The organism is Rhizobium sp. LC145, from assembly GCF_001005825.1.
GTDB lineage: Bacteria > Pseudomonadota > Alphaproteobacteria > Rhizobiales > Rhizobiaceae > Neorhizobium.
Genome location: NZ_LBHV01000008.1, coordinates 2,501 through 58,995, shown reverse-complemented (window position 1 = coordinate 58,995; position 56,495 = coordinate 2,501). Strand labels below are relative to the sequence as shown.

The following is a 56,495-nucleotide window of genomic DNA, read 5'->3' as shown; positions in this document are numbered from 1 at the left end:
TGCCCTTTGTTCCGGTTTTCGATCCTTCGCTGGTCATTTTGGCCATGGTCGCCTCGGTGGAGGCGATCTTCCTTTCCACCTTCGTGTTGATCAGCCAGAACCGCATGGCGGCCGCCGATGATGAGCGCGCCGACCTGAACCTCCAGATTTCTCTGCTGCACGAACATGAAACGACACGGTTGATCGCTCTCGTCTCCAGCCTGGCACGGAAGCTGGGGGTCGATGTCGACGAAGATATCGACGAACTGAAGCATGACGTGCTGCCGGAGAAGGTTCTCGACAAGATCGAACGGGAAAAAGGTGGCAAGGACGGCCTGTGAGGCAAGACGTCAGCGGTCGAGAAAGTCCTGCCACATGCGTTCGCCGACCGTGCAATCGACGGACGGATCGGCGACGATCCTTCTCACCTCGGGCTCCGGTGTCAAGCCGCTGATCTCCAGCACCAGTTTTCGCCGGATGGCGACGGCGAAGTCTTCGACCTTGTGAACCGGCAGCACGAAGGCGCCCGGCCCGCCGATGACGCAATCGCCGTAATATTTGTCGAGGCCGCCCGGCGTTCCCGATGGACGCAGCATGATTGCCAGGCCGTTGATGACGATGCCCGCCTCGATCGCCTTCTCGCGTATCGGAACCACCGGCTGGCCGATATTGTTGGGACCGTCGCCCGAAACGTCGATCACCTGACGCATGCCTTCGAAGGAATTGGCGACGATCATCGTCGTACCCTGGGCGATCGCCGCCGAAATGGAGGTGCGGCGCTGGGTGGAGATCGGCCGCGCTTCCAGCCTTGCGGCGAACGCGGCCGCGTCCTCTTCATCTTCGATCACTTGCCAGTCGATGACGGAATCGGGGACGACCTCGCCTGCCCACTCGAAATAGCTGATGGCGATCTTGCCGATCAGCCCGTTCCTCACCGCATCCATGAATTCCCGATGCCTGAGCGCCTCGACATAGCCCTCGCGCTGGATGCGGACTTCCTCGAAATCCATGGAGCGGGACGTGTCCACAGCGAGGACGAGTTCCACATCCACTTGCCCTCCCGCTTGTGCGATCACCGGACCGGAGGACAGACTCATGAGTATCGCGAGTGTTGTAAGCATGGGCGATCCAATCACTGCGTTGAGTTCGCAAAATGTAACACAGGATGGAACGACGGCGACATTCCACGCCGAAGGCAGCTTCAACTTTCGGTGATTGACTCTTCGGAAGTTAAAGGCGGATCGCGGAGAATGGCCGCCGAAGCAACCGGATCATTTCCTAAGGATTACCCAGAGCGCATGCACGATGCCCGGCAGCCAGCCGAGCAGGGTCAAAAGAATGTTCAACCAGAACTGAAGGCCGAGGCCCACCTGCAGGAAAACGCCGAGCGGCGGCAGGAGGATGGCGAGAAGGATGCGGACGATGTCCAATGGCGGCTCCGGATCGAATTGATTGCGTCGGATAACGTGCTGCAAGGCATATGGTTTCCCCACGCATGGCGTGTTTGGCCTGAAAAGCACCTCATCGGCTGAGGTCGATACGGCTCGTCACCACCGATTTGCCGCTTTGCGGATCGCGGTCGATGGTTTGAAGCCGAACCCGGTCATTGCCGATCTTTTCGATGGTCATGTTTGCTGCACGATCGCCGTTCACCGGTTTGGCCCACCGGACGGCAAGATTGATGGCCGTCCCCTGCCGCCTTCCCGAAAGCGACGAGGGCTGCCCCCCGGGACCGACATAGGTGCCGCTGTAGCGTTGCTGACCGGAAACCTGAAGATTTGCGGAAATGCTGCGCCGGACGACCAGCAGGCCCCGGCAATTCCCTTGCATCGACAGTGAAGACGAGCCGGTCGAAAACGCCAGGCTGCACCTCACATTGACCGGATTGGCGCCGATCTTGGTCAGCACCGTACCTCTGCCATTCCAATTGCCTTCGAAGGACCTCAGGAAATCGCTTTCCGTTGCCGGTGCGAGCGACGAATACAGCATGACGGCGGCGAACGCGCCGGAAGAAAGGCAAAACCGCATGATCGGGCCCCATCTCGTTGATTTCTCATCGAACGCAGGGCGCCTTCTCGGGTTCCAATCGCTTTCACCACATGGCGTGAAAGTGCTGCACCGGGCCATGCCCCGAGCCGACGGTAAGTCTATTCGCCTGTGCTATCGCATCGGAGAGATATCGTTTGGCAAGCGCTATGGCTTCGGTCGCATGAGCTCCCTTGCCAAGCTCCGCGGCGATCGCGCTTGAGAGGGTGCAGCCGGTTCCATGTGTGTTGCGCGTTGGTGTTCTCTGGGCCTCGAACCAGACGAGGCCATCGGCGCTGGCGAGGACGTCGGGACTTTCGGCACCGGGCAGATGACCCCCTTTGACCAGAACCGCGCCCGGACCCAGCGCGCGCAGACGTTCCGCCTGCGTGGCCATATCCTGGCGGCTTTCCGCAACTTCCTCGCCTAGCAAAGCCGCCGCCTCCGGCAGGTTGGGAGTAATGATCGTTGCAAGCGGCAGCAGCTTGCGGGTGACTACCTCGACGGCATCACTCGAAAGCAGCGGTGCGCCGCCCTTGGCGATCATCACCGGATCGAGCACGATCGGCATGCCGCGGTTAGGTGCCAGCGCATCGGCCACGGCTTCTGCGATCGCGGCATTGGCGATCATGCCGATCTTGACCGCATCGACGCGAATATCTGCAAAGATCGCCCGAATCTGATCCGCGACGAAGCCCGGCGGCACGGCATGCACTCCGCTTACCCCTTGCGTGTTTTGCGCCGTCAACGCCGTCAGCACCGCCATGCCATAGGTGCCGCGCGCGGAAAACGTCTTGAGATCCGCCTGAATGCCGGCGCCGCCGGAAGGATCGGAGCCGGCGATGGAAAGGATATTACGGATCATCGGCGTGCCTTCCGGATTTCGCGCATCAGGTGTTCGGCGGCCGCTTTCGGATCAGGCTCACCGCAGATCGCAGAAACCACCGCGACGCCGGCCGCACCCGCCGCAAGTGCGGGAGCCACATGCTCGGCCTTGATCCCGCCTATCGCGACGGAGGGCACAGACGAAATACCGACGAGTTTTCTCAACCCTTCGAAGCCGATCGCGGGCGCGTGTTCCGGCTTGGTCGATGTCGGAAAGACAGGGCCGATGCCGGCATAATCGACGAAGACTGCGTCTGCCGGGATCGCCTCTTTGCCGGTTTGCACCGATAGACCCAGGATCATGTCCGGACCGATCAGCGCGCGGGCGGCCTCCGCCGAAATATCGTCCTGCCCCACGTGCAGGCCCTCCGCACCGATCGCAATCGCCGCCTCCGCGTCGTCGTTCACGATCAGCGGCACACCGCTGCCGGCAAGGGTCGCCTTCAGCGCTCGCCCGGTTTCTATCATTCTTCCGGTATCGACATGCTTGTCGCGAAGCTGCACCATGGTCACGCCGCCCGAAACCGCAAGACGTGCCGTTTCCACCATGCCGATCGCCTGGCAGAGATCGGGATCGAGAACGAGGTAGAGCGAAAGATCGAAGCTTTTCTTCATGCGATGGTGATCCCGGCTTTTGCATCCAGCGTTTCGTCGGTGAGAGCGGAAAGCTGATCGAGGAAAAGAGGAGAGAAGGAACCGGGACCCGAAGCCTTTCGGGCCGCCTCTTCGCCGGCGACGGCGAAGGTCGCGAGCGCAGCAACCGCTGCACCAAAAGGATATGCAGGCGTCACAGCTGCAAAAGCGCCGATGAGGCAGGTGAGCGAGCACCCCAGCGCGGTAACCTTCGGCATGAGGGCCGAACCGCCGGCGATGCGCACGGCATCGCGGCCATCGGTGACGAAATCCACCGCGCCGGTAACCGCGACCGTGCAGTCGTGCTGTTTCGCAAGCGCGCGGGCCGAACCTTCGGCGATGTCAACGCTGTCGCCGCTGTCCACGCCCTGGCCACTCGCCGGCCCGCCCGCAAGCGCCATGATCTCGGAAGCATTGCCTCGGATGATGGTCGGCTTCAGCGCAACCAGCTCCGCGGTTACGCTGCGACGGAAGCCGGTGGCATAATGCGCGACCGGATCGAGCACCCAGGGCTTGCCGGCCTTCCCGGCTGCCGTTGCCGCCTTCTTCATGCCCCCGATCCAATCGCGGGAAAGCGTGCCGATATTGATCGTCAGAGCTCCAGCGATACCGGCAAATTCGCCTGCCTCTTCCTCCGCGCTCACCATGGCGGGCGAAGCGCCCGCGGCGAGCATCACATTGGCCGCGATGTTCATCGCCACATAATTGGTGATGCATTGCACGAGAGGATTTGCGGCGCGCATGGCCGCCAGCATCTGACCGGGTGTGGGTCTTGTCCTATCCATTGTCGCCCTTCTTCACGAGGCGGGCGGCGCGGACACGAACATCCTTTGGGATATGGTCCGGACGACTCCCTCCGCCAGCATGATCTGGTTCAGGTTCAAAGGGTGCTTCTCAGCCCGGCTTTGCCGGACGCCCCTGTCTGCGGGTAGGTTTACAGCAAGTCGGGTGGGTGTCACAAGCTGTTTGCGAAGATCGCGTGCTTTGCCGTCAGCCACTCTTTTCCTGCTCGACGCCGGATAGATGCAACTGCCACGCCCGCATTTGCTTAGGGTCCGGTTTCGGCGGAAGCTCCGCACGCGTGGCGGCGAAAAGAAGAGCGCAATCGCCTGTAAGCGTCCAATGCCGTTGCAGATCGATCGGGCGGACGCCGCTGCCGCCATAGACAGGATCCTCGCTCGACCAGGCGACCCGCCATTGCATGCCTTTCGGAGGCCCAAGAAGCGGATCCGGAAGGCTCCAAACCATCAGATCCTTGCCGAGATTGACAAGCAACAGGCGTTCATCGCCTGCGTTCCCGCACAGGTAACGCAACAAGAAGGCGGTGTCCGAAAGAACGCTGCCGTCAACCCTGCTCCTGCTTGGATCGAAGGCCGGCTGCTCACGCCTGATCTTCAGAAGATCGCGATGGAGAGCGACGACATCGGCGTTCTTCTCCCATTCGCTCCAATCGAGTTTCGAACGCTCGAACGTATCCGGATCACCGGGAACGGGCATGTTGCGGGCAAAGTCCTCGCCCCTGAGACTGGGAAATTGCTTTAGGGATTCAATGCGTCCCCGGCGGACGGTTTCCAGAAGCTTGTCTCCCTGGTCGGCAAAATAATGGAACGGGCTCGAAGTACCGAACTCCTGCCCCTGGAACAACATCGGCGTCTGCGGTCCGAGCAGCAGCAGCGCCGTCATGGCCCTGACGCGCGCGGGGGAAGCCAGCCTGTCCATGCGCAGGCCGGTGCCCGAATTGGCGATCTGGTCGTGATTCTGCAGGAAGTGGACGAAGTTTTCAGGCGCGAGGTCCAGGCCCGGACGGCCGCGCGGCCCATCCTGCCAGTCATATCTCTGGCCTTGAAAAAGATAACCGAATTTGGCGGAGGAAACGAACTCCTGCGCTTGACCGCGATGATCGTGGTAATAGGCCTCATTGCGGCCCGTCAGCGCCACCATCGCTGAATGGTGAAAATCGTCATTCCAGAGCGCGTCGAGCCCGTGGCCGGAACTTTCCGGCGATCGCACCAGCCTGGTGTCCTGCGGCTCGTTTTCCGCCACCAGATAGATTTGACGCTTTCCGGCCGCGGCACGCGTCTCCCGCACTATCAGTGCGATCACATGCTCATCGCTGTCATCGAAAAGCGCCTGGGTAGCGTCGAGCCGCAGCCCGTCGAAATGGAATTCGTCGATCCAATAGGCCGCGTTCTTGGAAAAAAATTCGCGGACGGCGGCGCTGCCCGCCCCATCGAAATTGATGGAGGCACCCCAGTCGTTGCGGTAGCGGTCCGTGAAATAGTCGGCGGAGAAGTCGCCGAAGCGCTCGCCGCAGCCGAAGTGGTTATAGACGACATCCAGGATTGCACCGAGCCCGAGGCGGTGAGCAGCATCGATGAAGATGCGCAGATCATCCGGTCCGCCATAGAGACGGGTCGGCGCATAGGGCAGCACGCCGTCATATCCCCAGCCGAAGGTACCGTTGAATTCATTGACGGGCATGACCTCTAGGCAGGTGATGCCGATATCCCTTAAGTGGTCGAGCTTCGAGGCCGCCGCGGCCCATGTACCTTCCTTCGTGAAGGTGCCGATATGCATCTCGTAGAGCACCTGCCTTTGCGGCGATATTCCCGGCCAGTCCCCGTCCTGCCATCGGTAGGCAGAAGGATCGACCACCATGGAGGGACCGGCGGGGCCTTGGGGTTGGAAACGGGAGGCCGGATCGGCTAGCAACTCATCGAGGCCATCCAGTTTCAGGCTGTAAAGCGTCCCGGCCGTCATGCCTGGGACATGCAGCGAGAAATAGCCATCAGGTTCGGCCGCCATGGCATACTCGTCTCCGTTTTCCACCACGACGGAGACATGCTTGCGGGCCGGAGCCCAGACACGGAAGGAAACGCCGCCATCGACCAGTTCGGCGCCGACCGGATAACGACGTCCTGGGGAACAGCGACGGGATGTTTGGTAGCTGACGGACTTCGAAGGGCTGCTCATGGCAGTTCCGGTAGTGGGAGCGGAAACGGCTAACGAACATCCAGCAGCGCTCGAAGTTCCAGTCTATTTCGCTGGCGCCTTACACAGGATCGCGAAGGCCTCGTAAGCCCTCAACTCGACACCTTCGCAGAGCTCCGTCACGGGCGAGTAATTGCTGATCAGGCACTCGCCGCAAACCTGCAGTTCGTCAGGAATGGTCAACGATATCGGCCGCGGCGTGAAATTGGCCATCACGACCAGCCGATCCCCTTTCAAAGTGCGGGAATAGACGAATATGTCCGGATGCTGGTCCAGCCATGACTGGTAGAGGCCATAGACGATGACCGGATGTTTCTTACGCAGCGCGATCAGTTTGCGATAATGATTCCAGACCGAGTTTTCGTCCGTCATCGCGCTTTCGGCATTGATCTTCGGATAGTTGGCGTTGACCTCGATCCACGGGACACCGGTCGTGAACCCACCATGCGGAGCAGCGCTCCATTGCATGGGCGTGCGGGCATTGTCGCGGCCGTTCTCATTGGCGCCCCGGAGGAAGTCTTCCGGCGAGTAGCCCGCCTCGACATGCAGCCGGTGCATGTTCAGCGTCTCGATATCCCGGTACTGCTCGATCTTGGTGAAGGGAACGTTGGTCATGCCGATCTCCTCCCCCTGATAGATGAAGGGAGTGCCCTTCATCAGGTGCAGCACGGTGGCCAGCATCTTGGCTGATTCCATGTGATAACCGGTGACGTTGCCATATTTGGAGACGGCGCGCGGCAGGTCGTGGTTGCCCCAGAACAGCGAGTTCCAGCCGTCCTCGGAAAGCGCGTATTGCCATTTGCTGAGCACGGATTTGAGCCGCACCAGATCGAAGGGCTTCGGGCGCCATTTGCCGAACTTCTCGTCCCACTGCTGGGTGACGTGCTCGAACTGGAAGATCATCGAAAGTTCCCGGCGGTCCTTACCGGAATAGAGCAGCGCCGAGCCCGGCGTTGCGCTCCAGGTCTCCCCGACGGTGAGCACGTTCCGGCTGCCGAAGGTTTCGCGGTGCATTTCCTGCAGATAATCGTGCAGGTGCGGGCCGTCCTTGACGATCTCCTGATCGACCTTTTTCCCGATGTAATCGATGACGTCCATGCGGAAGCCGGCGATACCGCGCTCAAGCCACCAATTCATCATCTTGTAGATCTCGGCACGAACCTTTGGGTTTTCCCAATTAAGATCCGGCTGGCGGCGAGAGAACAGATGCAGATAGTATTCGCCCGTTTCCGGATCGAGCGTCCAGGCCGGGCCACCGAAGGATGACTTCAGGCGGTTCGGAAATCCGCCGTCCGCCCCTGGCCGCCGCCAGATATAGAAATCGCGATAGGGATTATCGATCGATTTTCGTGCCTCGATAAACCATGGATGCTCGTCCGAGGTATGATTGACCACGAGGTCGAGCAGGACGCCGATATCGCGGCGTCTCGCCTCCGCAACGAGGTGATCGAAATCGGCAAGCGTGCCGAATTCCGGGGCGATATCCTGGTAATCGGAGATATCGTAGCCATTGTCGTCCATCGGCGAGGCGTAGATCGGTGATAGCCAAATCACGCCGACCCCGAGCGCCTTCAGGTAGTCGAGCTTCGACGCGATGCCAGGGATGTCTCCGATGCCGTCGCCGTTGCTGTCGACGAAACTGCGGGGATAAATCTGGTAGACGGTCGAGGTGTGCCACCATTTACGCTCTATCGAAAACCCTTGCTCTATCACGCGGGTTGCGGGCTGTTCGCTGAATTGGTCCATCGGAAGCCTCCCTCAACTCTCTGGCTCGAACGTCCAACGGCTGCGGGAGTTCCTGGATCGCGGAACATTGGCGGTCTGTGCCGGTTAGGTCTGCGAGAACCATAACCGCTAAAGGAGGTCCAGCATGAGCAGCCGACTCCCTCCAACTCCCCCTGAAAACCTGAGTCACAAGGGCTCCGGCGAACAGAGCCATGCGACAGACGAACGGCAGGGCAAATCGCATGCGGCAAACGATCCCGCCAAGCAGGGCCAGCAGGGCAACACCAAGATCAACACCACCCATCAGGGTTATCAGCAGGACCGCTGAGGAGGTTTTAATGTCGACATCCGAAAAGACGCCGGCCAGTATCCGCCAGGGCGGGCCTGGCGCTTCTCACGAGAATGCGAAGGAGCCGCTGGAGATCAAAAAACCAGCGGCCGACTCCGACCGCCGATCGCAGAGCCGGGTCTCCGGCGGGGGCGGCGAACGCGACAGCCATCATACGCATGATGCCGAAAAGAAGGGCGGCGGCACGCGCCCGGCCCACTAGACATCTCAAGACTAAAGAACGCGCCTCAGCTGCACTTAAAATTCAGACGCCCTCCCCGCTGATCCGGAGAGGGCGATTTAATGCGCGGTAAGCGAACAGGCCGGGTCAAACCTTGGCCGTTTCTCCGGCTTCCTTGAGCGAGGCGAACTTGACGGTGACGGAACGAAGGTTCTCGTCGAGCCATTTCGCCATTGCCATTTCTTCGTCCAGATTGGCCTTCAGCGCTGCGACATGACCGGGAAAGCCGCCGAGATCGGCGATGGTGATCAGCGATTTGTAAGCCGCGATCTCGTAGTTCTCGAAAGCGAAATTGGCGAAGGAGTTCTTCAGTATCTCATCGCCGGCAATCGAATGCCCCATAGCGGCCATCGAGCCGGTGAAGGAAAGCGCCACATCCTTCAGCATGGACCTGTCTTCGGAAAGGCTGTCCAGTACTTCCTCCAGTCTGGTGATCTGTCCTTCTGTTTCGCGGATATGTTGTTCGAGCTTCCTCGCGACTTCCGGATAGTTCTCAATCCGCTTCACCTGCGGCTTCATGATGGAAAGCGCCTGATTTTCCATTGCATGAGCGTTCTTTAGCCCGGTAACGAAAATCGAACGGGTTTCGGTCTCGGCCATTTTGCGGTTCTCCCTTGTTGGTATCCTCTAACCGCACGCCATCCTCTTTGTTCCAGCCGGGAAGCTTGAAGCCGAACAGCAAACGCCCCGCGCCGATAAGCTGAACAGGCGCGGGGCGCTCTCCGTCCGGATATTTCACTGACCGTTGGCGGCAACGGTCAGTTGGCGGCCGTTCGAGCCGCAGCCGCATCGCCCTGCGCGAGGTCCACGCTTGCGACCACCGACATGCCAGGGACGAGCCTGTCGGTGAAAGGCTGCTGCGGCTCTATGGCGATCCGGACAGGAATGCGCTGGGCAACCTTGGTGAAATTGCCGGTCGCGTTGTCCGCCTTGATGACGGAGAATTCCGAACCCGTGGCCGGCGCGAAGCGCTCGATGCGGCCGATGAAGGCCTGATGCCCGAGCGCATCGACGGTGAAGGTCACCTGCTGCCCAGGCTTCATGCCATCAAGCTGGGTTTCCTTGAAATTCGCCACCACCCAGACACGATCTGGCACCACCGATCCGATCTGAGTGCCGACGGAGACATATTGCCCAAGCCGTCCGGTCACCTCGCCCAGTGTGCCGTCCTGAGGGGCGACGATGCGCGTATTCTGGAGGTCGATCTCGGCCAACCTTACGGCCGCCTGAGCGCCCTCGACATTGGCTTCGAGCGAGCGCCGGCTGACGACGATGGTGTTGAGGTCCTGTTGCGCGACGAGCTCGGCGGCCTCAGCCTGATGGACGGCTGCCTGAGCCTGGTCGAAGGCTGCGCGGTTCTTCTCCCATTCGCTTTGGCTGGCAATGTTCTTTTCCAGCAGGTTCTGGGTGCGCGCATAGGCGGTTCTGGCCGCCTCGAAGGCAGCCTTGGCGCTCTCGACCGCTGCCTTGGCGGACGCGATCTTGGCTTCTGCCGACTTGCGACTCTGTTCGGAATTGGCAAGCGCCGCTTCCGCGGCCGCGAGCGTGGCCTTCGCCTGCTCCAGCTTCTGGGCATAGATGCGGTCATCGATCCTGGCGACGAGATCGCCTTTTCTCACCTTCTGATAGTCCTGGACGGGAACCTCGACCAGATAGCCGGCGAGCTGGGGACTGAGAAGCGTCACCTGGCCGCGCACATAGGCGTCGTTGGTCATTTCCACGGACCCGTGGAAGGGCGGCAGGTTCCAGGCATAGAGGACCACGAGAATGCCGGCTGCGCCGATGAAGAGAGCGATATAAGTGGCTATGGAGCGAAATATCTTGGTCATGGCAGTTTCTTCTTGTTCTTGCGGATTGTTGTTTCAGGCGGCAGTCGGCGCTGGACGGCTCCAGCCGATCCGCAATCGTTCGCGATTGCGCCAGCCGACATGGATGACCAAGCAGGCAAGCGCGAAAAGCGCGAGATAGAAGGTCAGAAGGAACGAGTCGTTGTAGGCGAGCGCATAGGCTTGCTGCGATACCTGTCGGGAAAAAGAAGCGGCGCCCTGCAGCGTCTGCTGACCCGGATCTGCCAGGACCTTTCCATAGGCCCCGCCGAGCTGCTTCAGCCGGGCGGCGACGAGCGGATCGGTGGAGGCAAGCCGCGCGACCAGCCGGAAGGAATGGAACTGCTCCCGCCATTGTACGAAAGTGCCGTAAAGAGCGCTGCCTAGGTAACCTCCGACCTTCTGCGTGGCAAGGAAGACCACGAGGAAGGAGAGGATGTAGTTCGGTCCCCGCTTCAGCGCCGCCCCCATACCCACGGCAAGCGCCGGCGGCAGGAAGAGACCGCTCGCGAAGGTCACCAGCGCCTGGCTCAGATACATCTGCTCCGGCCGGGTAAGAATGGTCGAGCGGCTGTCCATATAGCTGCCGACGGCGATCAGGATCAGTGACACGGCATGGATCAGCGATTCCCGGCCAGGTTTCATCAAGGCGGCGCATATCATGCCTGCAACGAGAGCCGCGATCAGCATGACCCAGTAGAGACCGGCCATCTGCTCGTTCAGCATTCCGACATTGCGCAGGAAGTTGACCGCGCCGCTCGACTGCTCCGACAGCGCTATGCGGAAGACCATCAGGACGCCGGTGAAATGCAGGATTTCGCGCGAGGTCAGCCACCGGATGTCGACGAGATGGTTCTCGCGGTTGAGTTCGATGGCCGCGAAGATCGCCGAGGCCGCGATCCCGATGACGATCAGCCAGGCAAGCCAGTCCGCCTCGAGCCACCAGTAGGTCCGCCCCACCGTGAGCGCCATGGCGAAGGAGCCGAGCCCGACCGCAAGGAAGATGTAGCTCACCACGTCGAGCGTGCTGATGACCTTGGCCCTCGGCGGCGAATTGAGCGGCAGAAGATAGACGAGACCGAGCGAAATCATCGCAAGCCCCATCTCTACCCGGTAGAGCGCATGGTAATCGCCGATATCCATCAGGGCAGGCGAGATGAGGCCTGTAACCGGTGTTGCAAGCGCCGAGGCCGTAAGCGCAATGCAGATGCCTATGTTCATCTTCCTTGCAGACGGCAGGGGCTCCAGGATGTAAAGAAAGCCAAGAGAGGTCATCGGCGCTGCCGCAACGCCTGCGAAGAAACGCAGCACGAGCGCGCTGTGATAGTCGTTGACCCAGAGATGGGCGAGGCAGACGAGGAGATAGACGACGATCGCCACTTCCGCGAAGTTCCTCAGCCCATATTGGGCCCTCACCTTGAAAAGCAGCAAAGTGAGGCTGGCGTTCGGAAAGAGGTAAACGGCCATCAGCCAGGTCGCCTCCACCTGCGTCAGCTCCATGGGACCGGCGATCTGCTGCAGGTTCGTGGAGAGGAAGCTCAGGCCGAGACCCTGTGTGAGAGTGATCAGCGCGCCGGCCAGAATATAGGCGGCGGTCAACAATGGAGGCTTCGGCGCGAAGGCGGGCGGTGTGGCAGGCGCAGCGGGCTTGGGAGGCTCGGGAACCGCAGAAATCGCGTCGGCGGGTTCTGCCCGCCGTTCATCGCCATCCCGTTCATCCGTTGCTTGCGAAACTTCACGCAGAGACATCGACAATCTCCAGATCGGCGATGTTGGCTGAAATGGTTTCGATAAGCGCGATGGAGGCGCGCAGGTCCTTTTCGTCGATATCGGCGAAGATCCGCATGCGCATCCGGTCGGCGATCGATTTCACGAGTGCCGCCTGCTCCTCTCCATGAGGAGTGAGAACGATGAGCTTCACGCGCCGATCATTGGCATCCGGACGCCGTTCGATAACGCCGTTTTCCTCCATGCGGTCGAGAAGCCGAACCATGGTGGCCTGCTCGAGCTCCATCTCGCAGGCAAGTTCGCTCTGGGTCATGCCCTGCTTCTTGGCAAGCCGAAAGAGGACGCGGGCGCGCGGATAGGTCAATCCATGCGCCGTCACCTGCTGGTTGAAGGCCGTGTGGATCTTGCGGCTCGCCTTGTTGAGCGATTCCAGAAATTCGGAAGAGAGGGTGTCGCGTTTCATCGTAGGCATAATGTTAGTGTGCTAAGTTTCACTTATCAGGTTAATTAGTACACTAAGTTTCTGCATGCAAGGGTCGAGACGAGAATTTTCGATTGTGCAGGAAGATTGCGGATGCGGGCGGCTGATCGCACCTACACCGGCAGCGGGCCGGGTCCCCATCCGATCAACGAAGAAAGCGGCCGCGAAACCGATATCCCACGGCCGTAGCTGCATCAGTTCATGCTATCGCAGGCCTTCGCCATTTCGGCTTTCTTCATGCTGTCCTTTTCCATGTCGGCCTTGTGCATGCAGTCGGCCTTGCCCAACGCCCGGATACTGAAGGTTCACGGCCATTCCTTCGCTGTCATTGGAATCCCGTTACAGTTTCGCGCCTATGTGATACCGATTGCAGGGGAATGATTTTTGCCGGCTCGTGTAACCGATCCGCTTCTTTCCACGAATGTCCGATGAAACGGCATGACAAACGCAAATTCGGAACAAAGTTTGAAGCAGCTCATGCTTCTCTCCCTCGACGGGGATGAGGGGGCGTATCGGCGTTTGCTTCATTCCCTGCGCACCCTGCTCATAACCTATTACGGCCGCAGGATGGGAGGCGGAACCAGAGCGGATATGGAAGACCTGGTCCAGGAGACATTGCTGGCACTGCATTCCCGAAAGGCGACCTATGACCGGGAGCGGCCTTTCACAGCCTGGTTCTTTGCGATCGCCCGTTACAAGCTGATCGATCACCATCGCGGGCACGGTGGTCGGGCCGCAGCGGAAATTGAACTCGCCGAAGATATCGAAGACGGTTTCGGAGAGGAGGCCCTGACGGCGCGGATGGATGTGGAGCGGCTTCTCGAAACCCTGCCGGCCAAGCAGCGGGAATTCATCCGCCAGGTAAGGCTCGAAGGCCAGTCGGTCTCCGACACCGCCGATCGCTACGGCCAGACGGAATCGGCGATCAAGGTCGGCATTCACCGGGGCATCAAGGCTCTTTCACAAAGATTGCGAGGCGATACGTGAAGCGGACGGATGACATGATCGAGGCTCTCGTGCGCGACTTGCGGCCGACGCCGCGTCGCGCGCTAGAACGCCGGTTTGTATTGGGCGTTCTTCCCGCCCTCGCCGTTTCGCTTGCCCTCATGCTGGCGATCCTGGGACTTCGCGTCGATATGGCCCAAGCGGTGACACTGCCGGTCTTCTGGATCAAATCCGCCTACAATGCGCTGCTTGCGCTGGCCGCCTTCACCGCGGCTCGTCATCTTGCCCGTCCTGACGGATCGCAAGGACGGTTTTTCAAGCTCGCAGCAATCATGGTGGCCACAATGGCGGTGATCGCCGCCACGCAGCTCCTGTCCTCTCCCGAGGAGATCTATCTGGCCCTTATTTTCGGATCGTCGGCGCTGCATTGCCCTTTTCTGATCCTGGCATTCGCGGTTCCGGTGCTTGCCGGGAATTTTTGGGTTCTTCGCGGTGCCGCGCCGGCCGATCTCAGGCTCGCGGGCTTTATTGCCGGCATTGCCTCGGGTGCTGCCGGCGCCTGGGTCTATTCTTGGTTCTGCACCGAGAACGGCATGCCCTTCGTGCTGATCTGGTATTCGTTGGGGATATTGATGACGGGCCTGATCGGCGCGTTCCTCGGCCCGCGATTGCTCCGTTGGTGAAGCTCCTGTCAGCGACGATCAAAGAAGGCTCGCGGTATTAAGATTATCGTTCACGCAACCGTCTCTTCCCGCTACAGTTCGGGCTCTCGTCCTTTGTCCCGGATTTCACAATGACCGATAGCGTTCTCGACCGTTTTCTTCGTTATGTCGTCATCGATACCCAATCCGATGCGAAGTCGAAGACGCAGCCCTCGACCGAAAAACAAAAGGTGCTCGGCCGGCTCTTGGTAGAGGAGTTGCTGGCGATCGGCCTTTCTGATGCTCATCTCGATGAGCATGGCTATGTCTACGCGACCATTCCTTCCAATACGACCAAACAGGTGCCGGTCATCTGCTTTTGTTCGCACATGGATACCGCGCCGGATTTCAGCGGCACCGGCGTGAAGCCGCAAATCGTGAAGAACTATCAGGGCGGCGACATTCGCTTGCCCGGCGATCCGGAGCAGGTGATCCGCGTCGACGAGCACCCGGAACTCTTGAACCAGATCGGCAACGACATCGTCACGACCGACGGAACGACCCTGCTCGGCGCCGACGACAAGGCGGGCATTGCCGAGATCGTGGCGGCCGCCGAGTTCCTCGTGAACAATCCGGATATCGAGCACGGCACGATCCGCATTCTATTCACCACCGACGAGGAGATCGGCCGCGGCGTCGACAAGGTCGACCTCACCAAACTCGGCGCCGAATTCGGCTATACGGTCGATGGTGAAACCGCCGGCACGATCGAGGATGAAACCTTCTCCGCCGACGGCGTGGAAATCTCCATCAAAGGCGTCGCCATTCATCCGGGCTTCGCCTTCGGCAAGATGGAGAACGCGATCAAGATCGCCGGCACGATCATCGATCGGCTGCCGAAGGAGATCGCTCCCGAAACCACCAAGGACAGGGAAGGCTTCATTCACCCGACCGACCTCAGCGGCTCGATGGAAAAGGCAAGCTTGGGCTTCATCATCCGGGATTTCACCGAACAGGGCCTTGCCGAGAAGGAGGCCTTGCTGGAGAGGATCACGAAGGAGGTGTTGGCGGCCTATCCGGGCTCTTCCTTCAGCTTCAACGTGAAGGAACAGTACCGCAACATGAAAGCAGTCCTCGACCATCATCCCCAAGTGGTCGAGAACGCGATCGAGGCAATCCGGCGCGCAGGCATGCAGCCGGTGCGCGGCAGCATCCGCGGCGGTACGGACGGCTCCCGGCTATCCTTCATGGGACTGCCTGCGGCCAATCTCTTCGCCGGCGGCCATGCCTTCCATTCCCCGCTCGAATGGGTGAGCAGGCAGGATATGGAAAAGGCCGTCAAGACGCTGGTCGAACTTGCGAAAGTCTGGGCGGAGCGCGCCTGAAGCGCTCCCGCGGGCTTGAAGCCGGCACGTTGCCGCCATAAGTAGGGTTCACCCGCAGTTCCAACAGGATGTGACGCATCATGGATTTCACCCCGACAGCAAAGCCGCTTCGCCTTGCCATTGGGAACTTGCCGATCCATGCCTACATCCATAACGCTTTCCGATCTTTCCTGGTCCACGCCTGACGGCCGGCCGCTTTTCACAGATCTTTCCTTGAGCTTCGGCGCCGAGCGCGCCGGCCTTGTCGGCCGCAACGGCGTCGGAAAGACCACGCTTCTGAAGCTGATTGCCGGCGATCAGACGCCGCAATCCGGCACGGTTGCCGTTTCAGGCCGCCTGCATGTGCTGCATCAGAGCGTTCAGGTTTCGCCGGAGGAAACGGTTGCCGATCTCTTCGGCATACGCGATTCGCTTGCCTTGCTTGGCCGCGCCGAGATGGGAGAGGCGACGACCGAGGAACTGACTTTGGCGGATTGGACGCTGGAAGCGCGCGTGGCTGCAGCACTGACGCGGACCAGTCTGGAAGCAGAAATCCACACCCCGCTTCTCACCCTTTCCGGCGGCCAGCGCACCCGTGCTGCGCTCGCCGCCGCCATCTTTGCCGAACCGGACTTCCTGATACTCGACGAACCGACCAACAATCTCGATCGCGACGGCAGGCAGGCGGTGATCGAGCTCCTTGCCGCCTGGCGCAGCGGTGCGATCGTCGTCAGCCACGACCGTGAACTGCTCGAAACCATGGACGTCATCATCGAGCTGACGACGCTGGGGGCGACCCGCTATGGCGGCAACTGGAGCGCTTATCGCGAACGCAAGGCTCTGGAGCTTGCGGCAGCCGAACATGATCTGGCGGAAACACAAAAGCGGGTGGCGGAAGTCGCCCGCAGCGCGCAGGAGCGGGCCGAGCGCAAGGCGCGCAGGGACAGCGTCGGACGCAAGAAGGCGGCCAGGGGCGACATGCCGCGCATCGTTGCGGGAGGATTGAAACGCCGGGCGGAAAACACCAGCGGCGACCATGCCCGCCTTGCCGAGCGCCGGCAAGAACTGGCCATGGAAGACGCCGCTGCCGCGCGCGAGAAGATCGAGGTTCTGCAGCCGTTCTCCGTCAAGCTGCCCTCGACAGGTTTGCCGGCGAACAAGGCGGTGCTGCTGATCGATGGTGTGACAGCCGGCTATTCGCAGGAACAGCCGGTATTGCGCCGCCTCTCGCTAGAAATCACCGGGCCAGAGCGGCTGGCCGTCACGGGTCCGAACGGTTCCGGCAAGACGACGCTGCTGTCGCTCGTCACCGGAGCGCTGCAGCCCTTCGATGGCTCGGTGCGGGCCATGGTACGGTTTTCCATGCTCGATCAGCGTGTAAGCCTGCTCGATCCCTCCCTTTCCATCCGCGACAATTTCCGGCTGCTTAATCCGGATGCGGACGAGAATGCCTGTCGCGCGGCCCTGGCCCGCTTCATGTTTCGGGCGGATGCCGCCCTGCAGATCACCGGAAGTCTCTCCGGCGGGCAGATGCTGCGAGCGGGTCTGGCCTGCGTTATCGGCGGTCCGCATCCTCCCTCCTTGCTCATTCTCGATGAGCCGGCCAATCATCTCGACCTCGATTCGATCGCGGCCGTCGAGGCGGGATTGCGCGCCTATGACGGCGCGCTGATGGTCGTCAGCCACGATGAGATGTTTCTGGAGGCGGTCGGAATTACGCGGCGATTCGGCCTGGTTCCGCTCACGTCACCGGAGAGCCGGCAAGAACGCGGGTAGTCACCAGGTTGGCGCCTGCAGCCTCGAATTCGGCGTTCTTGCGCGCGATGATCTTCTCGGCTGTCTCGTCCGGCTGGTCCACAGTGCTGTGCGCATCCGGGACAACCGTGACCTTCAACCCGCGAGCATGGGCACCCTTGACCGTCGCCGCCACGCAGAAGTCGCTCTGCGCGCCGACGAGGACAACCTCGCTGGTCTGCTGGTCGTCGACCCACCGTGCGAATTCCGGATTGCTGAACGCATCGCCCACGCTTTTTCCAAAGGTCGGCTCGTCGTCTCGCTGGCCGAGCGCCGGCCAAACGGGCCAGCCGGGCGCACCGGGTGCCAGCGGGTCACCCTCCGGTCCGTCATGACGGATGAAGGCGATCTTGCGATGACCGCCTCTCGCCCATTCGATGATCGCGCGGACACGGGCCGCAATTCCTTCGGCATCGTGCACCGCCGGCTCGGCGACACCGTCGAACATTCCGGTCTGGAGGTCGATGACGACGAGCGGGGCCGTTTCGGGCGGCAGGCGGGGTGACATGGATGGACGCTCCGGAAAGATGGCGATGCATCACGATAAAGCGTTTCAAGCGGAATGGGAAATTATCTGAGTAGCCCTTGCCCACCATCGACGAAGATCGGAGCGCCAGTCACATGCCTCGAACGCTCCGAGGCGAGAAACAGGATGACCTCGGCCACATCCTCGCTTTCCCCTGCCCTACCGCCGGTAATCGGAATATCGCCCTTCGGAAACTGCACCGGCACGGCGGTTTCCTTCTCGGCGCGCAAGGTCGTGTTGTCGTCGATATTGGTGTCGATCGCGCCCGGACATACGGCATTGACGCGGATTCCATGCTTGCCGAGTTCCAATGCGAGCTGCTGAACGATTGCCACCTGCGCCGCCTTGGTCGCCACATAGGCCGTCGCGCCCGGCGTGTTGAAGCTGCGATTGCCGTTGATCGACGATACGACCACCACGGAGCCGCCCTGCTTCTTCAAATGCGGCACAGCCGCATGAAAGGTGAGATAGGTGCCGCGCAGGTTGACCGCGATCGTCTGGTCGAACTCTTCCGGCTTCAGATCGTCAATCGGTGCCCACACCCCGTTGATGCCGGCATTGGCAACGACGATATCGAGCCGTCCGAACTCGCTCGCAAGTCTATCGAACGCCTCGCGCATCTCGGCTTCATCCGAAACATCCGCCTCGAGCACCAGTGCCTCGCCGCCTGCCCCCCTGATCTCCTCGGCGGTCCTCTCGATCTCGCTTCTGGTTCGCCCGAGCACGCCCACCTTCGCGCCTGCCGCGGCAAGCTTGACGGCGGCTGCCTTGCCGATCCCGGAGCCTGCGCCCGTTACCAGGGCAACTTGCGATCGAAGTTCCATAAGGCGATCCTTCTGTCTTGAATGCGGGTCATGCCTCGTCAAACGAACGGCAGGAAAAGCTCAAGGTTCCGGATATTTCTCCTTGAGAATGCGCAAGCCCTCGGTGAATTTCGAGCCATCGCCGCCCATGCGCAGCGTCTGCGACAGGTTGTCAGTCAGATCGGCCCGCTTCACCGGCCGGGCCAGCGGGTTGGCGATCGAACGCCCCACGAAGGCGAAATAATCCTCACCGTCGCGCTTGCTCATGGCATCGACCGCTTCGACGATCCTTTCCGGAAAACCTTCCTGCCGCAGCCGGTCGAGTGTCCAGCCGGAGCCTTTTTCCACGACATCGTGGAGCCAGGCGACGAGCTTTTCGTCATCTCCTTCCAGGCTCTCTGTGACACGCCGCACATGCTCGATGAAAGGCTCGCCGGTCTTGCTCGACTGGCCATCATGCGCTTCGGTCGCGATGGCGATCGCTTTTTCGATCAGGCTGTTTGACGACATGGCATCATGTCCGGTCTTCATCGAATTGCTGAACCGGCAGTGGCTGCAGCCAGTTTTCGCGGCGCTTCACCCATATTTCATAGGTCGGCTCGAGATCCGTCGGCGCCATATCCAGGGAACCCACACGGATTTCCACCTCGTCGCCACCGCCGGCGTTGAAAACGCGCGAACCGCATTCAGGGCAGAAGCCGCGTCCATGGAAATACTTCACTTCGCCCGTGCTTTCGAAAGCCTGACGCGGCCAGATGCCAAAGGTCACGAAGCTCGATCCGCTTTCCTTCCTGCAGTCGGCGCAATGGCAAAGACCCAACCTCAACGGGGCATCCCTGACGGCATATCTGACCTTACCGCAGAGACAGCTTCCAGACCGGATAATCATGAGACCTGTGACCTCCCGAGGTTTACTCCATCTTTTCCTTCTCCGGCGGCGGCTATCCGCACCGGCACCGATTTCGCTGCCGGCACCTTGCTTTTTTCCGCATGCTGCCAGAGCGGGACCAGCACGTTGCATTCCGGATAATAAGCCGCGCAGCATCCCTGCGGCACATCGTAGGGTACCGCCCGGAGACCGGAAATGGAGCGCATGACGTTGTCGGTAGAAACCGTTTCCACCGTCACATCGGCGCCCTCTGCTATGCCGAACCGCGCCATGTCTGCCGGATTGAGGAAAATCACCATGCGTGTGCCTTCGATGCCGCGGAAGCGGTCGCGATAGCCATAGACGGTGGTGTTGAACTGGTCGTTGCTCCTCAGCGTGATGAGCCGCAGCACATCCTGTTGCGTGCCGCTGTCGAAGCTTGCAGAAAGCGCCTTCGGAATCTTGAAATTTGCCTTGCCCGTCTCGGTTTTCCATTCACGCTTGCGGGCGGGCAAAGGCTTCTCGAAACCGCCGGGAGTCCACATGCGGCTGTTGAAATCCTGAAACGTCTCGGGCCAGGTGGCTTCGATGGCGTCCCGCACTTTTCCATAGTCAGCGACCCATTCGTCCCAAGGCACGAGCGGATTGGGTGGCAGCACCGCCTTGGCGATCTCGGCGATGATCTTCGGCTCGGAAAGCAGATGCTTGGCTGCCGGTTGATAGCGCCCTTTCGAAGCGTGAAAGCAGGCGGTCGAATCTTCCGTCGTCACCACCTGCGCGCCCGTCGCCTGCTCGTCTCGCTCCAATCTTCCAAGACAGGGGAGCAGATAGGCCACATCCCCATTGAAGAGATGGCCGCGGTTGAGCTTTGTCGCCACCTGAACGGTAAGCCGCATTCGCGGCCAGGCTTCCTCCATCGGCCCTGTATCGGGCACCGCCCGCAAAAAATTGCCCCCAAGACCGATGAAGGCGCGCACCTCGCCGTCGAGAATGCCGCGGCAGACATCCACTGTCGTCATACCGTCCTCGCGTGGCGGGTCGAAGCCATAGAGTTCGGCGAGTCTCTCGAGCGGCACCAGGTTCGCCTTCTCGGCGATGCCGACCGTTCGTTGCCCCTGCACGTTGGAATGGCCTCGAACGGGGCAAATACCGGCACCGGGCTTGCCGATGTTGCCTCGCAAAAGCAGCAGGTTCACCAGCATCTGAACGCTGTCCACGCCGAGCCTGTGCTGGGTAAGCCCCATGCCGTAGACCGCCATCACCGCATTGGCGCGGCCATAGACAGCAGCCGCCTCTTCCATTTCGTCGCGCGTGAGGCCGGCCTCCTTTTCGAGCACGCCCCAGGACTGCTCCTCGACGAACGCCCTGAACGCATCGAACCCGTGGCAATGCTCGGCAATGAAGGCATGGTCGAGTATGCCGCCCGAAGCCGCTTCGCGCTCGAAGAGCGATTTGCACATCCCCAATACCGCTGCGATATCGCCACCCGCCTTCACCTGATAGTAGCGATGACTGATCCTGGTCTCTCCGCCGGTCAGCATCTCGACCGGATTCTGCGGATTGGTGAAGCGCTCCAGCCCACGCTCCTTCAGCGGGTTGAAAGTTACGATCGTGCAGCCCCGCCGCGCCGCCTCCTGAAGTTGGTGCAGCATGCGGGGGCTGTTCGAACCCGTATTCTGCCCGAAGAAGAAGATGGCGTCGGCATGTTCGAAATCGTCGAGCCTGACCGTGCCGACCGGCTGGCCGATCACCTCCGGAAGTGCGACCGAGGTCGTCTCGTGACACATGTTGGAACTATCCGGCAGGTTGTTGTTGCCATAGAGCCGGGCGAGAAGCTGATACATGTAGGAAGCTTCGAGCGAGGCCCGGCCGGAGGCGTAGAAGACGACTTTCTTTGGCTCGCTTTCGCGGAGCCCTTTAAGCTCCCGGCCGATCTCCTCGAAGGCGCTTTCCCAGGAAACAGGCTCATAGATGTCGAGCAGGTGGTCGTAGCGCATCGGATGCGTCAGCCGCCCGGCAGCTTCCAGGCTGTAATCGTCCCATTTCTGCAGTTCGGAAACGGTATGCGCGGCAAAAAACTCCGGCGTGGCGCGTCTGGTTGTCAGTTCCCAGAAGGTCGCCTTGGCGCCGTTCTCACAGAATTCCGCCGGATGCGGATGCGCAGGTTTTGCCCAGGCGCAGCTCACGCATGCGAAACCCTTCGGCTTGTTCTGGTGCAGGAGCGCATCGATGGTCGAAAGACGGGCCCTGCTGCGAACCGCATTGCGCAGAAGCGAATGAACGGAACCCCAACCGCCCGCGGGACCCTGGTAATGCCTGATATGGATCTGCGAGGTCATCGCGGACTTTCCTCTCGAAGGCCGGAGCTTTCCGGGCATTTCAAGGAATAATCACCGCGATCCCACTTGGTTCCCGGCCTGGCTTATCCAGCAGTCTCGTCGATCAGTGCCGGATGCCTTTTTCCACCCCCAGATGCTGGCTGAGCACCGTTTCATTGGCGAGAAGATCGGCGCTGGCGCCCTGGTAGACGATGGCCCCGCGGTCCAGGATCACGGCTTCGTCCGAAAGCGGCAGCACCTTGCGTGCCTTCTGCTCGATGATGATGGCGGAGATGCCCTCCCCCTCGACGATGCGACGGATGGCGGCGAGCAATTCGTCCACGATGATCGGAGCAAGCCCCTCCAGCGGCTCGTCCAGCAGCAGCAGCTTGGGGTTGACCATCAGCGCCCGGCCGACCGCCAGCATCTGCTGTTCGCCGCCGGAGAGCTGGTTTCCGAGGTTTCGGCGCCGTTCCTTGAGCCGTGGGAACATGGCATAGACCCGTTCCACCGACCAGGCACCTGGACGGGAGATCGCCGTCAGGTTCTCCTCAACGGTCAGGGATTTGAAGATATTCCGCTCCTGCGGCACCCACCCGATACCTGCCGCCGCGCGCCGGTCGGCCCTGAGCCTGGTGATGTCGCGACCCATCAGCCGGATCGTTCCGGAGTGATATGTAGTCAGTCCCGCAAGTGTATCCACAAGCGTCGTCTTGCCGGTGCCGTTGCGGCCGAGCAGCGCCAGGGTCCTGCCTTGAGAAAGGCTGAGGCTGATAGCTGAAAGGACGCTCGCCTCTCCATAACCCGCGACCAGCTTTTCCGTAACGAGCACCGGTTCGCTCATGCGTTTTCCCCCAGATAGACAGCCTTGACGCGCGGATCGGCGGAGATTTCCCTGACCGTGCCTTCCGTGAAGATCGCGCCGGCCACCAGTACCGAAATGCGGCTGGCGAAGGAGAAGACAAGCTCCATGTCGTGTTCGATCAGAACCACGGTCACATCGGAGGGTAGGTCGGAGACGATGGCGAGCACTTCGTGGCGCTCGTCCTCCGGCACCCCGGCCGCCGGCTCATCCAGAAGCAACACGCGCGGCTTCGACGCAAAGGCAAGCGCGATTTCCAGAAGCCGCTGCTTGCCATAGGGCAGGATGGCTGTCCTCTCACCCATCACCGAAGCGAGACCGAAACGATCAAGCAAGGCGGCCGCCTCGTCCACCACCGCGCCGTAGCCGGCTATGGAACGCCAGAGGTTATGGCCGATGCCCTCCCGCTCTGCGATCGCCAATGCCACGGTTTCCAGCGGCGTGAAATCCGTGAAAAGCTGATTGATCTGGAACGTGCGGGTCAGCCCTCGTTTCACCCGCCGGAAGGAGGCGAGCGAGGTGATATCCTCGCCTTCCAGGAAGACCTTTCCCTCGGAAGGCGGCAGAACGCCGGTGAGCAGGTTGATGAGCGTGGTCTTGCCAGCACCGTTCGGCCCGATCAGCGCGTGGCGTGCGCCGCGTTCCACCTTCAAGTTGACGTCGTTGGTGGCGAGAAAGGCCCCGAAACGCCGCTTGAGGCCCTTGGTTTCGAGAACGATGCCGGTCATCGGCCTGCCTCCTTCCTCGAAAAGCGGTCGGGCAGGAACTCGATCCAGCGGGCAAGCCGATCCCGGCCGGTCAGCACCATTGCCACGAGAATGAGTCCGATCCAGAACATCCAGTATTGCGGGGTGACCACCGACAGCCAGTCCTTCAGCAGCGTGAAGATGATCGCCCCGAATATGCCGCCATAGAGATATCCGGTGCCGCCGATGACCAGCACCATCAGGAGGTCGGCGGAACGGTGGAAGGCAAGCACATCCGGAGAGACGAAACTTGTCGTCTGGGTAAGCAGCGCGCCCGCCATGCCGGCAAAGACCGCAGCCAGGCTATAGACGGCCACGATGCGCCTTCTTGCCGGCACCCCCACCATGCCGGCACGCATCGGATTGCCCTTGATTGCCTTGAGGGAGAGGCCGAAGGGTGAGAATGCCAGCCGCCTGGCGATCATGGTAACCAAAAAGAGGACGACGAGGCAGTAGATATAGCCATTACGGCCGAAGAGATCGAACTCGAAGGTGCCGAGGATCGGGCCGACCGTAAAGCCGCCCAGGCCGTCCGCGCCGCCCGTCAGCCAGGCCATTTGATTGGCGACCTCCGCCATCATCAGCGCGATGCCGAGCGTCGTCATCAGCCGGGTCAGGTCGGAACCGCGCAAGATGAGAAAGCTCGTAAGGAACCCGAGCACTCCGGACACAAGCCCCGCCGCGATCAGGCCGACCACCGGCTCGGCGATGAAATGCAGTGCCATCAGACCGGCGATATAGGCTCCGAGCCCGAAGAAGGCGGCATGCCCGAGCGAGACTATTCCGGCAAAGCCCAGCACAAGATCGAGCGAGACGGCAAACAAGGCCAATATGGCAATCTCGGTCAGGATCAGGAGTTTCGTCGGCGCCACGAAGATCGCAGCGATAGCCGCAATCCACACCAGGATCTCGTAAAATCTGATGCGGTTGCGCCGCTTCATGAATTTCGCCGCGCGGCTTTCCGCAGTTGCGGCGGAAGAATCGGTCATTGCCGTGACATCCTGCGAGATGGCGTTCATCGTCCGGCTCCCCGCGCGAAGAGACCGCTCGGGCGGATGATCAGCATGACGATCATCAATGCATAGATCACGAATGGACCGATGGCCGGCACATAATATTTGCCCGCCACGTCGGCGATGCCGAGTAGCATGGCCGCAAGGAACGGGCCCGAAATGGTCGACGTGCCGCCAACCGATACGACGATCAGGAAGTAGATCATGAATTTGAGCGGAAAATTCGGGTCGAGTCCGAGGATTTCAGCTCCCATGGCGCCCCCGAGACCGGCAAGCCCGGAGCCGAAGGCGAAGGTGAGCGCGAACACGAAGGAGACGTTGATGCCGAGCCCCATCGCGACGCGTCGGTCGTCGACGGCCGCGCGAAGACGGCTTCCGAAGCGCGTCCTTGAGAGGATGAGTTGAAGCAGCACGACAAGCACCGCGCAGACGACGATGGTGAAAAGCCGATAGCGGCCGATCCCGACACCCAGAATTTCCATGCGCCCCGAAAGCTCAGGCGGCAGGTTGATGAGTTGCTGCTGCCCGCCCATAAAATAATCGGCGGCGGCAACCGACATGAAGACGATGCCCACGGAAAACAGCACCTGATCCAGGTGGCTCGCCTGATAAAGCCAGCGGTAGAGCGTCCGCTCCAGGATCGCGCCGATAGCGGCGGTCAGCAGGAAGGCCGCCGGCAGGCACCAATAGAACGAGATGCCGTAACGGTTCATCATCACGACGGTGATGTAGCCTCCGGCCATGGCAAACGCCCCATGGGCCAGATTGATGAAGTTCATCAGACCGAGCGTGATGGTCAGGCCGCAGGCCAGAATGAACAGCAGCATTCCGTAGGCGATACCGTCGAACAATATTGTCAGCATTGGCTCTTCTTCTGAGGCAGCCCGCCTTCCATGGCGGACCTGCGTTCATTGGCAACCGCATCCCGCATTCCTTCGGCCCATGGTCACGAGGAAGCAGGACAGTTCAGCCAGCCGAGGATCAGGAGACCTTGTCCCCGGCTGCTCGCAGCGACTACTTGGCCTCGGCCTTTTCCGGATCCTTCAGTGCGGCGAAGGTCTCGAACTCCACATTGTGCAGCTCGCCATCCACTTCCTTCACTTCGCGCATGTAGATGTTCTGGATGATGTCGCGGGTTTCCGGATCGATCGAGACCGGGCCACGCGGGCTCGTCCAGGAGAGGCCTTTCACGGCCTCCATGAAGCCAGGGCCGCTGGCGTCACCCTTGGTCTTTTCAAGCGCGGCATAGATCAACGCCATGCTGTCATATCCGCCGACGGACATGAAATTCGGTCGCATGCCGTTATTGGCCTTCTCGAAAGCCTCGACATAGGCTTTGTTTTCCGGGCTGTCGTGCGCGGTCGCATAGAAATGGCCGGTGATGGTGCCGAGAGCGGGCTTGCCCATGCTGTTCAGGATATCGTCATCGGTGACGTCGCCGGTGGCGATGAGCTTGATCCCGGCTTCGGCCAGGCCGCGATCGGCGAACTGCTTCATGAACAGCGAACCGACGCCGGAAGGCAGGAAGACGAAGACCGCATCCGGCTTGGCATCGCGCACACGCTGCAGGAAGGGCGCGAAATCGGGATTCTGGAGCGGCACGCGGACAGCCTCGCTGACCTCACCGCCCTTCGAGGTGAATTCCTTGGTGAACCACTTCTCGGCATCAAGGCCGGGGCCGTAGTCGGAGACGAGCGTCACCACTTTCTTGATGCCGTTCTGAGCTGCCCAGGTACCGACGGGAAGTGAATATTGCGGCAGAGTGCCGGAGGTGCGGGTGATGAATTCCGACGCCTTGGTAATGGCCGCCGTGCCGGCGGACGTGACGACCATGGGAACCTTGGCCTGGGTGGCGACCGGCGCGACCGCCATGGCGAGCGGCGTCAGCCCGCCGCCGGCAAGCACCTGCACGCTTTCGTTGACGACCAGCTCCTGCGCGATGCGGCGTGTCTGGTCTGCGACGCCGGCGTCATCCCGGATGATCAGCTCGACCTTCTTGCCGGCAACGGTGTCGCCCTTCATCTCCATGAAGGTCTTGGCTCCGGCGGAAACCTGCCGGCCGGTGGACGCGAACGGGCCGGTCATCGGCAAGATGAGGCCGATCTTCACGACCTCCTGCGCCGCCGCCGGCAGCGTACCCGCCAGCGCCATCACCAGGCTCGCGGCACCGAGCAACATTCCTCTCATCATGAATTCCTCCCTCCCAGGTTTTTGATAGGCTTGCGACGGCGAAAAGACTGCTGCCCTTCATAAGAAGCGCCATAGCCAGGCCCACATCTTCATTGCGTCCCGCTTTTGAACCCCTCCGTAGGGAAAGCTCGCCGGTGTGACGTCTGCGGCTTTCCTCCTCGATCGTTCTCGATCGTTCCTTGTAATCCCGCCTGCAAAGCTGTCGTATCGTAGCTCCGCCGCGTTCTCGATGTTTCATCATATCGCCTGCCACGGTTATAAGTTCTCGCTATAACAAGGATTCGGGCCGTCGACCCGCTCGCTTATGGACGGGTTTCCCGAACCAACCTCGTTCCGCTCGACGACACGAAGGAGCCCTCATTTGGCAGCGACATTCGGGTCCCGAATCTTGGGATAGGTGGCGAACTCGACATTGTAGAGCTCGCCATCCACTTCCTTCACCTCGCGCATATAGATGTCCTGCACGATATCGCGCGTGGCCGGGTCGATCGCGATCGGTCCCCGTGGGCTCACCCACTCCATGCCCTTCATGGCATCCACCAGCTTTGTGCCATCGGTATCGCCGCCGGTCTTCTCCAGGGCGGCATAAGCCAGATGCATGGCATCATAGCCGCCGACCGACATGAAGTTGGGCCGCATGTTGTTGGTCTTGCGGACTTCCGCCACAAATGCCTTGTTTTCCGGGCTGTCGTGATTGGCCGAGTAGAAATGTCCGGTGATGACACCTTTGGCCGCAGGACCAATCCCGTTCAGAAGATCGTCGTCGGTCACATCGCCTGTAGCGATCAGCCTGATACCGGCCTCCGCCAGACCGCGATCGACGAACTGCTTCATGAACAGCGAGCCGACGCCCGAGGGCACGAAAACGAAGACCGCATCCGGCTTGGAATCGCGCACGCGCTGCAGGAAGGGCGCGAAATCCGGGTTCTGGAGCGGCACGCGCACGGCCTCCACGATTTCCCCGCCTTCCTTCTTGAACTGCTCGGTGAAGCCTTTCTCGATATCGATCCCAGGGCCGTAGTCGGAAACCAGCGTCACCACGCGTTTCAAGCCGTTCTGAACGGCCCAGGTGGCGACCGGCACGGCCGATTGCGGTCCGGCCATGCTTGTCCGCACGTAGTATTCGGACTGCGGCATGATCGCCGAGGTGGTGGCCGAGGTGATGATCGCGGGGATCTTGGCCTGATTGATGACGGGCGAGACGGACATGGCAAGCGGCGTCAGCCCGAAACCCATCAGCATCTTCACGCCTTCATTGACCACGAGTTCCTGAGCGATGCGCCGCGTCTGGTCCGCGACGCCGGCATCGTCACGCAGCACCACTTCGATTTTCTTACCCGCAACCGTGTCGCCCTTCAGCGACATATAAGCTTTGACACCGGCGTCCACCTGTCGCCCCGTCGAGGCGAAGGGGCCTGTCATCGGCAGAATCAGGCCGATCTTGACGATTTCCTGAGCCACTGCCGGCAATGCCATGAAACCGGCAAGCGCAATGCTTGCCGCCATCAACCCTCTTCTCGTTACCATTTCTGCTCCTCCCTGAGCTTAAGTGGCGCCTTCTACGCCCGGCGGCCTCCTCCGCCGAACTCATTCAATGCTATCTCGCGATAGCGCTGCCGGTTATGGCGGCAGGCTGTTGGCAACTGTATACATGCCATATGCTTTCGGAGTTCGCTGGAGCACGAACATCCAAGTCAGCACTCTCCGAAAAGCCTCCGCCACTCCTCCAAGTTTACGGCCAGGTCGACGTCGGTCAGACGTACATGCATGACCGCAGCCTCCCTCCTCCTAGCCGAAATTTAAGGTAAGGCCTGTATACAAGAAGTGTCAATACGGAGCCGCCCCTACGGAAACGGCCAGCAGTTTTTCCTGCAAAATCTTTCGGTGAAACGCTTGCCTGCTCTATTCGATTTTCATTTTTTCCGTACATCGGCTATCCCGCTAGATCGGAACATGATGCGGTGATCGGGCGGCATTGCCCATTCGATATTCATCGCCTGACAGGCGGGGTTCACATGGGCGATCGGCCGAAGATCAAGGACATTGCGGAACTGGCAGGCGTCTCGGTCGCCACGGTTTCCCGGGCGCTCAGCGATAGCGATCTGGTGACGGAGGAGACCCGCAGGCGCATTCATGAACTGGCGCGCCAGATGGATTACCGTCCGAATGTCAGTGCCCGCAATCTCCGCACCCGTAAATCGAAGGCCGTTCTCCTCGTCGTCCGGGATGTCGGCAACCCGTTCTACCTGGACATCCTGAAGGGGGTGGAGGCCACGGCGCGCGAGGCCGGCTACGCGGTATTAATGGGAAATACGGAGAACGATCCCACCCGCGAAACCGAATATTTCAACATGCTGCGCGACGGACATGCCGACGGCATGATCCTGATGACCGGCAAGCTGCCATCCGCAAGCGAGGAGACGATACGCTTCCGAGCGGACCTGCCGGTGGTCGTTGCACTCGAACTCATCAGCGAATCCGGCTTTCCCCATGTCCAGATCGATAATGTCGCCGCCGCGCGCGAGGCGGTCGAGCATCTCATCTCGCTCGGTCACAGGCGGATTGCGCATATCACCGGCCCCGTACCCGAAATCCTGAGCATCCATCGCCGAGAAGGCTACCGGCAGGCGATGCGTGAGGCTGGGCTGACGATCCCAGAGGGTTACGAAGTACGCGGCGATTACCTCCTAGGAAGCGGACAAGAATGCTGCCGCGGGCTCCTCGCACTGCCCGAACCGCCCACCGCCATCTTCGTCGCCAATGACGAGATGGCCTATGGCACGGTGCACGAGCTGCGCAGGCTGGGCCGTGAAGTGCCGGAGGATGTCTCTGTCGTCGGCTTTGACGATCTTTATTTCAGCAAGGCCTTTTATCCGCCGCTGACCACCGTAAGCCAGCCGCGCGCGGAGATCGGTCGAACGGCCATGGCCCTGCTTCTGAAGATACTGGCAGGCAACGAGAGCGGCCGGCGGGATCCGGTCATATTGCCCACCACGTTGAAGATCCGCGGCAGCACAGCGGCCCCTCGGAGCTGACTTCCACCGGGCTGCCGGAACGCATTGCTGAATTATGCCGTTAACCGAGCGTTCGCGATCGGAGGCATCGGAATGTCCGTGCAGCATATCAGCTTCTATGTCCTCCTCGTTCTGGTGACGATCGCCTTCATTGCCGTCATCCTGCCCTTCTACTCCGCAGTTTTCTGGGCGATCGTGCTGGCGATCATCTTCTTTCCGGTCCATGTTCGGATCGAAAACCGCCTCGGCGGACATCGAAATGCCGCTGCGGCGCTTTCCGTGCTCATGTGCCTCTGCCTCGTCATCATTCCGGGGCTAGCGATCCTGAGTTCGCTGATCCAGGAGGGAAATAGCCTTTATCAGCGCATCAGCAGCGGCGAGATCGATCTGGGCAACCTCCTCAGGCAAGCGGAAGAAATCCTGCCCCTGTTCGTTCGCGAATGGCTTCGTTCGCTGCAGGTGGATGGTTTCGCCGCGCTACAGGAGCGGCTTTCCTCGGCCCTCATGCAGGGCGGGCGCTTCTTCGCCGGACGTGTTCTAACGGTCGGCCAGAACACGTTGCAGTTCTTCGTCACCTTCGGCGTGATGCTTTACATGCTCTTCTTCTTTTTCCGCGACGGCCGTTTTCTCGCCCGCACCATCCGGCGCGCCATTCCCTTGAGCGACTCCCATACGCGGCAGTTCACCTCGAGGTTCACCTCCGTCATTCGCGCCACGATCCGGGGCAATATCATCATCGCCGTTATACAGGGCATGATCGGCGGCCTTGCCTTCTGGGCCCTAGGCATCGAGCCGGCCCTGCTATGGGGCGTGCTGATGACCTTCCTGTCCCTGCTTCCGGCTGTCGGAGCAGCACTCGTATGGATACCCGCCGCGCTTTATCTCGCTTTGGCCGTTTCCTGGATCAAGGCCGCCATTCTGGTGTTCGTCGGCATCTTCGTCATCGGCCTTGTCGATAACCTTCTGAGACCTCCGCTGGTCGGAAAGGAAACCCGGCTTCCAGATTATCTCGTGCTGATCTCGACGATCGGCGGCATATCGCTGCTGGGCGTCAACGGCTTCGTCATCGGGCCGCTCGTCACCGCGCTCTTCATCGCGGCCTGGGGCATCTTCATCGAAGAGCGGGAGCCGGAGGAAACGGCTCGCAACTCAGCCGCCCGCAAATCGAAATCGCCAAGGAACCATGCCTTGAAAAGGTAGTTCGACGGGTACGAAACGTCGTCATGGAGGTGAAGCCATGAGTGCTACGGGTATTCAGGTTTTCGACAAAACCCTGCAGATCACCAATACCTGGCTGGACGATCTCATGGAGGACCACGGACCGGACCGTCAGCTTGCTTGGCGCATGCTGGGTGCGGTGCTGCACACGCTGCGGGACAGGTTGCAACCCGATCTCGCCGCCCACCTATCGGCACAGTTGCCGCTCCTGGTAAGAGGCGCCTATTACGACCAGTACGAACCTTCGAAACAGCCCACCCGCTCGCGGTCCCTGGATGAGTTTCTCTCCCAGGTGAACGAGGAACTTTCCTTCTCTCGCCCGGTGGATACGAAGGAGGCGGTACGCTCCGTATTCCGAGTGCTCTCCCATTACATCGATCCGGGCGAAGTCCGCAAAGTTCGGGCCGCCCTGCCGCAGGACGTGCAGGCGCTCTGGCCCGATCCGGAAAAACTACACTGAACTCTACAAGCCAGGGAGAGAATGATGGGCCTCACTCTGATTAGTCCAGCCTTCGCGGATGATACGCCGATACCGGAGAAATACACACGCCTCGGCAGAAACCTCATGCCTCCCCTCAAATGGAGCGGCGCACCGGCCGAGGTGAAAAGCTTCGCCCTCGTCATCGAGGACCCGGACGCGCCGAGCGGCACCTTCCGCCATTGCGGTGTGTTCAACATCCCGCCGAGCTGGAATGAGCTGCCGGAGAGCGCCGATACCGCTCCGGGCGGGGGCCCTCGTTTTTCCAAGAACGATTTCGGCAACGCCCGTTACGACGGCCCCCAACCACCGAAAGGTCATGGCGTCCATCACTATCATTTCCGGCTTGCGGCGCTCGACGTGCCGAAGCTCACCGTACCGGACGCCGCCGGGATAGAGATAATGTGGAAGGAGGCCCGCAAGCACGCGCTTTCCGAAGCGTCACTCACCGGAACATTCGAGGTTCAATAACATTGAAGGCATGCTCGACAATTCAACAAGGGAGGTGTCAGTCATGAAAGTTTCGGAAATCATGTCCCGCGACGTCCAGATCGCGAGCCCTCAGCAGACGATTGCCGAAATCGCCAGGATAATGGCGGATCGGGAAATCGGATTCCTGCCGGTGGGAGACGATGATCGGCTGGTTGGAACGATCACCGACCGCGACATCGTCATCCGCGCCGTCGCCGATGGTCTCGGAGGCGATACGAAGGTGCGCGAGGTGATGTCCCGCGACGTCAAGTACTGCTTCGAGGACGAGGATGTCGATGAGGTCGCGCATAACATGGGCGATATCCAGGTCCGGCGCCTTCCGGTCGTCAGCCGGGAGAAGCGGTTGACCGGCGTCGTTTCCATAGGCGACGCGGCACTCGCTGAAACCGCTGCCGCCGGCATGGGCCTGAAAGAGGTCGCCCGGCCCGGCGGAGCGCATGCGCATTGATGCACTGACGGCAGCCATCCTGACCGCCGATGGAAATGGCCGGGGAACATATCCCCCGGCCATGCATCACTTAGTTCGACTGCCAGCTTTTCACGAGCTCGTCGTAGTTGACCGTGATGGGCTTTTCCTTTTCGTTCTCGATCTTGAGCTGCGGCGCGAGGTTGCCTTTCGCGACCGCATCCTTGTTCCAGTATTCAAGATCGTGCTCTTCTGCGAGCTTCGGTCCGATATCGCCCTGTACGCCCGCCCGTTCGAGACGCTGAAGGACCTTTTCCTGCTCTTCGCAGAGCGAGTCCATGGCCTCCTGCGGAGTTTTCGCACCCGATGACGCATCACCGATCGCCTGCCACCAAAGCTGAGCGAGCTTTGGATAATCTGGCACGTTGGTACCGGTCGGCGACCATTGGACGCGCGCCGGCGAGCGATAGAACTCGATCAGGCCGCCGAGCTTCGGCGCCCGGTCTGTGAAGCTCTGGTGCCGGATCGTGCTTTCGCGGATGAGCGTCAGTCCGACATGGCTCTTCTTCACATCCACGGTCTTCGACGTGACGAACTGAGCGTAGAGCCAGGCCGCCTTGGCGCGGTCGACGGGTGTCGACTTCAGGATCGTCCACGAGCCCACATCCTGATAGCCGAGCTTCATGCCGTCCTTCCAGTAAACTCCGTGGGGCGAAGGCGCAAAGCGCCATTTCGGCGTGTTGTCCTCGTTGACGACCGGAAGCCCTTCCTTGACCATGTCCGCGGTAAAAGCCGTGTACATGAACATCTGCTGGGCGATCTCGCCTTGGGCCGGGACCGGACCGGATTCGGAGAAGGTCATGCCCTGGGCCGAGGCCGGCGCATAGGCCTTCATCCAGTCGAGATATTTCTGGATGGCATAGACGGAAGCGGGACCGTTCGTGTCGCCACCACGCGCCACGCAGGAGCCGACAGGACGCGATTTCTCGTCCACCTTGATGCCCCACTCATCGACGGGCAAGCCGTTCGGCAGGCCCTTGTCGCCATTGCCGGCCATCGACAGCCAGGCATCGGTGAAACGCCAACCGAGCGAGGGGTCCTTCTTGCCGTAGTCCATGTGCCCATAGACCTTCTTGCCGTCGATCTCGCGCCCGGTAAAGAATTCGGCGATATCCTCGTAAGCCGACCAGTTGACCGGCACGCCGAGGTCATAGCCATACTTGGCCTTGAAATCCGCCTTGTTCTTCTCGTCGTTGAACCAGTCGTAACGGAACCAGTAGAGGTTCGCGAACTGCTGGTCGGGAAGCTGGTAGAGGTCTCCATCCGGTGCTGTCGTGAACTTCAGGCCGATGAAGTCCTGAAGATCGAGCCCGGGATTGGTGACGTCCTTGCCCTCGTTCGCCATCCAGTCTGTCAGGCTGCGCGCCTGCTGGTAGCGCCAATGCGTGCCGATCAGGTCGGAATCGTTGACATAGGCGTCATAGACGTTCTCGCCGGACTGCATCTGCGTCTGCAGCTTTTCGACCACGTCGCCTTCGCCGATGAGATCGTGCGTTATCCGGATGCCGGTGATGGCCGTGAAGGCCGGCGCCAGCACCTTGGATTCGTATTCATGCGTGGTGATGGTTTCCGAAACGACCTTGATGTCCATGCCCGCCAAGGGCTTGGCGGCGTCGATGAACCATTGCATTTCCTGTTCCTGTTCGGCGCGGGAAAGCGCCGACATGTCGCCGACTTCCTTATCTAGGAACTGCTTGGCTTCCTCCATGCCGGCGAAGGCCGAGCCGGTCATTGCCAGCAGCATGGCTGCCGTCGTTGTCATAAGATGCCGTCGCATAGCTAAACCTCCCAGTTTGCGAGTGCATTTCTTTAGGCCGGTCGCCGGAGCAGTTCCGGCAGCCGCATTGGCTTTGCCTCATACGAAGCGGAATACGCCGATCGCGTAGACCACCGACAGGGCGAGAGCCCACCACAGGCTGGGTCCTCCCAGGCCCAGCCATGCGAGATGAATGAACGCCGCTCCGAGCAGGGACACGAACAGCCGGTCGCCGCGCGTCGTCTCGAAGCGTAATATGCCTATGCGCGGCGCCCCGCCGGGCCTTGCATATTCCCAGACGCCCATCAGCGCGAGCAGTGCGAATATGGTGAGAAAGAACATGGCCGTCGGAAACGACCAGGCCATCCACCCACCGGGCACCAGCGGCGCGAACCAGTCCCGCTCGCCGTCCTCGACCGGCAGGGACATGGCAAGCGATACGGCGGCAAGGCCATAGACGAGAAGGACTGCGACAAGAACAAGGGGCCAGCGCCTGTTGCGATTGGGTATCGTGGCCATCACACCCTCCCCAGGGCGAAGCCCTTGGCGATGTAGTTGCGGACGAAGTAGATCACCAGTGCACCGGGGATGATGGTGAGCACGCCGGCTGCGGCCAGCACTCCCCAGTCGAGCCCCGAAGCGGAGACTGTCCGCGTCATGGTCGCGGAGATCGGCTTGGCGTCGGTGGTCGTCAGCGTGCGGGCGATGAGGAGTTCCACCCAGGAGAACATGAAGCAGAAGAAGGCCGCCACCCCGATGCCCGACGCAATCAGCGGCATGAAGATCTTCACGAAAAACCTCGGGAAGGAATAGCCGTCGATATAGGCCGTCTCGTCGATCTCCTTCGGCACGCCCGACATGAAGCCTTCGAGAATCCAGACCGCAAGCGGCACGTTGAACAGGCAGTGGGCGATCGCGACCGCGATATGGGTATCGATCAGTCCGAAGGCCGAATAGAGCTGGAAGAAGGGTAGTGCGAAAACCGCGGGTGGCGCCATGCGGTTGGTGAGCAGCCAGAAGAACAGGTGCTTGTCGCCGAGAAAGCGGTAGCGAGAGAAGGCATAGGCCGCCGGCAGGGCCGCCAGAACCGAGATGATCGTGTTCATCACCACATAGATGATGGAATTGATATAGCCGTTATACCAGGAGGGATCGGTGAAGATCACCCGGTAGTTCCGAAGCGTGGGGTTCTGCGGCCAGAGCGAGAAGGCGCCGAGAATTTCCGAATTCTCCTTGAAGCTCATGTTGATGAGCCAATAGATCGGCAGGATCAGGAAGATGATGTAGATCGTCGGGATCAGGAAGCCGAAGCGGCTGCGGGTTTCCGTGTTCATCGCCCCTCCTCAGCCTCTCTCGGCATCGCCCTGCGTCATGACGGTGTAGAACACCCATGACAGCAGCAGGATTATCAGGAAGTAGACGATCGACATCGCCGCCGCCGGCCCGAGGTCGAATTGCCCGACCGCCATCTTCACGAGATCGATGGAGAGGAAGGTGGTCGAGTTGCCCGGCCCGCCACCGGTAACGACGAAGGGTTCGGTGTAGATCATGAAACTGTCCATGAACCGCAGCAGCACGGCAATCAGCAGCACCCTCTTCATTTTCGGCAACTGGATGAAGCGGAACACCGACCAGCGCGAGGCTCCGTCGATCTTGGCCGCCTGGTAGTAGGCATCCGGAATGGAGACGAGACCGGCATAGCACAGCAGCACCACGAGGCTCGTCCAGTGCCAGACATCCATGACGATGATCGTCGCCCAGGCATCGAACGCATCCTGCGTATAGTTGTAGTCGAAGCCGAGATTGTTCATCGTCCGGCCGAGGAGGCCGATATCGACGCGGCCGAAAACCTGCCAGATGGTGCCGACGACGTTCCACGGAATGAGCAGCGGCAACGCCATCAGCACCAGGCAGACAGGGACCCCCCAGCCCCTTTTCGGCATGTTGAGAGCAATCAGGATTCCGAGCGGGACTTCGATCAGCAGAATGACGAGGGAGAAGATGAGGTTGCGGCCAAGCGCATCCCAGAAGCGGTCGGATTCCAGAACATCGGTGAACCAGTCGGTCCCCGCCCAGAAGAACTCGTTGTTTCCGAACGTATCCTGCACCGAATAGTTGACGACCGTCATCAGCGGGATCACCGCCGAGAAGGCCACCAGCAGCAGCACCGGCAGCACCATGAACCAGGCCTTGTTGTTCCAGGTCTTGTCCATCTCAGCTCTCCATCCCGGCGCGCCAGGAATCGGCGAAGATGCCGATCGCTTCCCGCTTGAACGTCACGCGCGGCTCGGCCGGTATGATCCGGCCTTCCGGAATGACGATCGACAGCGCGTGGCCGCAGAAGGTGGCGCGCACGATCTTCTGCCGTCCGATATCCTCGATCTTGTTAATGGTGACCGGCATGCCCACACGATCGAGCTCGATGAATTCCGGCCGAATTCCAAGCTCCAGCCTGCTGGCGCCATCGATCTTCGGGACCCCTGAAAGCGGTATCGCCTGATCCCCCACGGTAGCCTTCGCCCCTTCGACCGCGACGGGCATCAGGTTCATCCCCGGCGAGCCGATAAAATAACCGACGAAGGTGTGGCGAGGTCGCTCGAACAGCTCTGCCGGCGTGCCGATCTGAACGATCTGCCCATCATGCATGACGACGACCTTGTCGGCGAAGGTGAGCGCCTCCGTCTGGTCATGCGTGACATAGACCATGGTGAAGCCGGATTGCCGATGCAGCCGCTTGAGCTGCGAGCGCAGCACCCATTTCATATGCGGATCGATGACCGTCAGCGGCTCGTCGAAAAGGATGGCGTTGACATCCGCCCGCACCAGCCCGCGGCCAAGCGAGATCTTCTGCTTCTGGTCGGCGGTCAGTCTTTGCGCCCGACGTCCCGCCATTCCCGCAAGATCGGTCATTTCGAGAATTTCGGCGACGCGCTGCTTCACCTCCGCCTCGGGCACATGGCGGTTGCGGAGCGGGAAGGCGAGATTGTCGAACACCGACATGGTGTCGTAGACGACGGGAAACTGGAAGACCTGCGCGATATTGCGCTCCTGCGTCGAAAGACCGGTGACGTCGGCGCCGTTGAACAGGATGCGTCCCTCCGAGGGCTGCAGAAGCCCGGAAATGATGTTGAGAAGGGTCGTCTTGCCGCAACCGGAAGGGCCAAGCAGCGCATAGGCGCCGCCGTCGTCCCACTCGTGATGGACCTCTTTGAGAGCGTATTCTCCCGCCGCGGCAGCCTTCGCGCTGTAGGCATGGCGGATATGTTCGAGGTTGATGCGTGCCATGACCGCCCCTATTCCTGCCGCGCGAGCGCCAGCGAACGCCCCGTCTGCTGGTCGAATGCCATCAGATGCGACGTGTCGATATGGACGTCGATCGGCTGGTCCGGATCGATGTTTTGGATGCCGGATGTCAGCATGACCCATCGCGCGCCGGCAAAATCGAGATGGATGAAGCTTTCCGAACCGGCGATCTCCGAAACGAGCGTGCGCGCCGAGAGCCGTGTCGTCGCCCCGTTATCGGGCGCGAGGAGGAGATGATGCGGCTGTATCGCCACCGTGACCGGCCCCTCCGGAATACCCTGGAGATGCTCCGGCACCGGAATGGCGATCCGCTCGTCGAGGAGGAACCGGTCCCCGGATCGAATAAGATCGATCGTGTTGAGGGGAGGGTCGGAGAAGGTCCGGGCGGTGATGAGATCGATGGGCTCGCGATAAACCCGGATCGTCTCGCTGAATTGCGTCACCCGACCTTCGCTCAAGGTGGCGGTATTGCCGCCAAGGAGAAGCGCTTCCGAAGGCTCGGTCGTCGCATAGACGAAGATGGCGCCGGACGCCGCAAAGATCTTCGGCAGTTCCTCGCGCAGTTCCTCCCGAAGCTTGTAGTCGAGATTGGCGAGTGGTTCGTCGAGCAATACCAGATTGGCATTCTTGACGAGCGCGCGGGCAAGCGCGGTGCGTTGCTGCTGGCCGCCGGAGAGGTTGAGGGGAGTGCGGTCGAGATAGGGTGTGAGCCGCAGGAGGTCCGCGGCCTTTCTCACTTCCCGATCGAGGGTTGCGGCATCCTTGCCGGCGATGCGCATTGGCGAGGCGATGTTCTCGTAAACCGTCAGCGCCGGATAGTTGATGAACTGCTGATAGACCATCGCGATGTTGCGCTTCTGCACCGGCACGCCGGTCACATCCTCCCCATCGAAGAAGATCGCGCCGCTGGTCGGCTTGTCGAGGCCGGCCATCAGCCGCATGAGCGATGTCTTTCCGGAGAGGGTCGGCCCGAGCAGCACGTTCAGTGTTCCGTGCCGCAATGTCAGATCGGTCGGGCGAATGTGGTATTCGCCGCCCACCATCTTCGAAACGTTACGCAGTTCGAGCATCTATCCCTCGGGCCTCCTCCAACCCTCGGTTCCGGCATGGAGATGGGGCGCGCTCTAAGCGGCGCGCCGAACCCCCGCCATGTATTCCTCCAATCCCGCGGCCTCCTCTGCCGACAGGAACAATCCCTGCTTGGTGCGACGCCAGAGGACATCCTCCGCCGTCTGCGCCCATTCGTTCTTCATGAGCCAGCGCACTTCGGCCTCGTGGAGCGTACCACCAAAATTGCGGCCGAGCGCCGTTATTGTCGTCGCCGAACCGAGGAGGTCCGCAGCCCTCGTGCCGTAGCAACGGACGAGCCGCTCTGCGTAGGCCTCCTCGACGAATGGATATGACGCCCGCAACGATTTTACCTGCGCGGGATAACTATCCACCGGAAATTCGCCGCCGGGCAGCCGGCTCGTCGCCGTCCATGGGGCTCCCTTCGCGCCGATCGCCTCGGCGATCCGCTCCAGCGCATGTTCCGCAAGCCGGCGATAGGTGGTGAGTTTTCCGCCGAAGACGTTGAGCAGCGGAGCGCCTTCGCCCTCGTCGAGCTTCAGGACATAATCGCGGGTGGCCTCCTGCGCCTTCGAGGCTCCGTCGTCATAAAGGGGGCGGACCGCCGAATAGCTCCAGACGATATCCTCCGGCCTCACCGGTTCGGCGAAATACTCGCTCGCCGCATCGCAGAGATAACGGATTTCCTCCTCGCTGATCTTCGCATCCTTCGGGTCTCCGACATAGTCTCGGTCGGTCGTGCCGATAAGGGTGAAATCCCGTTCGTAAGGAATGGCGAAGATGATGCGGTTGTCCGGGTTCTGGAAGAAATAGGCTCGCGCATCGTCGAATTTCCGGCGCACGACGATATGGCTGCCCTGAACAAGCCTCACATTGTGAACGCCATTGCGGCCGAAGGCGCCCGTCAGGACCTGATCGACCCACGGGCCGGAGGCATTGACCAGCATGCGCGCCTGATGAACGTTGACCGTGCCACTCGCGCCGTCCTTTACCGAGATCGACCAGAGACCGCCTTCACGGCGCGCGGAAACGACCTTGCTGCGCGTAAGCACCGTTGCCCCGCGGTCGGCCGCATCGCGGGCATTCAGCACCACCATCCGCGCATCGTCGACCCAGCCGTCGGAATATTCGAACGCCTTGCCGAAGACGGGCTTCAAGGGCCGGCCGGCGGGATCGCGCCGCAGATCGAGTGTGCGCGTCGGCGGCAGCAGCTTGCGCCCGCCGAGGTGATCGTAAAGGAAAAGCCCGAGCCGGATCAGCCATGCCGGACGAATGCCGCCTTTCTGGTAGGGCAGCACGAACCGCAACGGCCAGATGACATGCGGCGCCATGGCCCAGAGCACCTCCCGCTCCATCAAGGCCTCGCGCACCAGCCGGAATTCATAATGTTCGAGATAGCGCAGGCCGCCGTGAATGAGCTTGGTGGCTCCCGAGGAGGTTCCAGACGCGAAATCGTTCATTTCCGCCAGGGCGACAGCATAGCCGCGTCCCGCGGCGTCGCGGGCTATCCCGCAGCCGTTGATGCCGCCGCCAATGACAAAAACATCGTAGACCGAAGACGCCACAATCCCTCCCTTCACACCAGCCGGGCGCGAAAGCGAAACTGACACCCATTAGAAACGAAAGAATACGAATGTCAATCGAACCTTCGAACTACGCGTCGTGAACCTTGCCCGTCTCGACCAAAGCGACGTTATTCTCGGCGCAAACACGTCTTATGGAGCTGACGGGACAATGGTCCGTAATGAAGGTATTGACCTGTGAGATGCGGCCGATGCGGACGGGGGCGGTCCTTTCGAACTTGGTGGAATCAGCCACGAGGATGACATGCCGTGCATTGGCAATGATGGCCTGTGCGACTTTCACTTCGCGGAAATCGAAATCCAGGAGCGATCCGTCCGTGTCGATCGCCGAGACGCCGATCACCGCATAATCCACCTTGAACTGGCGGATGAAATCGACCGCCGCTTCCCCCACGATACCGCCATCCGACCCTCGAACCACCCCACCGGTAATGACCACTTCGATCGAGGGAACCGGCCGCAAACGATTGGCAACGTTGATATTATTGGTAATGACCATCATCTCGTGATGATTGGCGAGCGCCTCCCCCACCGCTTCCGTGGTCGTGCCGATATTGATGAAGAGCGATGTGTTGTTGGGGATCAGACCGGCTGCCGCAGCACCGATCGCCTGCTTTTCCGGGGCGGCGATCTGCCGGCGCGCTTCGTATTGCATATTCTCCGTGCCGCTCGGGAAAACGGCGCCCCCATGGATGCGGTTGAGAACCTGCCCCTCGCACATCTCGTTGAGATCCTTGCGGATCGTTTGCGGCGTCACGGAGAACCGGGAGGCAAGATCCTCGACGATGACACGGCCGCTGGTCTTTGCGAGTTCGAGGATCTCCATCTGCCGATGCGTGAGATACATGCCGGGCTTTCATTATGGTTTCGGGATTTTCGTATTCTGCATGATGCTGCAAAATATCGAAACCATCCAGAGCGGATTTGGAAATTTCCGCATCGGGCAGCTGATGCGATCAAAAGCCAGGCCGGATTTCCAGGGAGCTCATGATCGAGGAAAGCGCAAACAGGCTCAGGAATCCCGCCGCAACGACGCGGAAAAGGCCTTGACGACGCAATATGACCGCCCGAGCCGGCGGGCGCGAAAGGATCGCGGCGACCAGAAAATACCAGGACAAATTGGCGAGGCAGATGACAAGCGCCAGCATGAGGACCATGGCAGGTGTGCGCAGTTCGAACCAGGGGCCGGCAAACATGCTCGCCGCGAAGGCCGGCGTAAACGGTGATGACATGGCGGTCATGGCGCCGGCAACGACCAACGCGCGCGACGAACCCTTGCAATCACACGGCTGGCTTGCCGGGCAAAGGGGCATTCTGATCATGGCTACCGCCATGCATAGAAGCACGACCGCGCCGGCCTGCTGCAGGAGCACCGGGGGCACGGTGGATAGCAGGCTCCCGCTCGCCAGTCCCAGCAATGCCACCACGCTACCCGTCCCCGCACCGATGCCGAGGATGAAAGGCAAGGTCCGGCCGATCCCATGAAATGCCGCCAGGCTGCCGGTCGCCAGCATGATCGAGCCCGGCGTCACCATGACAAGCGCGTAGGCGATCAGAAATTGGAACATGGCGCTCGACGGCGCGATTGACATGACGCTGCCTCCACGGTGCCCGAGGACCCGGCCCTTACCCGCATTTTCGGTTGTCCCCGCCGGGTCCCGCCGGGCATCGCAAGCCAACCATGGGTCCCACACTTGCGCATCAGCCGTTTGGAGGAGAAATTACGGAGCTATCCGGCCCTCGCAGCAACCTGAACAAGAGCAGATAGGGCAGGGATGGAGGCCGATCATGAGCAGCCGACTGCCCGAGCATCAGTTCTCCGAGCTGATCGGAATGATTTACGACTGCACTCTCGACCCATCCCGATGGGAAGCGACGATCGCTGCCATCAAGGACGTGTTCCAGGGAGAATCGATCATTCTTTCTCTCAACGATTTGCGCACCGACCGTCTCCTGATCGATAAGAGCGTCGGCTGGACCCCGGAATGGCGGCAGCGCCGCGACCGGCATCTGGCGGAAATCCATGCGCGGCTTTCGGAGTGGTTGGCGGTGTCGCCTTCCCTCGACACGCCTTTCATCGCCTCCCGCCACCTGTCGCAGGAACACTTGGCCAACTCCGCCTACATGAAGGAAGTGCTGGGTCCGCTCGGGATCGCGGATGTAATGCATATTTTTCTGATGCAGACACCGACGCATGTTTCCGAACTCGTCGTCATGCATCATCAAAGCTATGGCGTCGCCACCGAACGGGAAATCGAACTCGCAGCGCTTCTTCTGCCGCATCTGAGACGGGCGGTGACGATCAGCCGGGTTCTCGAGGCCAAGGAAATCGAGAACATTCATCTCGCCGGAGCGCTCGATGCTCTCGACTGCGGCGTCGTGCTGACCGACAGAAACGGAGCCATCCTTTATCCGAACCGCACGGCCGAGAAGATGCTGCGCAAGGGCAATACCCTGCAGGATATCGGCGGCGTTCTGAGAGCGCGCAATCCTGCCGCTTCGCGGGAACTCAGGACCGCGATAAAGCTGGCGGCGGAAGATGAGACGGCAATCGGCGCGACCGGCCTTGCCGTGCACCTCAATGCGCCGAGCGAACAGCCGATCGTCGCCCATGTGCTGCCGATGGCCGGTAGCAACCGGCGCAGGGACGTACAACCGGACGCCGTCGCTGCGATCTTCATCGGCACGCCGCCGGATGAAGGAACCGCTGCCGACACGCTTGCCAGAACGTTTCAGCTCACCCGGGCGGAAAAGCGTCTTCTCGTGAGCCTTCTCTCCGGGCAGACGCTTGCGGAAGCCGCGCAGTGTCTCGATATCGCCCCGAGCACTGCGAAGACGCATCTCGCCAGCATCTTCTCAAAAACCGGCATCTCTCGACAGGCCGAACTGATGCGACTTGCGATGCAGGTGCTGCCGCCTGCCAGATCCCCGTAATGACTGACCGCAGATGGCAATTTTTCTGTCCGAAGCTCTTTGCGTTCCTCACGCCGGCAACGGCTGCACCTGCGTTGCTCCGCCGGTGAGCGAGCTTTCCAGCGCCGCGACGCCGCAGAGCACCGACATGGCACCCGCGCGTGAACCGGCGCGCTGGCGCAGGCGATCGTTCGACCCCGGTTTGAAGATCATGTCGCGCATGCGGTTGTCGCCGCCATAATGCCCGCCGGGTTCGTGCGGCACCCAGATGCGTTCCACGCCGCCGCCGAAACTCTTGACCAGCAGGATCTCGTCGGCGGGCGGCTCGGTCCAGGGCTGCTTCTCGTATTGCCGCATCTCAATGCGGCCGCGATGGCCGTTGAAGGCGATATGGTGGCCCTCGATCGGCATATAGGTGTTGAGCGAATAGGAGACCTGCACGCCGCTGGCATAGCGGATCGAGGCCGTCATCGTATCGGGAATGTCGATCTCCTCGCGGAAGACGCAGGCGTCCCGGAAATAGCCGTCCACCTCGGAGGGCTCCTCATAGAGCGTATCGAGAAAGGGATCGGCCGAGAGGTCGAAATAGTAATCGCATTCTCCCTTGTGGGGACAGGTGCGACAGCGCGCTCCGCGGAACGGGCCGTTGCGGCCGTAATGCAGCAATTGGCCAAAACCCTTCACCTCCACCGGATCAGAATCCAGAAACCAGTTGAGCAGATCGAAATGATGGGTGGCCTTGTGCACGAAGAGGCTGCCGGACCGGCCGGTGAAAGCATGCCAGCGGCGGAAATAATCGGCGCCATGCTCGTTGTCGAGATACCAGTGGAAGTCGACGGACGTGACCTTTCCGATAGCCCCCTCGTCGATCAGCTCCTTGATGCGGGCAGCCGTCGGCGAGAAGCGGTAATTGAAGGAGACGTCGACACGGCGCCCGGTGCGGGCCTCCGCCTCGCGAATGCGGGCGATCTTCTCCGGCGTGGTCGCCATCGGCTTTTCGCTGATGACGTCGGCGCCGGCCTCCAGCGCGCGCACGATGATGTCGTCATGCGTGTCGTCCGGCGTGCAGACGATCGCGAGGTCCGGCTTCAGTTCGGCCATCATGCGGTCGAAATCGTCATAAAGCGGGGCGGACGAGCCGATCATCGCGCGCGCGCGCTCCGCCCGCATCAGGTTCACGTCGCAGATGCCGACCAGCTCCACGAACTCGTCCCATCCCGCCAAAAGGTCGCGCCCCCACATGGTCGTGCCGCGATTGCCGGTGCCGACCAGAACATAGCGCTTTCGCTTGTGAACCTTGGACATGCCGCTTCTCTCTCCCTCGAAATCACTCAACAGACCTGACGGCCCCTCCAAGATCGTCTTCAGCACCTTATCGACCGAGCGCCAGTACGCTGCATGACGGAGTCTTCCCGAGACAAGCCAGCTTCCTGGCCACGCGCCGCCTTCCTCACATCATGTAACCGTTTGGTTATTTGTGAATAGCAAGGGCGGTTCCTGTCAAGACTATTTTGCTGCACGGTTACCGCCGTCATGCGGGGCGTGAAAGGGAGCAAGCCTTGCCGCAATGCTGCGGCAGGTAGCCTTTCGTAACAGCTTGAGACTACGGGACTATCGCGGCCTGACGCTCGCGAGAACCGTATCGGCGATATGTTGGCCCCATCGATCGAGCTCGCTCGGCGCGACCAGATCGCGCTGAAAGATCGTCGACAGGGTGAAGCGGTTCGAAAGATAGAAGCAGCTCAGCGACGCGATCGTCAGATAGACCTCGATGGGATCGAGATCGCCGCGGAATTCCCCGCTTTCCGCGCCGCGTCGAAGCACGTCCGCAAGCTCGGAAATGAAGTTGGAGTGCAGCTCCAATATGCTTTCCGATCGGCGAAGATAGCGCGCCTGATTGAGGTTTTCGGTCGCCAGGATACTCAGGAACTCGGGATGATCCAGAAAATAATGCCAGGTGAAGAGAGCCAGCTCCCGCAGGCCTTCGCCGGGTGCCCGCCTCGTTAGGTCCAGACGATGTTCCGCATGGCGGATGTGCCGGTAGGCATCCTCCAGAACCGCGAGATAGAGCGCATCCTTGTCACCGAAATAGTGATAGATCATTCGCTTGTTGGTGCCTGCCCGGCGCGCCACGACATCCACCCGGGCACCGGCCAATCCCTTGGCCGCCACCTCTCGGCGCGCCGCTTCCAGAATGGCGGCACGCGTGCGTTCCGGATTGCGCGATTGTGTCGCCTTCACCCGGCGCGATTCTTCTTTGCCGACGGCTTCACTCATTCCGATGCAGCTTCGCTCTTGCCCTAAATCTTGCCTGCGGCGGCCGCTTGACAATGACGTTGATCAGTGTTCCCATGTAACCAATTAGTTATAAAACGGCAATAGTCGTTTGCTCTCATCATCAATTGGCATCAACACGGGAGGGTTTGCCAATGTCCATGATGTTACACCGACGCAGCGTGCTTTCCGGAGGTTTGGCGGCCCTTTCACTGGCCACGCTTGGCGGCGGTTCCGCGCTGGCGCAGGCTGCCCGGCTGCGTATGCTCTGGTGGGGCTCTCAGGAACGAGCCGATCGAACCAACAAGGCCATCGCAGCCTACAAGGAGGTCAAGCCCGATCTTACCATAGACGGGGAATTCGCCGGCTGGAGCGATTACTGGCCACGGCTCGCCACACAGGTCGCGGGACGCAACGCCCCGGACCTGATCCAGATGGATTATCGTTACATCTTCGAATATGCGCGGCGCGGCGCGATCGCACCTCTCGACGATCATCTCGGCAAAGGCCTCCAGATCGAGGACTTCGGCCAGATGAACATCGATTCCGGACGGGTGGACGGCAAGCTCTACGGCATCAATCTCGGCGTCAACTCGAGCGCGGTGTTCTTCGATGCCGCCGCCTGGGAAAAATCCGGCGCCACGCCTCCCGCCATGGGCCAGACCTGGGAGGAATTTGCCGAGAACGCCACCAAGATGAGCGAGAACAAGCCGAAGCCCGGCTATTTCGCCACGGCCGATTCCAGCGGCCTCGAACCGAGCTTCGAGAACTGGCTGCGTCAGAACAAGAAATCGCTTTATACGCCTGACGGAGGCCTCGGCTACGAGCCGAAGGATGCTGCCGATTGGTTCACCATGTGGAGCAAGATGCGTGAAGCCGGCGCCTGCGTTCCCGCCGATGTCCAGGCGCTCGATCAGCTGAACATCGAGACCAATCCGCTGACGATGGGCAAGGCCGCGACCGCGTTTGCCCATTCCAACCAGTTCGTCGGCTATCAAGCGCTCAATAAGGCGAAGCTCTCCGTCACGTCCTATCCGAAGATCAGCAAGGATGCGCCATCCGGCCATTACCTCAAGCCATCCATGCTGATGAGCGTCGCCAGCGGAAGCCAGGGGATCGAGGCAGCGGTCGGCTTCATCAACTTCCTCGTCGCCGATCCGAAGGGCATCGACATACTCGGCGTCGAGCGCGGCGTTCCGGCCTCGGCCTCCATGCGCGACCAGTTGACCCCGAAGCTCGACGAGGTCAGCCAGAGCATGGTGAAGTTCATCGCCGATATTACTCCGGAGGTCGGCGATCTTCCGCCTGCTCCGCCGCCCGGCGCCGGCGAGCTCGCCTTCGTGCTGACCCGCACGAGCCAGGAAGTGGCCTTCGGAAAGCTGACACCCGCGGAAGGCGGCGAACGCCTCGTCAAGGAAGCCGAAACCGTTCTCAAACGGAAGTAGGATTCATGGCCTTCCGCTCCGATACCCTTGTTGAGGAGAGCCGCGCTGCGGCTCTCCCGAGAAAGGGAGCCATGCGACGCATCTTCGATCGCAATATCCACGCCTATGTTTTTCTGCTGCCATGGCTGATCGGCTTCTTCGGCCTGACGCTCGGCCCGGCGCTTGCATCGCTCTATCTCTCCTTCACCAATTACGACCTCCTGCAATCGCCGGATTGGGTGGGTGCGGCCAATTACGTGCGCATCGCCACCGCCGATCCGAAGTTCGCGGCCTCGATGAAGGTCACTTTCCTCTACGTCCTGCTTTCGGTGCCGCTGAAGCTCGCCTTCGCGCTTCTGATCGCCATGGCCTTCAACCGCGGCATCAAAGGATTGACCCTCTACCGCGCCATTTTCTATCTGCCCTCGCTGCTCGGCTCGAGCGTGGCGATCGCGGTTCTCTGGCGCCAGCTCTTCGCCTCGGACGGACTCGTCAACATGGCCCTCTGGCAACTCTTCGGATACGAGGGCCCGAGCTGGATCTCCAATCCCAACTATTCGCTCTACACGCTGGTCATCCTGTCGATCTGGCAGTTCGGCTCACCGATGATCATCTTCCTGGCCGGGCTTCGCCAGATCCCCGCCGATATGTATGAGGCCGCCGAAATCGACGGCGCAAGCAAGCAGCGGCAGTTCTTCCGCATCACCCTGCCGCTGCTGACGCCGGTCATCTTCTTCAACGCCGTGATCCAGACGATCGAGGCCTTCAAGGCGTTCACGCCGGCCTTCATTATTTCCGAAGGCACCGGTGGCCCGATCAATTCGACCTTGTTCTATACGCTCTATCTCTACCAGGAGGCTTTCGGCTTCTTCCGCATGGGCTATGCCTCGGCGCTCGCCTGGGTGCTCGTCGTCATCATCTCGCTGTTCACCGCCTTCTCGTTCCTGAGCGCGCGCTATTGGGTGCATTACGATGACTGATGCCGTCACTTCTTCGCGCCCATCTTTGGGTGGCCAGCGTTCACCGATCCGATCGGTTCTTCTGCATGGCGCGCTGATCCTCTTTTCGCTCGCCATGCTTTATCCGATCCTTTGGATGATATCGGGATCGCTGAGGCCGCAGGAGGAATTGTTCGGCTCTTCCTCGCTGATCCCCTCCTCGGTGGATCTCGGTGGATATATTCGTGGCTGGACCGGACTACGGGTAAGCTTCGGTCAGTTCTTCTGGAACTCGCTGTTCATCGCGGTGCTGGCGACGATCGGTAATGTCGTCGGTTGTTCACTCGCGGCCTTCGCCTTCGCCAGGCTGCGTTTCGGAGGCCGGAACTTCTGGTTCGCGCTGATGCTCGGCACGCTGATGCTGCCCTATCATGTGGTTCTCATTCCCCAGTACATCCTTTTTCTCGAGCTCGGCTGGGTGAACACATCGCTGCCGCTCATCGTGCCGAAATACTTGGCGACCGACGCTTTCTTCATCTTCCTGATGGTGCAGTTCTTCCGCGGCATCCCGCGCGAACTCGACGAAGCGGCAGTGATGGACGGCTGTAGCCCCTTCCGCATCTACTGGAAGATCATGCTGCCGCTGTCGCTGCCGGTGCTGGCGACGGCCGCGATATTCTCCTTCATCTGGACCTGGGACGATTTCTTCGGACCGCTCATCTATCTGAACGACATCAACACCTACACCGTCCAGCTCGGCCTGCGCTCCTTCGTGGATTCGACCGGCAGTTCCGATTGGACGGCGCTTTTTGCCATGTCCAATCTCTCTCTCGTCCCCGTCTTTCTGTTCTTCCTCTTCTTCCAGCGCCTTCTGATCGAGGGCATCGCCACCACCGGTATGAAACGCTGATAACCAAGGTGCGTCTATGAAACCTGTTCGCTTTGCCGTCGTCGGCATCAATCACAATCATATCTACGGCCAGGTGAACTGCCTTCTGAACGCCGGTGCCGAATTCGCCGGCTTCCATGCGAAGGAAGATGACCTCGCCACCGAGTTCGCCGCCAAATATGCCGGAGTGCCGCGTGTCGAAGAGCAACGGCGTCTGATCGAAGATCCTTCGGTCGACCTCATCGTTAGCGCAGCCATTCCGGGCGACCGGGCCGGTATCGCCCTTGCGGCCATGCGCGCCGGAAAAGACGTCATGGTCGACAAACCCGGCATGGTGACGCTCGAAGAGCTCGCCGAATTGCGGAAGGTGCAGGCGGAAACCGGCCGGATCTACTCGGTGCTCTATTCTGAGCATTTCGAAAATCGCGCCACGGTGAAGGCTGGCGAGCTGGTCGCAGCCGGTGCCATCGGCAAGGTCGTCTCCACAGCAGGCTTCGGGCCGCATCGCATGCGTCCCAAAACCCGGCCTTCCTGGTTCTTCGAACGTGAACGCTATGGCGGCATCCTGGTCGACATCGCCTCCCACCAATGCGAACAGTTCCTGTTTTTCACCGGCTCGGATACGGCCGAAATCCTCTCGGCGCGGGTGGCGAACCGGGCGCATCAGCAATGGCCGGGCGTCCAGGACAGCGGCGACATCCATCTGGCGACGGCCGACGCGAACGGTTTCATCCGCGTCGACTGGTTCACGCCGGAAGGCCTGCCCGTCTGGGGTGACGGGCGCCTGTTCATCACCGGCACGGAAGGCATGATCGAGCTCAGGAAATATGTCGATGTGGCCGGCAGGCCAGGCGGTGACCATCTCTTTTTGACCGACGCCAAGGGCGTCACCCATATCGACTGCTCCGATATGCCGTTGCCTTATGGAGCCCAGCTTCTCTCAGACATCCGTAACCGCACCGAAACCGCCATGCCGCAGGCCCGCTGCTTCGCAGCCATGGAAATCGCACTGAAAGCACAGACGCTCGCCGAAGGCAGGACCGATGCCTAAGCGCTACAAGATCGGCATCATCGGCTGCGGTATCGGCCGGCTGCACATGGTCGAGGGCTATCTTCCTCACCCCGACAAGTTCGAGGTCGTGGCGCTATGTGACCTTGACGAGACGCGGCTGAATGTCATGGCCGACGAATTTTCCGTCCCTCGCCGGATCCGGTCTTCGGACGAGCTGATCGCCATGCCGGATATCGACATCATCGACATCTGCACGCCTCCGGCGATCCATACCGCGCTTATCCTGCAGGCGCTTGCCGCCGGCAAGCATGTCGTCTGCGAAAAGCCGCTCACCGGCTCGCTTGCCGAGGTCGACGAGGTGATCCGCGCCGAGGAGAAGGCAGCCGGCATCCTGATGCCGATCTTTCAATACCGCTATGGCGATGGCGTTGCCCAGGCCCGCCGCGTCATCGAAAGCGGGCTTGCCGGAAAACTCTACGTTGCGACTGCCGAGACGCTATGGAAGCGCGATGCCGTCTACTACGACAATCCCTGGCGCGGGCGCTGGGCGACCGAGCTTGGCGGCGTGTTGATGACCCACGCGATCCATCTGCATGACATGATTACCTATCTGCTTGGTCCGGTTCAGCGGGTATTCGCGCGCACCGCGACAAGGGTGAACGCTATCGAGGTCGAGGACTGCGTCTCCGCAAGCCTCCTGATGCAGGACGGCGGCCTCGTCTCGGTCACCGCAACGCTCGGCTCGCAGGAAGAAATAAGCCGGCTCAGGGTCGCGTTCGAGAACGTCACCTTCGAAAGCACCCATGGAGCCTATTCGCCCGGCGACGGTCCTTGGCGGATCATTCCTGCGAATGCGGAAATCGGCGGCAAAATTGACAAGCTGCTGAGCGGATTGCCGCCGGTCAGCCGTCGGTTCAGCGGCCAGATGGAGGCTTTCCACCATGCCCTTGAAGCCGGCGCGCGACCGCCGGTGACCAGCATCGACGCGCGTCGGTCGCTGGAGTTGGTGACCGCGATCTATCATTCAAGCGACACTGGCGCCGACGTCGCGCTGCCGATCGCGGCGGGGCACCCGAAATATACGAGCTGGCGCCCCTAGGTCGATCGCAGCTCGGCCGGAAGACGAGATGGAGGAGTTTCAATGGCAGGCAGCATAGTGCTCGAGAATATCGTCAAGCGGTTCGGGGCGTTGACGATCATTCACGGGATCGACCTGCAGATAGAGGCGGGCGAATTCGTCGTCTTCGTCGGGCCTTCGGGCTGCGGCAAGTCCACGCTTCTGCGCATGATAGCCGGACTGGAAGAGATTTCCGGTGGAGAGTTGCACATCGACGGCGAAAGGGTCAACGAAACGGCTGCCTCCAAGCGTGGCATCGCCATGGTGTTCCAGTCCTATGCGCTCTACCCGCACATGAGCGTCTACAAGAATCTCGCTTTCGGGCTGGAGACGGCCGGCTACAGGAAGCAGGAAGTCCAAACGCGCGTTAATCGGGCGGCCGAGACCCTGCAGATCACAGCGCTTCTCGACCGCAAGCCGAAGGCCTTGTCCGGTGGCCAGCGTCAGCGTGTCGCGATCGGACGCGCCATCGTGCGCGAACCCAGGATCTTTCTTTTCGACGAGCCGCTTTCGAACCTCGACGCAGAACTGCGCGTGCAGATGCGCGTCGAGATCGCCAAGCTCCACCAGACGCTCGGCAGCACGATGATCTACGTGACGCATGACCAGGTGGAGGCCATGACCATGGCCGACAAGATCGTCGTCCTGCGCGAAGGCCGTATCATGCAGGTCGGTCGCCCGCTCGATCTTTACAACAATCCGGCCAACCAATTCGTCGCGGGCTTCATAGGCTCACCGAAGATGAATTTCCTGGATGCCCGGTTATCGGAGAAGGATTCTTCCCGCCGTACGATCGAAGTCGCGGGGCAGGAAATCGTTCTCGACCGAGCCCTATCGACAAAGGATGATGCCCCCCTTTCCTTTGGTCTGCGGCCGGAGCATTTGAGTATTGCGGGGGGTGGCGTCTCACTGGGTACTTGGATTGTTCAGCTTGTGGAGCACCTTGGAGGCTCTACGGTTGTCTATGCCGGCAAGCAGAGCGGCGAAAGCGTGACGCTTGTGCTGGATGGCCAGCGTGGGGTTCGGATCGGGGAGAGTATCCCGCTCGGTTTTGACCCCTCGTCCCTTCATCTTTTTGGCGCGGACGGCCAAAGGTTATAGACGGAATTTGAGATACCGTGGGCAGCCGGGATGGGACGGGAGCGGGCACCTACCGGACGGGGATGCGCGATGCCTTCATATCCATTTGCGTTTTAATCCGAAGGAGGTTGCTGGGGTGGTCGCCTTTTGGGCGAGGCCGGATTGCGACAGTCGCTTGGTTAGTCGGCGCGCGGCGCTTGCGGTAGAACGCAGAAAGCCCGCGCGTGGCGGGCTTTGAGTGGATTTCTTGGATGATTTGGTTGCGGGGGGAGGGCTTTTGGAGTTTTCTGTGCCGCTGGGTGGGTTGGCCTCCTTGCGGGCGCTGAGGGGCTAAAATCTCGACCGGCTAGCAAACAAAAAGCCCGCGCGAGGCGGGCTTTTTTGTTTGGTTGCGGGGGCAGGATTTGAACCTGCGGCCTTCAGGTTATGGTCCGCAGGACGAGGAGCTACCATCGCCAGCGAAGATGAAGTCTTCGCGCCAGCGATCGATAACAAGAGATTTCAGGAGGACTTGGTTGCGGGGGCAGGATTTGAACCTGCGGCCTTCAGGTTATGAGCCTGACGAGCTACCGGGCTGCTCCACCCCGCGTCACCAAGAATACGGGCAATTGTGCCCGGGAGCGAAGTCAGGCTTGCCTGACGAGGTGAGACCGATAAGCGATCGATCCGGTGGATCGATTGCCGGTCGAACGGGCTGCTCCGAGCCTGCTCACCGCGATACGGTTTTGATAAATCCGCATCATCATGCGCTTTGAACGGCGAAGGGCCGCTTTTTGGCGGCCCCATTGATCGGCTTGAGGGCCGTCGGTTTCGTGTTGAGAAGATTGTTATCCATCCTTGGATGGCATTGCCTTTAATAGACCTGGCAGCGACCTACTCTCCCGCGTCTTGAGACGAAGTACCATTGGCGCTGGGGCGTTTCACGGCCGTGTTCGGAATGGGAACGGGTGCAGCCACCCCGCAATGACCACCAGGTCGATTAAGGGCAATGTTGTTTTGAGAAGCTGGTTCACTCCGACAGTGATTGGTCGGTCGTGATTGGTTTTGAACACGTCTTTGGTTGTGAGGTCGGCAGGAATAGCGCAGTAAACTCGCTCTACTCACTATTGCCTATTCACTGCTCACTGGCGCCTTTGGGCGCCCTGATGAGCATTGTCAATGAGAACGATCAAGCCGATCGGGCGATTAGTACCGGTAAGCTTCATGCATTGCTGCACGTCCACACCCGGCCTATCAACGTGGTCGTCTTCCACGGCCCTGATAGGGAACACTCGTTTTCAGGTGGGTTTCCCGCTTAGATGCCTTCAGCGGTTATCCCTTCCATATATAGCTACCCTGCTATGCCCTTGGCAGGACAACAGGTCCACCAGAGATATGTCCATCCCGGTCCTCTCGTACTAGGGACAGATCCTGTCAATATTCCTACACCCACGGCAGATAGGGACCGAACTGTCTCACGACGTTCTGAACCCAGCTCACGTACCGCTTTAATTGGCGAACAGCCAAACCCTTGGGACCTGCTCCAGCCCCAGGATGCGATGAGCCGACATCGAGGTGCCAAACAACCCCGTCGATATGGACTCTTGGGGGTCATCAGCCTGTTATCCCCGGCGTACCTTTTATCCGTTGAGCGATGGCCCTTCCACGCGGGACCACCGGATCACTATGACCGACTTTCGTCTCTGCTCGACTTGTCAGTCTCGCAGTCAGGCGGGCTTATGCCATTGCACTCGACGACCGATTTCCGACCGGTCTGAGCCCACCATCGCGCGCCTCCGTTACTCTTTCGGAGGCGACCGCCCCAGTCAAACTACCCACCATACACTGTCCCGGATCCGGCTATACGGACCGCGGTTAGACATCCATGACGATAAGGGTGGTATTTCAAGGATGGCTCCACGAAGACTGGCGTCCCCGCTTCAAAGCCTACCACCTATCCTACACATGCCGACACGAATGCCAGTGTAAAGCTATAGTAAAGGTGCACGGGGTCTTTCCGTCTGACCGCAGGAACCCCGCATCTTCACGGGGAATTCAATTTCACTGAGTCTATGTTGGAGACAGCGGGGAAGTCGTTACGCCATTCGTGCAGGTCGGAACTTACCCGACAAGGAATTTCGCTACCTTAGGACCGTTATAGTTACGGCCGCCGTTTACTGGGGCTTCAGTTCAGAGCTTGCACCCCTCCCTTTAACCTTCCAGCACCGGGCAGGCGTCAGACCCTATACGTCGTCTTTCGACTTCGCAGAGCCCTGTGTTTTTGATAAACAGTCGCTACCCCCTGGTCTGTGCCACCCCTTCCTACTTGCGTAAAAAGGGGTCACGCTTCTTCCGAAGTTACGCGTGCAATTTGCCGAGTTCCTTCAACATAGTTCTCTCAAGCGCCTTGGTATACTCTACCTGACCACCTGTGTCGGTTTCGGGTACGGTCTATACGGTGGAGCTATTTCCTGGAACCGCCCCGCTGCCCACCCAATCCAATAAGGATGAACAACTTTCGCGATCCGTCACTACCACCAGGCCCACGAATATTAACGTGGTTCCCATCGACTACGCATGTCTGCCTCGTCTTAGGGGCCGGCTAACCCTGCTCAGATTAACTTTAAGCAGGAACCCTTGGTCTTTCGGCGAGAGGGTCTCTCACCCTCTTTATCGTTACTCATGTCAACATTCGCACTTCCGATATCTCCAGCAGCCCTCACGGGTCCGCCTTCACAGACTTACGGAACGCTCCGCTACCACGTGTGCAAGCACACATCCTCAGCTTCGGTGCATGGCTTCAGCCCCGTTACATTTTCGGCGCAAAGACCCTTATTTAGACCAGTGAGCTGTTACGCTTTCTTTAAATGATGGCTGCTTCTAAGCCAACATCCTGGTTGTTTTGGGATCCTCACATCCTTTCCCACTTAGCCATGACTTGGGGACCTTAGCTGGAGGTCAGGGTTGTTGCCCTTTTCACGACGGACGTTAGCACCCGCCGTGTGTCTGCCGACTAGTACTCCCCGGTATTCGGAGTTTGGTTAGGATCAGTAAGACGGTGAGTCCCCATAGCCCATCCAGTGCTCTACCCCCGGGGGTATTCGGTCGACGCTCTACCTAAATAGATTTCGCGGAGAACCAGCTATTTCCGAGTTTGATTGGCCTTTCACCCCTAGCCACAAGTCATCCCAATCTATTGCAACAGATGCGGGTTCGGTCCTCCAGTTGGTGTTACCCAACCTTCAACCTGCTCATGGCTAGATCACTCGGTTTCGGGTCTAATGCAACTAACTATATCGCCCTGTTCAGACTCGCTTTCGCTGCGCCTACACCTACCGGCTTAAGCTTGCTAGTTACACTAAGTCGTTGACCCATTATACAAAAGGTACGCCGTCAGGCTTGCGCCCTCCGACTGTTTGTAGGCATCCGGTTTCAGGTTCTATTTCACTCCCCTTGTCGGGGTGCTTTTCACCTTTCCCTCACGGTACTTGTTCGCTATCGGTCATGCACGAGTACTTAGGCTTGGAGAGTGGTCTCCCCATGTTCAGACAGGATTTCTCGTGTCCCGCCCTACTCAAGGACAATGAGTGTTCTACGTCTACGGGGCTATCACCCGCTACGGCCGCCTTTTCCAAAGCGTTCGACTTTATTCCTCATTGCCACTGGCCTGGTCCGCGTTCGCTCGCCACTACTTGCGGAGTCTCGGTTGATGTCCTTTCCTGCAGGTACTTAGATGTTTCAGTTCCCTGCGTTCGCTTCTTACACCCTATTTTATTCAGGTGCAGATACCTTATCACAATGCTTGGAAACCTAAGCCGTACCGAAGCACGACTTAAATTTTCCAAGCATTTAAGGTGGGTTGCCCCATTCGGAGATCCATGGATCAAAGCTCATTCGCAGCTCCCCACGGCTTATCGCAGCGTATCACGTCCTTCTTCGCCTGTGCATGCCAAGGCATCCACCAAATGCCCTTACGACACTTAATCGTTCTCATTGCCAATGCTCATCATTTACTGGATTTGGTCAGCCTGTCCTTCTCGCTTGCGCTCGAAGGGCGACCAAATCTGACAATACGGTCTAGTTTCCTATGCCGCTCGCCAGCCAGAGACAGGGCTACCTTTACAACCCCGCCATCTCATGATGCCATCGACGTGTTCGATAGATCTGCTTTATTGGAGCTACGCCGAGCAGCTCGCTTGCAGTCTATCTTAAGACCAGCTTCTCGAGATCAAATCCGGGACCGCGCGGTCAGGCAACGGCCATCCGATGTTCCATCAGAGATCTTTTCGCTCACGCGCGTCCGGACCTTTCGGTCCTCGCTCCGCGGGGGCGCCAAACGATTGGCGACGGCCTATCGGCCTACCCAAACATCTGGTCAACAATTGAACATCCAGAGTGACAAGCTTCCTACCTACTCCGATCCCTCTTTCGTATCCGGCCGGCTAGGCCATCAACGACATCATTGGAACCGGCATCGGACGTCCTGAACCTTGCGGTTCAAAACACCTGGAAGCCTCCAGATCAATCTTCTCTTCACGATTTTTGCAGAACAGGCATGCGCTTCATCGAAGCGATGCAA

At 60.4% G+C, this 56,495-nt stretch carries 53 protein-coding genes, 1 tRNA gene, 2 rRNA genes and 1 riboswitch (1 of these 57 cut by a window edge); of the genes, 19 read left to right on the top strand and 37 right to left on the bottom strand.

Features of this window, described 5'->3' with window-relative positions; genetic code table 11:
- A protein-coding gene (locus YH62_RS20465; RefSeq protein ID WP_082118436.1) for a DUF1003 domain-containing protein crosses the window boundary here: on the top strand, positions 1-320 show its 3' portion. The gene continues 247 nt to the left of window position 1, outside the view; the window shows 320 of its 567 coding nt (coding positions 248-567); its start codon lies off the left edge, out of view; its stop codon occupies positions 318-320.
- 9 nt (positions 321-329) lie between these two features.
- Here the strand turns inward: YH62_RS20465 and YH62_RS20460 are convergent, their stop codons facing one another.
- The 8 genes from YH62_RS20460 to YH62_RS20420 all read right to left on the bottom strand — a co-directional run bounded on the left by YH62_RS20460 (position 330) and on the right by YH62_RS20420 (position 8,259).
- Positions 330-1,100 (bottom strand): DUF1194 domain-containing protein, encoded by a 771-nt coding sequence (locus tag YH62_RS20460; protein WP_046796135.1) that lies wholly within the window; start codon positions 1,098-1,100, stop codon positions 330-332.
- A gap of 150 nt (positions 1,101-1,250) precedes the next feature.
- Positions 1,251-1,409, bottom strand: coding sequence for a YqaE/Pmp3 family membrane protein (locus tag YH62_RS20455; RefSeq protein WP_046796404.1), 159 nt, complete (start codon positions 1,407-1,409; stop codon positions 1,251-1,253).
- A 91-nt stretch (positions 1,410-1,500) separates the two neighbouring features.
- Positions 1,501-2,007 carry a hypothetical protein gene (locus tag YH62_RS20450; protein WP_046796134.1) on the bottom strand — a complete coding sequence of 169 codons (507 nt, stop codon included), beginning with the start codon at positions 2,005-2,007 and terminating at the stop codon, positions 1,501-1,503.
- 64 nt (positions 2,008-2,071) lie between these two features.
- Entirely contained in the window at positions 2,072-2,869 is a 798-nt protein-coding gene (thiD, locus tag YH62_RS20445) for a bifunctional hydroxymethylpyrimidine kinase/phosphomethylpyrimidine kinase (protein ID WP_046796133.1), read from the bottom strand.
- A complete protein-coding gene (gene thiE / locus YH62_RS20440) occupies positions 2,866-3,504 on the bottom strand; it encodes a thiamine phosphate synthase (RefSeq protein WP_046796132.1) in 639 nt (212 codons plus the stop codon). The genes thiD and thiE overlap by 4 nt, the downstream gene beginning before the upstream one ends.
- On the bottom strand, positions 3,501-4,307 hold the full coding sequence (gene thiM / locus YH62_RS20435) for a hydroxyethylthiazole kinase (RefSeq protein ID WP_046796131.1): 807 nt from the start codon (positions 4,305-4,307) through the stop codon (positions 3,501-3,503). The genes thiE and thiM overlap by 4 nt, the downstream gene beginning before the upstream one ends.
- A gap of 49 nt (positions 4,308-4,356) precedes the next feature.
- A riboswitch (TPP riboswitch) is annotated at positions 4,357-4,452 on the bottom strand.
- Between the two features lie 60 nt (positions 4,453-4,512).
- The gene (treZ, locus tag YH62_RS20425; RefSeq protein WP_082118434.1) at positions 4,513-6,495 is read right to left on the bottom strand and encodes a malto-oligosyltrehalose trehalohydrolase; all 1,983 of its coding nucleotides are present in this window, start codon (positions 6,493-6,495) and stop codon (positions 4,513-4,515) included.
- A gap of 63 nt (positions 6,496-6,558) precedes the next feature.
- A complete protein-coding gene (locus tag YH62_RS20420; RefSeq protein ID WP_046796129.1) occupies positions 6,559-8,259 on the bottom strand; it encodes an alpha-glucosidase in 1,701 nt (566 codons plus the stop codon).
- Positions 8,260-8,383: 124 nt separating this feature from the next.
- Between YH62_RS20420 and YH62_RS20415 the strand changes: the two genes are divergently transcribed.
- Positions 8,384-8,566 (top strand): hypothetical protein, encoded by a 183-nt coding sequence (locus YH62_RS20415; RefSeq protein ID WP_046796128.1) that lies wholly within the window; start codon positions 8,384-8,386, stop codon positions 8,564-8,566.
- Positions 8,567-8,576: 10 nt separating this feature from the next.
- Complete coding sequence (locus tag YH62_RS20410) at positions 8,577-8,789, top strand: hypothetical protein (protein WP_046796127.1); 213 nt, start codon at positions 8,577-8,579, stop codon at positions 8,787-8,789.
- Positions 8,790-8,894: 105 nt separating this feature from the next.
- Here YH62_RS20410 and YH62_RS20405 read toward each other — a convergent pair whose 3' ends face one another.
- The 4 genes from YH62_RS20405 to YH62_RS20390 all read right to left on the bottom strand — a co-directional run bounded on the left by YH62_RS20405 (position 8,895) and on the right by YH62_RS20390 (position 12,833).
- Positions 8,895-9,407, bottom strand: a complete 513-nt coding sequence (locus YH62_RS20405) for a ferritin-like domain-containing protein (protein WP_046796126.1) — start codon at positions 9,405-9,407, stop codon at positions 8,895-8,897.
- Between the two features lie 158 nt (positions 9,408-9,565).
- Positions 9,566-10,636, bottom strand: coding sequence for an HlyD family secretion protein (locus YH62_RS20400; RefSeq protein WP_046796125.1), 1,071 nt, complete (start codon positions 10,634-10,636; stop codon positions 9,566-9,568).
- A 33-nt stretch (positions 10,637-10,669) separates the two neighbouring features.
- Complete coding sequence (locus YH62_RS20395) at positions 10,670-12,382, bottom strand: MFS transporter (protein WP_082118433.1); 1,713 nt, start codon at positions 12,380-12,382, stop codon at positions 10,670-10,672.
- Entirely contained in the window at positions 12,369-12,833 is a 465-nt protein-coding gene (locus YH62_RS20390; protein ID WP_082118432.1) for a MarR family transcriptional regulator, read from the bottom strand. Before YH62_RS20390 ends, YH62_RS20395 begins: the two co-directional genes overlap by 14 nt.
- Positions 12,834-13,280: 447 nt before the next feature.
- Between YH62_RS20390 and YH62_RS20385 the strand changes: the two genes are divergently transcribed.
- The 4 genes from YH62_RS20385 to YH62_RS20370 all read left to right on the top strand — a co-directional run bounded on the left by YH62_RS20385 (position 13,281) and on the right by YH62_RS20370 (position 17,568).
- Positions 13,281-13,829, top strand: coding sequence for a sigma-70 family RNA polymerase sigma factor (locus tag YH62_RS20385; RefSeq protein ID WP_046796123.1), 549 nt, complete (start codon positions 13,281-13,283; stop codon positions 13,827-13,829).
- A complete protein-coding gene (locus YH62_RS20380) occupies positions 13,826-14,470 on the top strand; it encodes a DUF1109 domain-containing protein (RefSeq protein ID WP_046796122.1) in 645 nt (214 codons plus the stop codon). Before YH62_RS20385 ends, YH62_RS20380 begins: the two co-directional genes overlap by 4 nt.
- Positions 14,471-14,580: 110 nt before the next feature.
- Positions 14,581-15,813, top strand: coding sequence for a peptidase T (pepT, locus tag YH62_RS20375; protein WP_046796121.1), 1,233 nt, complete (start codon positions 14,581-14,583; stop codon positions 15,811-15,813).
- 138 nt (positions 15,814-15,951) lie between these two features.
- On the top strand, positions 15,952-17,568 hold the full coding sequence (locus YH62_RS20370) for an ABC-F family ATP-binding cassette domain-containing protein (RefSeq protein ID WP_046796120.1): 1,617 nt from the start codon (positions 15,952-15,954) through the stop codon (positions 17,566-17,568).
- Here the strand turns inward: YH62_RS20370 and YH62_RS20365 are convergent.
- From YH62_RS20365 to YH62_RS20315, 11 genes are all read right to left on the bottom strand, one after another.
- The gene (locus YH62_RS20365) at positions 17,534-18,094 is read right to left on the bottom strand and encodes an isochorismatase family protein (RefSeq protein ID WP_046796119.1); all 561 of its coding nucleotides are present in this window, start codon (positions 18,092-18,094) and stop codon (positions 17,534-17,536) included. The two genes, YH62_RS20370 and YH62_RS20365, sit on opposite strands and share 35 nt — an antisense overlap.
- Positions 18,095-18,156: 62 nt before the next feature.
- On the bottom strand, positions 18,157-18,936 hold the full coding sequence (locus tag YH62_RS20360) for an SDR family NAD(P)-dependent oxidoreductase (protein ID WP_046796118.1): 780 nt from the start codon (positions 18,934-18,936) through the stop codon (positions 18,157-18,159).
- A 60-nt stretch (positions 18,937-18,996) separates the two neighbouring features.
- On the bottom strand, positions 18,997-19,425 hold the full coding sequence (locus tag YH62_RS20355) for an HD domain-containing protein (RefSeq protein ID WP_046796401.1): 429 nt from the start codon (positions 19,423-19,425) through the stop codon (positions 18,997-18,999).
- Positions 19,426-19,429: 4 nt separating this feature from the next.
- Positions 19,430-19,804: a GFA family protein gene (locus YH62_RS20350; protein ID WP_046796117.1), complete on the bottom strand. Its 375-nt coding sequence runs from the start codon at positions 19,802-19,804 to the stop codon at positions 19,430-19,432.
- Positions 19,801-22,122 carry an FdhF/YdeP family oxidoreductase gene (locus YH62_RS20345; RefSeq protein WP_046796116.1) on the bottom strand — a complete coding sequence of 774 codons (2,322 nt, stop codon included), beginning with the start codon at positions 22,120-22,122 and terminating at the stop codon, positions 19,801-19,803. The genes YH62_RS20350 and YH62_RS20345 overlap by 4 nt, the downstream gene beginning before the upstream one ends.
- A 103-nt stretch (positions 22,123-22,225) precedes the next feature.
- Complete coding sequence (locus tag YH62_RS20340) at positions 22,226-22,945, bottom strand: ABC transporter ATP-binding protein (protein WP_046796115.1); 720 nt, start codon at positions 22,943-22,945, stop codon at positions 22,226-22,228.
- Positions 22,942-23,691 (bottom strand): ABC transporter ATP-binding protein, encoded by a 750-nt coding sequence (locus YH62_RS20335; RefSeq protein WP_046796114.1) that lies wholly within the window; start codon positions 23,689-23,691, stop codon positions 22,942-22,944. Before YH62_RS20335 ends, YH62_RS20340 begins: the two co-directional genes overlap by 4 nt.
- Positions 23,688-24,698: a branched-chain amino acid ABC transporter permease gene (locus tag YH62_RS20330; RefSeq protein ID WP_046796400.1), complete on the bottom strand. Its 1,011-nt coding sequence runs from the start codon at positions 24,696-24,698 to the stop codon at positions 23,688-23,690. The genes YH62_RS20335 and YH62_RS20330 overlap by 4 nt, the downstream gene beginning before the upstream one ends.
- Positions 24,699-24,724: 26 nt before the next feature.
- Positions 24,725-25,585, bottom strand: coding sequence for a branched-chain amino acid ABC transporter permease (locus YH62_RS20325; protein ID WP_046796113.1), 861 nt, complete (start codon positions 25,583-25,585; stop codon positions 24,725-24,727).
- A gap of 151 nt (positions 25,586-25,736) precedes the next feature.
- A complete protein-coding gene (locus YH62_RS20320; RefSeq protein WP_046796112.1) occupies positions 25,737-26,912 on the bottom strand; it encodes an ABC transporter substrate-binding protein in 1,176 nt (391 codons plus the stop codon).
- A gap of 357 nt (positions 26,913-27,269) precedes the next feature.
- Entirely contained in the window at positions 27,270-28,439 is a 1,170-nt protein-coding gene (locus tag YH62_RS20315) for an ABC transporter substrate-binding protein (protein WP_046796111.1), read from the bottom strand.
- 488 nt (positions 28,440-28,927) lie between these two features.
- On the opposite strand from YH62_RS20315, the gene YH62_RS20310 reads away from it, so the two are divergent.
- The 5 genes from YH62_RS20310 to YH62_RS20290 all read left to right on the top strand — a co-directional run bounded on the left by YH62_RS20310 (position 28,928) and on the right by YH62_RS20290 (position 32,562).
- On the top strand, positions 28,928-29,947 hold the full coding sequence (locus tag YH62_RS20310) for a LacI family DNA-binding transcriptional regulator (RefSeq protein ID WP_046796110.1): 1,020 nt from the start codon (positions 28,928-28,930) through the stop codon (positions 29,945-29,947).
- Between the two features lie 72 nt (positions 29,948-30,019).
- On the top strand, positions 30,020-31,126 hold the full coding sequence (locus YH62_RS20305) for an AI-2E family transporter (RefSeq protein ID WP_046796109.1): 1,107 nt from the start codon (positions 30,020-30,022) through the stop codon (positions 31,124-31,126).
- A 37-nt stretch (positions 31,127-31,163) separates the two neighbouring features.
- A complete protein-coding gene (locus YH62_RS20300) occupies positions 31,164-31,604 on the top strand; it encodes a DUF2267 domain-containing protein (protein WP_046796108.1) in 441 nt (146 codons plus the stop codon).
- 24 nt (positions 31,605-31,628) lie between these two features.
- Positions 31,629-32,093: a YbhB/YbcL family Raf kinase inhibitor-like protein gene (locus YH62_RS20295; RefSeq protein ID WP_046796107.1), complete on the top strand. Its 465-nt coding sequence runs from the start codon at positions 31,629-31,631 to the stop codon at positions 32,091-32,093.
- Positions 32,094-32,136: 43 nt separating this feature from the next.
- Positions 32,137-32,562 carry a CBS domain-containing protein gene (locus YH62_RS20290; protein ID WP_046796106.1) on the top strand — a complete coding sequence of 142 codons (426 nt, stop codon included), beginning with the start codon at positions 32,137-32,139 and terminating at the stop codon, positions 32,560-32,562.
- A 70-nt stretch (positions 32,563-32,632) separates the two neighbouring features.
- On the opposite strand, the gene YH62_RS20285 is transcribed toward YH62_RS20290, so the two are convergent.
- From YH62_RS20285 to YH62_RS20245, 9 genes are all read right to left on the bottom strand, one after another.
- Positions 32,633-34,357, bottom strand: coding sequence for an ABC transporter substrate-binding protein (locus YH62_RS20285; RefSeq protein ID WP_046796105.1), 1,725 nt, complete (start codon positions 34,355-34,357; stop codon positions 32,633-32,635).
- 78 nt (positions 34,358-34,435) lie between these two features.
- The gene (locus tag YH62_RS20280) at positions 34,436-34,855 is read right to left on the bottom strand and encodes a DUF2160 domain-containing protein (protein WP_082118431.1); all 420 of its coding nucleotides are present in this window, start codon (positions 34,853-34,855) and stop codon (positions 34,436-34,438) included.
- On the bottom strand, positions 34,855-35,670 hold the full coding sequence (locus tag YH62_RS20275; RefSeq protein ID WP_046796104.1) for a carbohydrate ABC transporter permease: 816 nt from the start codon (positions 35,668-35,670) through the stop codon (positions 34,855-34,857). The genes YH62_RS20280 and YH62_RS20275 overlap by 1 nt, the downstream gene beginning before the upstream one ends.
- 9 nt (positions 35,671-35,679) lie before the next feature.
- Positions 35,680-36,549 (bottom strand): sugar ABC transporter permease, encoded by an 870-nt coding sequence (locus tag YH62_RS20270; protein ID WP_046796103.1) that lies wholly within the window; start codon positions 36,547-36,549, stop codon positions 35,680-35,682.
- Position 36,550: 1 nt separating this feature from the next.
- Positions 36,551-37,621 (bottom strand): ABC transporter ATP-binding protein, encoded by a 1,071-nt coding sequence (locus YH62_RS20265; protein ID WP_046796102.1) that lies wholly within the window; start codon positions 37,619-37,621, stop codon positions 36,551-36,553.
- Positions 37,622-37,629: 8 nt separating this feature from the next.
- Complete coding sequence (locus YH62_RS20260; protein ID WP_046796101.1) at positions 37,630-38,709, bottom strand: ABC transporter ATP-binding protein; 1,080 nt, start codon at positions 38,707-38,709, stop codon at positions 37,630-37,632.
- A gap of 54 nt (positions 38,710-38,763) precedes the next feature.
- The gene (locus tag YH62_RS20255) at positions 38,764-40,275 is read right to left on the bottom strand and encodes a glycerol-3-phosphate dehydrogenase (protein ID WP_137326783.1); all 1,512 of its coding nucleotides are present in this window, start codon (positions 40,273-40,275) and stop codon (positions 38,764-38,766) included.
- A gap of 85 nt (positions 40,276-40,360) precedes the next feature.
- Positions 40,361-41,137, bottom strand: a complete 777-nt coding sequence (locus YH62_RS20250; protein ID WP_046796099.1) for a DeoR/GlpR family DNA-binding transcription regulator — start codon at positions 41,135-41,137, stop codon at positions 40,361-40,363.
- A gap of 109 nt (positions 41,138-41,246) precedes the next feature.
- The gene (locus YH62_RS20245) at positions 41,247-41,882 is read right to left on the bottom strand and encodes a LysE family transporter (protein WP_046796098.1); all 636 of its coding nucleotides are present in this window, start codon (positions 41,880-41,882) and stop codon (positions 41,247-41,249) included.
- A 196-nt stretch (positions 41,883-42,078) separates the two neighbouring features.
- Here YH62_RS20245 and YH62_RS29155 point away from each other — a divergent pair, with 196 nt between their 5' ends.
- Positions 42,079-43,224 carry a LuxR C-terminal-related transcriptional regulator gene (locus YH62_RS29155; protein WP_052760471.1) on the top strand — a complete coding sequence of 382 codons (1,146 nt, stop codon included), beginning with the start codon at positions 42,079-42,081 and terminating at the stop codon, positions 43,222-43,224.
- A 48-nt stretch (positions 43,225-43,272) separates the two neighbouring features.
- On the opposite strand, the gene YH62_RS20235 is transcribed toward YH62_RS29155, so the two are convergent.
- Entirely contained in the window at positions 43,273-44,508 is a 1,236-nt protein-coding gene (locus YH62_RS20235; RefSeq protein WP_046796097.1) for a Gfo/Idh/MocA family oxidoreductase, read from the bottom strand.
- A gap of 306 nt (positions 44,509-44,814) precedes the next feature.
- Positions 44,815-45,480, bottom strand: coding sequence for a TetR/AcrR family transcriptional regulator (locus YH62_RS20230; protein WP_046796096.1), 666 nt, complete (start codon positions 45,478-45,480; stop codon positions 44,815-44,817).
- 152 nt (positions 45,481-45,632) lie between these two features.
- Between YH62_RS20230 and YH62_RS20225 the strand changes: the two genes are divergently transcribed.
- Genes YH62_RS20225 through ugpC form a run of 6 tightly spaced genes read left to right on the top strand, consistent with a single transcriptional unit; the run spans position 45,633 to position 51,958 of the window.
- Positions 45,633-46,922, top strand: coding sequence for an ABC transporter substrate-binding protein (locus tag YH62_RS20225; protein ID WP_046796095.1), 1,290 nt, complete (start codon positions 45,633-45,635; stop codon positions 46,920-46,922).
- 5 nt (positions 46,923-46,927) lie between these two features.
- On the top strand, positions 46,928-47,881 hold the full coding sequence (locus YH62_RS20220; protein WP_046796094.1) for a sugar ABC transporter permease: 954 nt from the start codon (positions 46,928-46,930) through the stop codon (positions 47,879-47,881).
- Positions 47,874-48,749 (top strand): carbohydrate ABC transporter permease, encoded by an 876-nt coding sequence (locus tag YH62_RS20215; protein WP_046796093.1) that lies wholly within the window; start codon positions 47,874-47,876, stop codon positions 48,747-48,749. Before YH62_RS20220 ends, YH62_RS20215 begins: the two co-directional genes overlap by 8 nt.
- A 16-nt stretch (positions 48,750-48,765) precedes the next feature.
- Entirely contained in the window at positions 48,766-49,779 is a 1,014-nt protein-coding gene (locus tag YH62_RS20210; protein WP_046796092.1) for a Gfo/Idh/MocA family oxidoreductase, read from the top strand.
- Complete coding sequence (locus YH62_RS20205) at positions 49,772-50,839, top strand: Gfo/Idh/MocA family oxidoreductase (protein WP_046796091.1); 1,068 nt, start codon at positions 49,772-49,774, stop codon at positions 50,837-50,839. Before YH62_RS20210 ends, YH62_RS20205 begins: the two co-directional genes overlap by 8 nt.
- Positions 50,840-50,881: 42 nt before the next feature.
- Entirely contained in the window at positions 50,882-51,958 is a 1,077-nt protein-coding gene (gene ugpC / locus YH62_RS20200; RefSeq protein ID WP_046796090.1) for a sn-glycerol-3-phosphate ABC transporter ATP-binding protein UgpC, read from the top strand.
- 491 nt (positions 51,959-52,449) lie between these two features.
- Here ugpC and YH62_RS20195 read toward each other — a convergent pair.
- The 3 genes from YH62_RS20195 to YH62_RS20185 all read right to left on the bottom strand — a co-directional run bounded on the left by YH62_RS20195 (position 52,450) and on the right by YH62_RS20185 (position 55,902).
- Positions 52,450-52,526 (bottom strand) — tRNA-Met (locus tag YH62_RS20195).
- Between the two features lie 271 nt (positions 52,527-52,797).
- Positions 52,798-52,912: ribosomal RNA gene (gene rrf / locus YH62_RS20190) — 5S ribosomal RNA — on the bottom strand.
- 189 nt (positions 52,913-53,101) lie between these two features.
- Positions 53,102-55,902: ribosomal RNA gene (locus YH62_RS20185) — 23S ribosomal RNA — on the bottom strand.
- Between the last annotated feature and the right edge of the window lie 593 nt (positions 55,903-56,495).

Excerpts from the sequence above, each read along its gene's own strand:
- YH62_RS20210 (WP_046796092.1), top strand. The coding sequence starts at position 48,766 with ATGAAACCTGTTCGCTTTGCCGTCGTCGGCATCAATCACAATCATATC.
- YH62_RS20290 (WP_046796106.1), top strand. The coding sequence starts at position 32,137 with ATGAAAGTTTCGGAAATCATGTCCCGCGACGTCCAGATCGCGAGCCCT.
- YH62_RS20330 (WP_046796400.1), bottom strand. The coding sequence starts at position 24,698 with ATGACCGATTCTTCCGCCGCAACTGCGGAAAGCCGCGCGGCGAAATTC.
- YH62_RS20415 (WP_046796128.1), top strand. The coding sequence starts at position 8,384 with ATGAGCAGCCGACTCCCTCCAACTCCCCCTGAAAACCTGAGTCACAAG.
- thiE (WP_046796132.1), bottom strand. The coding sequence starts at position 3,504 with ATGAAGAAAAGCTTCGATCTTTCGCTCTACCTCGTTCTCGATCCCGAT.
- YH62_RS20285 (WP_046796105.1), bottom strand. The coding sequence starts at position 34,357 with ATGCGACGGCATCTTATGACAACGACGGCAGCCATGCTGCTGGCAATG.
- YH62_RS20250 (WP_046796099.1), bottom strand. The coding sequence starts at position 41,137 with ATGTATCTCACGCATCGGCAGATGGAGATCCTCGAACTCGCAAAGACC.
- YH62_RS20325 (WP_046796113.1), bottom strand. The coding sequence starts at position 25,585 with ATGCTGACAATATTGTTCGACGGTATCGCCTACGGAATGCTGCTGTTC.
- YH62_RS20405 (WP_046796126.1), bottom strand. The coding sequence starts at position 9,407 with ATGGCCGAGACCGAAACCCGTTCGATTTTCGTTACCGGGCTAAAGAAC.
- YH62_RS20460 (WP_046796135.1), bottom strand. The coding sequence starts at position 1,100 with ATGCTTACAACACTCGCGATACTCATGAGTCTGTCCTCCGGTCCGGTG.
- YH62_RS20345 (WP_046796116.1), bottom strand. The coding sequence starts at position 22,122 with ATGACCTCGCAGATCCATATCAGGCATTACCAGGGTCCCGCGGGCGGT.
- YH62_RS20340 (WP_046796115.1), bottom strand. The coding sequence starts at position 22,945 with ATGAGCGAACCGGTGCTCGTTACGGAAAAGCTGGTCGCGGGTTATGGA.
- YH62_RS20360 (WP_046796118.1), bottom strand. The coding sequence starts at position 18,936 with ATGGAACTTCGATCGCAAGTTGCCCTGGTAACGGGCGCAGGCTCCGGG.
- treZ (WP_082118434.1), bottom strand. The coding sequence starts at position 6,495 with ATGAGCAGCCCTTCGAAGTCCGTCAGCTACCAAACATCCCGTCGCTGT.
- pepT (WP_046796121.1), top strand. The coding sequence starts at position 14,581 with ATGACCGATAGCGTTCTCGACCGTTTTCTTCGTTATGTCGTCATCGAT.
- YH62_RS20350 (WP_046796117.1), bottom strand. The coding sequence starts at position 19,804 with ATGATTATCCGGTCTGGAAGCTGTCTCTGCGGTAAGGTCAGATATGCC.
- YH62_RS20420 (WP_046796129.1), bottom strand. The coding sequence starts at position 8,259 with ATGGACCAATTCAGCGAACAGCCCGCAACCCGCGTGATAGAGCAAGGG.
- YH62_RS20230 (WP_046796096.1), bottom strand. The coding sequence starts at position 45,480 with ATGAGTGAAGCCGTCGGCAAAGAAGAATCGCGCCGGGTGAAGGCGACA.
- YH62_RS29155 (WP_052760471.1), top strand. The coding sequence starts at position 42,079 with ATGAGCAGCCGACTGCCCGAGCATCAGTTCTCCGAGCTGATCGGAATG.
- YH62_RS20220 (WP_046796094.1), top strand. The coding sequence starts at position 46,928 with ATGGCCTTCCGCTCCGATACCCTTGTTGAGGAGAGCCGCGCTGCGGCT.
- YH62_RS20275 (WP_046796104.1), bottom strand. The coding sequence starts at position 35,670 with ATGAACACGGAAACCCGCAGCCGCTTCGGCTTCCTGATCCCGACGATC.
- YH62_RS20225 (WP_046796095.1), top strand. The coding sequence starts at position 45,633 with ATGTCCATGATGTTACACCGACGCAGCGTGCTTTCCGGAGGTTTGGCG.
- YH62_RS20400 (WP_046796125.1), bottom strand. The coding sequence starts at position 10,636 with ATGACCAAGATATTTCGCTCCATAGCCACTTATATCGCTCTCTTCATC.
- ugpC (WP_046796090.1), top strand. The coding sequence starts at position 50,882 with ATGGCAGGCAGCATAGTGCTCGAGAATATCGTCAAGCGGTTCGGGGCG.
- YH62_RS20355 (WP_046796401.1), bottom strand. The coding sequence starts at position 19,425 with ATGTCGTCAAACAGCCTGATCGAAAAAGCGATCGCCATCGCGACCGAA.
- YH62_RS20245 (WP_046796098.1), bottom strand. The coding sequence starts at position 41,882 with ATGTCAATCGCGCCGTCGAGCGCCATGTTCCAATTTCTGATCGCCTAC.
- YH62_RS20320 (WP_046796112.1), bottom strand. The coding sequence starts at position 26,912 with ATGATGAGAGGAATGTTGCTCGGTGCCGCGAGCCTGGTGATGGCGCTG.
- YH62_RS20215 (WP_046796093.1), top strand. The coding sequence starts at position 47,874 with ATGACTGATGCCGTCACTTCTTCGCGCCCATCTTTGGGTGGCCAGCGT.
- YH62_RS20315 (WP_046796111.1), bottom strand. The coding sequence starts at position 28,439 with ATGGTAACGAGAAGAGGGTTGATGGCGGCAAGCATTGCGCTTGCCGGT.
- YH62_RS20260 (WP_046796101.1), bottom strand. The coding sequence starts at position 38,709 with ATGCTCGAACTGCGTAACGTTTCGAAGATGGTGGGCGGCGAATACCAC.
- YH62_RS20295 (WP_046796107.1), top strand. The coding sequence starts at position 31,629 with ATGGGCCTCACTCTGATTAGTCCAGCCTTCGCGGATGATACGCCGATA.
- YH62_RS20410 (WP_046796127.1), top strand. The coding sequence starts at position 8,577 with ATGTCGACATCCGAAAAGACGCCGGCCAGTATCCGCCAGGGCGGGCCT.
- YH62_RS20335 (WP_046796114.1), bottom strand. The coding sequence starts at position 23,691 with ATGACCGGCATCGTTCTCGAAACCAAGGGCCTCAAGCGGCGTTTCGGG.
- YH62_RS20390 (WP_082118432.1), bottom strand. The coding sequence starts at position 12,833 with ATGCCTACGATGAAACGCGACACCCTCTCTTCCGAATTTCTGGAATCG.
- YH62_RS20370 (WP_046796120.1), top strand. The coding sequence starts at position 15,952 with ATGCCTACATCCATAACGCTTTCCGATCTTTCCTGGTCCACGCCTGAC.
- YH62_RS20385 (WP_046796123.1), top strand. The coding sequence starts at position 13,281 with ATGACAAACGCAAATTCGGAACAAAGTTTGAAGCAGCTCATGCTTCTC.
- YH62_RS20365 (WP_046796119.1), bottom strand. The coding sequence starts at position 18,094 with ATGTCACCCCGCCTGCCGCCCGAAACGGCCCCGCTCGTCGTCATCGAC.
- YH62_RS20265 (WP_046796102.1), bottom strand. The coding sequence starts at position 37,621 with ATGGCACGCATCAACCTCGAACATATCCGCCATGCCTACAGCGCGAAG.
- thiD (WP_046796133.1), bottom strand. The coding sequence starts at position 2,869 with ATGATCCGTAATATCCTTTCCATCGCCGGCTCCGATCCTTCCGGCGGC.
- YH62_RS20300 (WP_046796108.1), top strand. The coding sequence starts at position 31,164 with ATGAGTGCTACGGGTATTCAGGTTTTCGACAAAACCCTGCAGATCACC.
- YH62_RS20395 (WP_082118433.1), bottom strand. The coding sequence starts at position 12,382 with ATGTCTCTGCGTGAAGTTTCGCAAGCAACGGATGAACGGGATGGCGAT.
- YH62_RS20205 (WP_046796091.1), top strand. The coding sequence starts at position 49,772 with ATGCCTAAGCGCTACAAGATCGGCATCATCGGCTGCGGTATCGGCCGG.
- YH62_RS20450 (WP_046796134.1), bottom strand. The coding sequence starts at position 2,007 with ATGCGGTTTTGCCTTTCTTCCGGCGCGTTCGCCGCCGTCATGCTGTAT.
- YH62_RS20235 (WP_046796097.1), bottom strand. The coding sequence starts at position 44,508 with ATGTCCAAGGTTCACAAGCGAAAGCGCTATGTTCTGGTCGGCACCGGC.
- YH62_RS20310 (WP_046796110.1), top strand. The coding sequence starts at position 28,928 with ATGGGCGATCGGCCGAAGATCAAGGACATTGCGGAACTGGCAGGCGTC.
- thiM (WP_046796131.1), bottom strand. The coding sequence starts at position 4,307 with ATGGATAGGACAAGACCCACACCCGGTCAGATGCTGGCGGCCATGCGC.
- YH62_RS20305 (WP_046796109.1), top strand. The coding sequence starts at position 30,020 with ATGTCCGTGCAGCATATCAGCTTCTATGTCCTCCTCGTTCTGGTGACG.
- YH62_RS20270 (WP_046796103.1), bottom strand. The coding sequence starts at position 36,549 with ATGGACAAGACCTGGAACAACAAGGCCTGGTTCATGGTGCTGCCGGTG.
- YH62_RS20280 (WP_082118431.1), bottom strand. The coding sequence starts at position 34,855 with ATGGCCACGATACCCAATCGCAACAGGCGCTGGCCCCTTGTTCTTGTC.